Genomic DNA, 48,728 nt, shown 5'->3' with positions numbered 1-48,728 from the left:
CCTTTCTTTCCGAGACCAATCAGGCCGTTGGCCGCAAAGACGGAATACTCGATGGCGGCGACCTTCTCCCCGACCGGACTGCAGACGAAGGGACCGCGGTACCCACCCTGCAGGCTGGAGGGGTCGAGATTGATCACACTGTTGACGCTTTCCAGATAGCTGAACCCAGGCCAATCCGCATCAACGGCACCGGCGGAGGTCAGACGCTCGACCTCAATAATGGAACTACCGGAGGCCGTGATGCGGTACCGCAACCCTCTAGGACCAATGCAGGCCAAGCCAGTGCCCAGCGCAAGGCCATTCGCAGGCGCTCCGCCGTCATAGTTCAGGGTCATCTCTGCGGGCTGCTCAGGCGACCCGCTGGTTGGCGCAGTGCCGGTGCTGCTGACTGGACTGCTGCCGAAAAGAGTCGCGTCCGTCGATGTCAGCGGCAGACCGGTAAAAGCGGACGTTTCCGTGATCAGCAGTCGGCCCAGCGAGGCGCTGGCAATGAATGGCGCAGCGCCCTTGGCAGCGTTGAACGCCGACACCAGACCGGCAAGATCGGTTGTCGCAGTGTTCAGGATGACCGGGTATGCCGTTCCGCCTCGGCTGACGGTGAGCGACAACTGCGTCACATCAAAGTCGTAGCGCGACGGAGCACTGGATCCCCGCAGCGTTGAAGCCGTACCTGCGCCGGGCGGTATTGCAGGCGCATAGGGCGTGTAGCTGTTGACGATGTACAGCCCGCCGTTGGCACCCACGACCTCGATCGGCATGCCGACTTCAGGATTGAGCATCTCCAGAGGGCCTTGGACGATGTCACGCCCCGCCCCTCCATCGATGACCGTGTATTCGTAGTAAGCCAGCGCACGAACCACCAAGCCGCTGACCCAATCCGCAGGGAACGCGCCCGCTCCCGCAGGGATAGAGATGGTTTCGCCATTGAACTGGTAAGCCGAAGCCCGTGCCGATGGGCTGATACTGTTCGAAACCGTCAACTGCAGGCCAGCCGATCCGCTCGAACTCGCTCCCACTTCTGCCACGTTGTACCAGAGCATCGATGCGGTATCGCCCGACACATCCGCACCGGGCGGATAGATCGTCACGCGCGCATCGGCACCCAGCGAAATCAGTGGAGTTTCACCCACCTTGATCTTGCTGATAGGGATATCCAGATCGCCCGCCGAGACGTACAGCAGCATCTCGATCCACTGCTCCCGTGGAGAAACAAACCAGGTGCGTGGTTCAGCCAGGTAGGACGGGTATACCTTTTGGTGGCCAGCGATCTGGCGAATGGTGTCGCCCAGCTTGACCTTGTTGCCCTTGGCGCTGGCCTCGGTCAGGGGGCTGCCCTGCACAGTAGAGTTCGAAGGCATGCCGGGCATCTTCGGCACCATCATCTTCATCACTGCTTTTGCGCCTGCGAACAGGGCGTAAGTGATGCTGAAGGGGTCAGTGCCCTTGGGCTCGCGATAGATTTCGACATGATCAGACGGCTTGAAAACCACCTTGTGCCAGCGCTTCGCTTCAATCAGTTCGTCATTCAGCACAATGCTGATCGGAGGCGACTCCATCCGCTGGTAGCTGGGCGACTGCTCGATCAGCCACTGCTCCAGCGTCATGCGCCGATCAGTCGTGTACATGACCATCGGCGCCGAGCCGGCCATCTTGTTCGGGAAAAATTCGATCACGGTAGAAGACCACCCTTGGAAAGTCAGTTTCAAACTCACGGACGGTGCGCAGTCGTACACCGCCTGGGTTGGTGTCCAGCACCTTGAGCCTGCCATCAGCCTCGACCACCACGCCGACATGCAGGCACAGCGCGCCACGGAACACCGCCGCAATGGCGCCGACCTCTGGAGGGCACGTTTCCATGCCCTGCTTGAGGCCGTGGTAAGCGTGGGTGTTCTCGCGTAGCCGGTCCTTGCCTACAGCGCCCAGGCTGGGCAGCAGAGGCAGGCCCAGTAGCTGATGGCGAACCGCGATGCACAGCCCCCAACAATCGAAGGCAATAGGTCCCCGGCCGCCATCCCGGTAAGGGGCGGATAAGTAGTGTTTAAGCATGGTTAGATGTACTTCAGGCCAGGTGCGACCAATGTGGTGAGCTTGTCTCGCGGGAACCCAATGTTCAGCAGGTCAAAGAACCCGCAGGAGAACTTGGCGGTGTTGTCGGCGTACTCTCGATCCAGCACCGTGAGGTGGTAAATCGATGTTGGATAACTCAGATCGCTCAGCAGGTATTCGCGGTGAGTGATGTAAATCCGTTTCCCAGCAAGCCGGTACTCCTCGACGACCTTCTGCACGTTGCCCAGAGTGTTATCAATTTCGATGTTCAAGCTTTGGTATCCGCTGCCGTCACTCTTGGGCAGCGCATCCCCCATCGCCACACCCGGGAAGGTCAGCTCCCTGCCGTCCTCGGTACCGCACGTCCAGTCATCGAAGCCCTGAGAAAACAGCAGTGTGGCGCTCTCTCCTTCTGCCCGGACTTCGACGGTCTTGATGATCATGTCTCCGCCAGAGGCGTAGCACTGTTCGATTGGGGTCATGGATCACCTTTTAGCCAGGGCTTCGCTTGAGCCCGTAAACAGACTCGAACGTATCTGACGCTTCGTTACCGCCCGCACGGATCTGCGCAGCAAACAGGTTCAGGGATTCCGAGCCGTCTGAGTTTCTCCCGCGCTCTACCTGCCCGGCTTTGCTTGGGTTTTCGATGAGATTTACGGTCAGGCCTTTATCGGCAGGCGCCCGACTGGGAGCCGGGGCAGCAGAGGTGTTTCCCCTGCCAGCTCCGATTATCGTAGGCCGACCGTTGCTCATCGCTTCCAAGGTGCCAACACCAATGCGAGCCGTAGCCTCTGCATCGAACACGTATTCGCCACGGTGAACCGGCCCGGCAATTTCGTCTTTAGGGCCAAAACCTGTAAAGCCGCCTTCCTCGAATCCAGCGCCGGCCATGGCGGTCATACCGACAGCCGCAGCAAGTGGGCCTGTCACAGCCATGGCCGCAGCCATCGCACCAGGTGCGGCGAAAGGACCAACGATAGGGATTGCAGCGGTTGATGCGAATGCGGCCAAACCAGCTTGGAGAGACATGGCTGAAGCGTTGGCAGCCATCGTTCCGGCTGCGCTCACTTGAGTGGTTTTACCAACCAACATCTGAACACCTTGGTAGATCAACCACTGAGCCGCCATGTCAGCCAAAGCCTGGAGCATCGACTTTGCGAAGTTGGTGACCATATCGCCCAAGGCATCACCTGCGCTTTGGGCGCCAGTGGCAACATCGTAAAAGAAAGTCCCGAGTCCACTAGTTGCAGTGCCCAACGCTTCAGAGGTCAGGTCCGCAGCCTGCTGGGAATAGTTGCGTGCAGCGTCGGCATAGTTCGACCAAGCCTCGTTCACGCCATTCATCCAGTTGGTTTGCTGCTCATCGGTGGCGGTGTAGAAGTCCTGCTGTGCCTGGAGCCGTTTGGCCAGCTCTTCTTGCAGCACCGCCGTTTCGCTCTGGTAGAGCTCGGGCATGATTTGCCCGGTGTTGCGCTGCTCGTTAAGGCTGGCAATGTCAGCCGCATACTTTTGCCGAAGAGCCAGATCAGCCTTCATTCTGTCCCGGGCCTTATCGCCCATGCCTGCGCCAGCCAACTCCTGATCGAAGCCATCCTTCATGGTTTGGGTGCCAACACCCTGGGCGTTTTTGAATGCCTCCAGCTTCAAGGCGTCTTCATTGGCTTTCTTCAACGCATTCAGGGTGTCCAGCTCGGCAGCCATACCCTGTAGCTTTTTCTTCTGCGCCTCAGTCAGCTTTCCGAGCTTGCCCTCCTGCAACTCAAACGAAAGCTTCATCACCTCAGTGGCGTCTTTCGTTTTGTCGCCCGTGGTATTGATCAGCTCGATCTGACGTTTGTAGCCTTCCTCGGTAGATTCAAACGATTTCAGTTGCTGCTTGGCTGCAGAGTCTGATCCAGTCGCGTTCTTCTGCCTGGCTTTTGCAGCTGCTTCATCTGCTGCTTTCTGCGCATCCTTGGCGGCCGCGACCCTGCGGATGTCTGCAATCATTTCATCGGACAGCAGCTTGTTATCGCTAATGAACCGATTTGCGGCCTGTAATGCAGTTTTGTCTTGAGCTGATGCAAGCTGCTTATTCAGCTGGTCAAGGTACTTCTGCCCATCTTGAGCTGCCTTCGCTTTGGCTGCAGCGTTTTCTAACTCAGCCCGGGTGTTGTCATCGGTCGTAGCGGTAAGGCGGGTGAGTACTTCTCGCTGCGAATCTAATGCAGTACTTAGATCTGTAACCTTTTCCTGATTTTTTTCAATGGCACTGGCCATCGCCTCGGTCACGCCAGGAATGGTGCGAAGCTTATCGGCTACAGCCTGCCAATCCACGGTCATCCCTGACGCTTGAGCCTGTGAGGCCCTGCGCACCAAATCAAACGCAGCTTGAACAGAGGCAGGAAGAGGTGTCAGTCCAGCCATAAGGCCGTCAGCGCCCGCTGCGCCCATGCCTCTGAAGTCACTTTCAAATTTATCAGCGATGGAGCTAGACATCTGATTAAGCTCAGACTGCATGCCATCTATTTCAGCTTTAAGTTCCCTCAGTGTCACTGACTGCGTAGCCCTATTAAGCTTCGCAAATCTCTCAGCAATTTTGTCGATGGGATCGGCTAGATCACCTAGCCTCTTCTCAAGCAGACCGGTATTGTCGCGCAGAAGAAGGAATGCCGTGGCCGCGCCAATTGCCAGAGCAGCAACACCTAGAGGCCCCCCGAGGATTCCGAGCAAGCCAGCCGAGGCACTACTTAACCCGGCATGAGCAGCAGTAACCGCAGCTGTTGCACGAGCTTCAACCATGCGTGCTGCAGCAAGCTGCAATGACATTTCCGTCTGAACAGCTGTACCCCGGGCGGCAATTGCTTCTCGCTGTGCAAGCGCTACAGAGGTCTGAGCTTTTTGCAGCTCAGCCTGTGAAGCGAGCAAAACCGCCGTGGCCTGTGCTTTACGAGCGGCAACGTCCCGGTAAGCAGAGTAAGTAGCTGTTGCCGCAGCACTTGCTGCGGTTGCCGCGTATCGGGTAAGTGCCGCGATGGCTGTAACAATGGCAATGTCTGCAAGGGTTTCAAAATTATCGCCAAGCGTGGCAATACCGCTTCCAAGAACGCCGGTGAAGTCTGAAGTTTCGTTCAGGCGTCCGATGTAGACGGTGAAAGAGTTCGACAGATTTTGCATCGCGTCACGCACCGCGACACCCATGCTATCTGCCAGCTCGCCGTTGGCAGCGGCCGATTGCTGCAGGCCTTCAGTAAGCAGGTCCAGGCTAAGTTTGCCCTGCGCGCCCAGGCCGCTGATTTCTTCTGAAGCCTTACCGGTGGACTCGCCGATGGTGTCAACAACCGTTGGCATCGCAGCCAGAATCGCTTGCCAACCATCCGCTTCAACCTTGCCGGTCTGTAGCGCTTTTGAGTAAGCATCAATGGCAGAGCTGGCTTTATCTGCTGACGCAGAGTTGGTAACCAGCAGGAAGCTGAAACTGTCCATAACGTCCAGCGCCTGGCTGGTGTTATAGCCCATAGACTTCAAGCTGCCCGAGGTTCGGATGTAGAGCTCTTGGGCTTCGGCCAAGGGCCGGTAGGTTCGCTTGGCTGTCTCCAGTAAGCGATCCTGAACCAAGTTGTACTCGCCCACACTACCGGTTGCCATTCCAATGCGATCGGACATCTGGCCATAGGCGTCAGCGGTCTCGATGATTTTGCCAATCGAAGCGGCGCCGACTGCTGCTGCCAGTGCACTCTTAATCAAGCCGGTGGCATGTTGGGCGCGGTCACCGGCCCGGTCGAAAGCGTTGTCGACCCGACTAAGGCTTCGGTCAATGCGGTCAGACGCCTGCCCTACGCTAGAATCCGCCCGCGCCAATTCCTGACGCAGCTGAGCTGTGGTCGCCTCGATGCGAACAAGCATCCCCTGAACGTCAGTGCCTGCCATGCTTTTCTCCAAGCAATAAAAAACCCGACAGTGGCCGGGCTCAGTGGAAGTATCTCAATCAGCGAATCTCAATTTCCGCCTTGTAATCACTAACTTTTTCTTTGAAGGCTAAAGCCTCAGTACTGTCAGTTAAATCTTTTCCCCATAACGCAGCAGACATGTAAGTCAGATACGCGGAATACACAGCTTTTATCTTGTCCCTCGCGGCATCCCCTTCCGGGTATTTCTGATACTCCGATTTGACAAGCAACTTAACTCTCTCTCGACTTTTATCTGCGCATTGCTTTACATCTTCGAGAAGTGCTTTTTGCTTGGGGCCTTTGGTTGCGTCGGCGAGCTGAGCTTTCAGCCCGCATAAATATACTTGGCCGCCCATCTCGGCCTCAAACGGAGCAACTTTCTCATCTTGTGCAAAAGCCCCTGCCGTCATCAGAAGACTTATCCCAAGCCCAAAAAATAGTTTTCCCATTTTGTCCTCCTATGACTGAAACACAGAAGGTTAACAAAAAAACTCTATAACGAACTTCGCTAAACACTATTGCCTTTGCCGCCCGCCAACACTTGCCGCAGCTTTGCCGCCACCGCTGAAGGCGCGGGCTTGTCTTTCTTCCCGGAAGGCTTGCCACCACCAAACGGGTTCGTCATCTGCGCCCACTCGATCCGAGCATCCATAGCCAGGAACAACTCAGGGAGCGGTGTACTCCAGGCCAATTCGGGCGACCATCCAAGCCAGCCCGTGGCCACCGCGTAAAGCCGGTCAACGTAACTGCCATCCTCGACAGCGCTTACGCCTTCCCCGGCTGATCCTTTCCCGCAGCCTCCCCCTTGGGGTTATACAGCGCGACCAGGTAAGCGTTGAGCTGCACGGATGCCTCCACAACACCGGCTTGCCACACTTGATCTGCGACTGCGTCGGCATCTTTACCGGTTAAGCCAGCGCCGCCCGCGATGATTACCGCGCAGCCCACCACGCTCAGCGCGTTGACCGCTTGAGACGCACCCCGCAGCCCGCCGAAGTGAGCCTCGATGGTACGAACAGCAGCAAGCGTCGGCTTCAGAATGTAGGTCTCGTCACCAAGGACGATTTCGACCGTCCCTAAAAGAGTCTTGCTCATGGATCATGATCCTTGTGAACCGGGGCCGAAGCCCCGCAAGTTAAGCCGCCGCAGGGGCTGGGAGGATTTCAAGGATTTCGGAGTTGATGCCGATGGTCACGTTACGGCGAACCACGTTATCGGCGGCACCAGGGGCGACTGTATTGTTCATCACCTTGCCGCGCATGTAGAACGTAGTCGGCAGAACGGCCGGCACGGCATCAGGGTCGCCGTCATTCAAGGTGACCTTGATGTTGTAGTCGCCCCGGGAGCGATCCTTGTGCGCAGTTTTGAGTGCGGCCTGGCCCAGGTCGCCGTTGTCGAGGCCGACAGTCAAGGTCAGGTCGCCCGCATCGGCGGTGCCCTTGTACTTGCGAACGCGGCCATCACGCAGCGAGGTGAAGGTCACCGAGCTGAACGTGTCGCCAAACTCGCCAAGGTCTTCGATCTCGCCCACATCGACGTAAGTGTCTGCCTTGTAAAGCACTTCGGTGTCGGCGCCGTTCTTGGTGCCGAGCGCGAATCGGCAGCCAGCGGCTGTATTTAGGTTGTCTTCGGCCATGGGGGTTCCTCCAAAGGCGCATTGGATAAAGCCGCAGGGCGGCAGGGTGTTGGGTTAGTGAGTGGTGATAATGCGGACCGTGATCGATCCCTGATACGTGACACCGTCAGCATCACGCTGGGCATCGGCTTGTTCGACCCGAACTGAGACAGCGCGTCCAACTTCCAATGGCAGTGGTCGCTCATTGAGAGCCGCGATAATCTCGCCGTTGATACGCTTCACTTCGGCCTGACCGTGGGCATCAGACCAAACAGACAGGTAGATCAGGCGCTGTTCACGCTTGCGGCCTGCAATGGGCGAAGTGTTGGTTGAAATTTCTCGGTCGAACGATATGTATGGCATGGGTGAACCCATTGGCGCCCCGTCGTGCACCGGGCAAGAAACCTCAGCCTCCAGCCGGGCAAACAAGGCTTCCTGTAGCGCAACGGATGGATCAGCCATCGGAAGCCCCTCTGCTTGCCTTGTTCAACGAACGCGCCACCGCAGCCCGGACGCTTTCAAGAACAAACTCCCGATTGACGTCCATTGCAGGGCGCAGCCACGGATGTGCAGGCCGAGCTGGGATATCAGGGTATTTCCCGTAAAAGTTGGTGCCGTCGCTTTTGTTTCTGTTCTGCCGGTTGCGGCCACCCGCCCGCTTTTTGCCGGTGTAGCCTTTGGTCCCGTACTCCAGGAACTTCAAGTAGTAGAACCGGCGCATGTCCTTTTTGCCCCTGATGCCTATCTCAGCGTCCAGGCCGCTCTTTGAAACGAACACCTTGAGCGCGGCAGCAGAAGCACCGGTGTCCCTTGGCACCAACTCCTTCATAGTCGCCAGCACCTTGTCAGCGGCTTCCTGCATTGCCGGTACCAACTCGTTATCCATCGTTGCGTGAATGTTGCGAAGTGTCCGGCGCAATTTGAAGTCGCCGGACATGCGCGAGCGACGAGCAGCCATGATTTACTCCTTGGGCTTGGCAGCCTTCTCCAGCGGTGGCGCAGTTGCGGCGACCTCTTCCACCAGGCCACGAGCCACCAGAGCGGCACCTGCCTTGGCATCCACAACAAATTCTTCGCCTTTCTCACGATCGCCTACGGCGCCGGAAAGACTGCCCAGGGCAATGACTTTCATGATCCACCTTTACGGGTTGGGAACGTTTGAACACAAAAGCCGCAGCATCGACAAATCGTTGTCGGGCAGCGCGGCCTCAATCAGGTAAGTGACGCCCTTCTCCACCAGCCGGCAACCGGCTTTCAAGTCAGAGCGTGGACGGACGCGAATCTCAACGGTGATGATTGCCTTGATTTGCTCGGCAACCGGAGCCAGGCGCCCGGAAGGTATGGTGATTTCTGCCCAGACCTTTCCGGCATTCTCCCAAGTAGGATCGAAGCCACCGGATTTGTTCTTGGTCAGGACAGGCTTGAACAACGCGCAGCGGTGACGCATGGGGCCGGCTCTCATCAGAATCGCTTCCTGTACCAAAGGAGTCGGTCTACAGCCAGCGGCACAGCTGAAGAGATCGTGCCGACGACCACTGCCTCGCGGTTTGCGTACCAGTGACCGACGAGCAGCAACACAGCCTGCTCGACGTCCGGAGTGAAGCCCATTTGCTCTGGGCCAGTTGGCACGGTTTCTACCAACTCACGATCGCAGTGCATGGCGACATGGGCCTTGGCGGCTTCGAAGTAGCCGGCTACCAGCGAGTCTTCCTCATCACCGTCAAGCTTGAGGTGCAACTTCACACGGGCCAGGTCGATCATTTACTTGGTCTCGGTGGGCTTGGCGGCTTTGTTGCTGCCCGGCTTGGCTTGCTCGGCCAGGCCTTTGCCAATGAGGGCATGCGCCAACTCATCGTCGATATCCAGAACGGTACCAGCCAGCACGCGGCCATTTTCGATCTTGAGCTTTTCAGGATCACCCTCGAAGCCCCACAGCACTTTGATTTGCATCTTGTTCACCTGGTAATGGTTGGGGCCCGAAAGCCCCAGGAGCGGGATGTGAATTAAGCCGCGAAGTTGAAGCGGCCTTTTACGAAGGCGAACTTCTTGCGCACAGCCAGACCAAGACGCTCTTCCACCAAAATGGCGCGTTGGTTCTTGATGAAGTCGTCGTTGATCATGCCGACCTTGATGGTGAAGCCCATACGGTCATAGATCCGCGCACCCTGCTGGAACGAACCAGTGAGGAATTCACCGCCAGTGGTGGAGCCGTCACCCTCATCCATGCTGTCGGAGGCAACGATTGGGCGCCCCCACAGAACTGGAGTGACCAGACCCTGCAGGTTGGCGAACAGGTAACGGTTCTCGCCGTCCTTCTGCAGCTCGATGTTCATCCAATCCAGGTCGGACATCACCACGGCATCGGCGGCCAGCTTGGACTGCTTACGCGCCTGGTAGATCGCACGGCGCACGGTATCGATTGCGGTGTCGGTTGCCTTGCTCAAGGCCGGGTCAAACACAGTGGCCTGGGTCATGATGCCGTTGAGGTTGTTGCCGGTTCCGTCGCCTTTCAGCAACTGCCCTTCGCGCTTCAACTCCAGGTCGTAGCGCAGCAGCTCCTGGATATAGCTGTAGAGCTGTGGCACATCGTCGAGCGCCTCGTCAGTCACCGGCATCCATACCGCAATCTTTTTGACAATGTCCGTGACCTGCTCAAAGGTCACGTTGCTGGTCGGCTTGGCCGCGCCTTCGGCAACCATCCCGGCACCGAGGGTGTGCAGCAGCTCCTTGAAGTAGGTGAAGGACTGGCCCGTGACCGGGGTGGTCGGGATCAGGTCGCGGATCAGCAGGTTCTGTCGCGGCGCACCCTGGATAACCGGGTCGTACTGCGGCACTACCAAGCCCGAGCTCGTGACCTTGGTTTCGGCCATGCTGGCCATGTCGGACTTGCTGACTTCGATCTCGGCGCAGTTCTGGCTTTTCTGGCTCAGTGCCTGGTACTTGTCGTTGCCCTTGACGAAGTCGATGAAGCTTTTCTTTTCCGGGTTCAGATTGCGCAGCTTGACGCCCTTCTCTTCAAGCTTTTGCACCTGTTCAATGACACGCTCGATCTCACCCTTTTGGGTTTCGATCTGAGCCTTCATTGCACCAGTCACGGTGTTGCCCTTCTGCAGCTCGTCGGCAACAGCGTCGTACTTAAGCTGCAGGCCGTTGAAGCCTTCTTTCAACTTGGCTTCAAGGGAGTCTTTTACTTCTTTAACTGGATCGGTCATGGCGACACCTTAAAAATTTGGTCAATGGTGAGTGAGAGTTTTTTCAGCTCTTCCACGGTCGCCGTGGCCTCAGTGACACCGTCGCGGTGCACTGCGGAGTAGCCGAGCGAGGCGACGGCTGCCGCCTCCTTTTGAGAAAGGCCCATGCGGTCACGCAGTGCCTTCTCAAAAATCCTGATGTCCGATTTCACATCGGTAACCTGCGCCTCGGGGTTCATGCCGAAAGGCACAAGGGACGCTTCCCAAAGCTCAGCCTGCTTGATGATCCGCACGTTGCGACCTGCCCGCTCTTCATAGGTGGCCAGCAGTGTGTTGAAGCCGATCGACATGCTGTCGAGCGTGCCTTCCTTCATTAGCTCGTAAGCGTCACGGGCATAGCTGACCGCCAGATTTACGCGGCCCTTGATGTAGAGCCCGTGGTCGTCCTGAGTGAATTCAGCGGAGCCGATGAGCCGCGTTAGGTCGTGAAACAGTGCGAGCTTCAAGCGCCCGGCCCGGGTGGTCTTAACCTTGATGAACGCACCCGGCAGGATCACGTCATCGCCCAGGTCGATGTTGTTGAACACGGCGGCGTAGCCTTCGAAGTTTCCGGCTTCATCGACGGCCTTAACTTCAAAGGGAACTTCAATCTTGCTGATCATTGGTCTGCATCTCCCACCGGGTAACCCGGTCGTATTCGTCGCCAGCCAGTGGAGGAAGGTTTTCTTTGCGGCGCACTTCGTTGATGGTCATCCAGCCGGAGCCGCCAGAACCGCCGAGCGCACCCTTGTAGTAAGTCGCTCGCCCGGCACTGTCAGCACGAAGGATCCCCTCGACCACAAACTCCACGAACAGCTTTGTGCCGCCAAAGAGCTTGTCGTTGATTTCGTCTTCGATGGCTTTGATGTAGGGGCTCAAGCCGAAGGTGATAAAGCCGCTGGTCTGCTGCTCCAGGTTGGAGCCCATGATTGAGGTTTTACCGGCACGGTTGGCCAGGTACAAAGGCACGCCCCAGATGCCAGCTAAGGCTTCTTCCTGGAACTGCTGGGATTCAATGAACTGACTGTCCTTCTGGCTCATGCCCGCCGGCACGATCTTAGGGCCACCCTCAAGCAGGCCCATCTTGCCGATGTCCTCAACATCGCCTTCGCGGATCTTGGGGAATTTGTTCAACACCTGGTCGCGCTGCTCGCTGGTCAGGAAGTTGTCGTAGATGACATACCCGCCCGTGAAGCCACCCTTGCGCATGAAGCGCGCCGACCAGTCTTGAGCGGCCTTGGCCAACCCCATTGATTCCTTGTGGAACTCGACAGGAGACAACCCGTTGATGCCGTCAGCACTGAACAGTTTGAAGTGCAGCATGTTCTCGGGTGACACCGGGAAGCGCTTGCCCTTGAGTGTTACCCAGTAGATCAGCTCGTCGTCGAGGTCGATCTCTACCGCGTCAGCGCTGACCGGCACCAGGCCGATGAATTCGCCGTTGTCGGCGCGCTCGATCAGTGCGTAACCGTTTCCCCTCAAAGCCATGTTCACAATCGCGGCTTTGATGAAGTTGAGCATGGTCATGTACGGGTTGGGCTTGGCCAGCAGGCGCAACGCCCTGCTGCTTCCACTGACAACCACCCGGCCTGCGGGCGTGTCCTCGTAGAGCTTGAGCGGCAGACCTGAAACCGTCTCGCTCAGGATCTTGATGCATGACCAGACGATGGGAATCGCCATGGCCTTCTTGGGGGTGATGACGGCGCCGGAGCGCGTCTGACCGCCGATGTCTGTTTGAACTTCAACGTACTGCCCCGTTTTCGGGTCGTTGAAGCCAAAGAAACTCCAGCTCATTGGGTTGTACCAGCGAGACGCCATATTGAGCCTATAGAAGTCCGGAGTATCCGTTTTGGAGGTAGTCGTCGATATCGCCCTTGTTGTTTTCAGGCGCTACGCCGAGCGTTGCCCCGAAGGCCATTGCGAGCGCGACCATGCCGTCGATGCGCCCTGTGGCTTTGTCCTTGGCAAATTTGCGACCGCCTGCCGGGTCTTTCTGGATTACAGAGTTGGCAGCACACATGGTCAGCACCGGGCTCATGCCGTGGCGTAATCGTCCGTTCAGCAACTCCGACTCCAGTGCGTCGATAGCCGGGGCCATGTCTTTGAAGCCTTGCCCGTACTCGACCAGCGGCAGGTTTACGCCCTGGGCTTCGGCGTCACGCCTGAACAGATCAATCCGGTACCGGTCGAACGCGATCGACTGAATGTCTCCGCCCAGCTCGTTCAAGATTCTGGCGATGTCCACCGCCACAAATGCGTAATCAACCGTCGCCCCCGGGGTGGTGATCAGCAGGCCTTCCCTGACCCACACGTCATAGGGCTCGCGGTCACGCTTGGCCCGATCCATCAGACCAACCTCTGGCGTCCAGAAGAACGCCCAAGCAGACCATTGCCCGTTGCGCTTGCCGATAACGACGAAAGCTGTGAGGTCAATGCGAAACGAAAGATCGAGCCCGCCGTACAGATCAAGCCCGTCTGGGCTATCCGGTTCGTCGCCGCAGGATTCCCATACCCCCTTCGAAACGAAAACGGACACCGTAGATACGCGCTGGTTGAGGCACAGGTTTCGGAACGTGTTCTCCGAGGCAGGCATGCGGTTGGCCTTTTCGGCTTGCTTCTCCAGATCAGGGAGCGAGCGGAACGTGCCGAGTGCTGGGTTTGCAGCCCGCCATGCGACAGGGTCAATCAGACTGCAATCCTTCGGTGCGCTGTAAACATGGCTGACGATGTGCGGATCTTTAGAGCGCTCGGCGTCATCCAGCCAGAGGCTGAACATGTCGCTGTCTTGTGCGGCCTGCGTACTGATCGCAATCAACAGAGGCGCGTCGTGCGCGCCCTGGGCGGTTGTGATCGCATCTACAAAGTCGCTTTGCGGGCCGCGTATCTGACCCACCTCATCGAGTATCGCGAGGATGGGCGACAGACCATGAGTCGTCTTACCCTCGGCCGCCAGTGCGCGGTACTCCACGTTTAGCGGAGTACCAATGAGTTTCTTACCGCTCGGGTTGACGTGAACCAGCGCCTGAAGATCAGGGTTTAGGTTGATCATCTTGACGGCCAGACTGAACACAATCCCGGCCTGCTCGCGGCTCATTGCGCCAGAGACGATCTGCGAGTTGAGAACTGCCTCGGGCCCAACCAGGTGAACTAGCAAGATGCCCGCGATCAAACCAGTCTTGCCGTTCTTGCGGGCAATGCTCAGGTAGGCAGTGCTGGTCCCGACAGGGTTGTCATAGATCGCGAGGATGAAGTCTTTCTGAAAGTCATCCAGCCGTAACGGCTTGCCAACGTGTTTGCCCTCGGGCACCCGGCAGTACTTTTCGATGAAGGCAATGGCGCGCTGGCCGCGAGTGCGGCGCTTGCCGGCCATCAGTGCACCGCCCTTGGGATAAGGTCGTCATCGTCTTGGCTCTCAAGCACCTTTTCGGCCTCGCGTTGCTTGGTCGCTTTCTTGCCCTGATCACGGGAATCACCCTGCGTGGCCTGGGCATGGACTTGCAGGGTCCGACTTAACGCCACAGCACGGCGACTCAGCGTCTCCAACAAGCTGTGTTTTGGGTTGATAATTTGAGTGCCGCGGTCGTTTTTCAGCACGTCGCCCTCCACATCGATCTCCTTTTGCAGGCGTTCAATGTCAGAAAGGCAGCGCGCCAAGTTACCGGCCAGTACCAAATCAGAGTCAGTCCAGCTATCACGCGTACGCGCGCGCACAATGGAATCCCAAAATGGCTTGTCGCCGGGCCGCAGGTTTACAAACTTCGGAGCCTTGATCGGTCCGACACCGGCAGCGCGCATAGCCGCAACCGCCGATGTCGCGCTATCGGAGCGGCTGCGCTTGGCTGTCATAGTCTTTCTCAATGATGCCGCAATGTGTTCTGGCGGCGTTTTCCGGGTTACGGATGCAAAAGAGAGTCGAGGGCGGTCCTGCTAGACGGGAATCACTATCATTTGGACACCCCCCACCAAAACCGATAGAAAAATACTGAAATTTATGCAAAATCAATAGATTTTTACTATTTTTGAATAGATTTTTACTATTTCTGGAGGAGTCAGCGGTTCCAGTGATGGTTAGGGTCAACCGGCATGCCTGAGACGTCATGCCCAGGCAGGATTCCGGTTCGCTCCTGTCGCTGCTTGGCGCTGTCGTGACAGTGCTTGCAGAGGCTCTGAAGGTTGCCGCCATCGAAGAACAGGTTCTCATCGCCCTTGTGCGCCTTGATGTGGTCGACAGTATCAGCAGCCTCTACAGCGCCAAGGGCGTGGCACAAGCGGCATATAGGCTCTGCCTGCAACTGATGCCAGCGGAGTCGATACCAGCGCTTGGTCTTATAGAGGTGATGCCAAGCTGATGTACTGGCCATCAATCAGAACGCTTTGGCAGCTTGAAGTCGGCGAAGCGATCAGCCAGATCGGCGATCTTCTTCACACCTAAGAAGCCGATCCAGATGCCTGCCGGGGTGGCCAACGTGGATGGCAGCCCAAAGTACTCAAGGACCGCGATCAGGCTGGTGGTGAGCAGCATGCAGATGGTTGCTTCAAGCATCGCCTGACGCCGAGTGCCGCCGCCGTAGATGATCCGCAGCGCCGCCATTACAAAGGACAGCGTGGCGGCATAGATCGTCGGCGAGTGCTGACTCAGCCACGCGAGCGCTATCACCCAGGTGTCTGGCTTATCAGGCATATGAGCCATCCGATGTCCTCCCGGGCAGGGAGCAGAATTGATTCGGCCCCGACAGCACTCCCAGCTTGAGGCGATGGGTGTGGCGGGGCCGAAAACGAAAAAGCCCAGCGCGATGGCTGGGCTTTAGGAATTGGTTATGTGTTGCTGCGGGCTGTTCAGTATCACCACACGCAAGATCGACATGATGGGTTAAATAATGGCGGCTCGGCGGATCACTGTCAACAGCCAAAATAGTTAGGCGGCCTCATCCAGCAGAACGCCTTCATCCCGCAAAATCTGACCCGCATCAATCAAGGCCTCGCTGACCAACTTATCCAGCGCTGCATTTATGTTCTGCCGCCATTCACGGCGTGTGCGCTCTGGCCGAGCATCCACATCCCAAGTGTTCATATCGTAGAAACTATCCTTGAGCACAATCATGTCGGCTGACCGAGCATCGCCCTTCTTGGTACCGGCTTTGCCTGCGGCAACAGCGGCTTTTAACATTGCAGCCTTACGCCAATCTGGAGCATCAATAGGGATTTCTACCGATACAGTCCGGGCCACTGGCGGCCGGGCGCCCTTCAACTGAGGGACAGCCCAGGCAGTAATTGCCTTGTACAGGAACAGCTTCGGCGCCGGCGTATTGATGACCGCTTGCAATGAAGCGATGGCCTGCACCTTCTTACCCTTGTGGGTGCTGTAGTGGGCAAGCAAAGCATTCCAGTATTGAGGCTTAAGCCGATGGTGCAATCGAGCTGACACCCAGCAATCTGCCTGGGTACGATCAGCCTTGCCGCCAGACCGGGCGCCGAAGAGGGTAGCTAGATCCCCACCCTCGCCCTCGTCCGTCGAGTTGTACAGCTTCTGCCAAGCCTGCTTGCTGGTTGTATCGATTGCTTCTGCTGCCAAGGCCGAAACAACAGCACCTAATACGCTTTGATAGATCATTATTCAGTCCTCTTTGCTGGCAGCGGCATTGGCTGCTGATTGAAATGCACGGCGCCCACATCGACCAAGAACCTTGTCCTGGCATACGTGGATAGCAGTGCAGAACTCTTGCTGTTCCATGGGGTGCTCAATGGGCAGTGCCAGGTATGCATTCCAAACATCCCCCAGCATCTGAGCTACCTTCGCTTCTTGATCAGTCAACTCAGCAGCTGCGGCGGCCATTTTTAAACCTCGCCCTTAACAAATTGTGGTTCTGGCTCGCAGGCCCCGCCGCTCAAGGCGTCTACGAGGTTTTGCGAATCTTCATATCTAACGCCTGTCTGCGCGTGAATTACCTTGAAGCCACGCTGATCTAACCAGTTGTGCCACTTAACCAGTGCCAAGCGCCGCTGCTCTTTGGCTTGAGTGTTGATGTAGGTGGAGGCGATCTTGCCCAGGGAGTGGTTGAGCAGCATCTCGCCGATGTGCCCGTCTACGCCGAGGTCAGTCCAGGCAGTTCGGGCCACCTTGCGCAGGTCGTGACTGGTCCAGGCACCCTGCCCTAGCCGGGTGAATACGGCGCTGGCTTGGTTGTCACTCAGCGGTTTTCCACGCCGCGACGGGAACAGAAACGCCCCTTCGTAGCCTTGGGCAATCTGGCACTCGCGGTAACGGCGCAGCAGTGCGCACACCTGATCTGTCAGCGGCACGCGTAGTTCGGTTTTGGTCTTGGTGTGTTCGGCGGGCAAAAACCACTCACTCGGCGTGAACGTAATGTCAGCCCAGCGCGACTGGCGTGTCTCGCCGATCCGGGTGCCGTGGCACAGCATCATCAGGGCCAGCATGGCGTCACCGGGTTCGCTATCGAAACAGGCAGCCAGCGACGCCACCAGATCGGCCAGTTGCACATCGCGCAGGCGGGCGGGCTTGGGCTGGATGCGTGCCGTGGTGAACTGACTGAACTTGAGCTCTGCCACGGGATTGACCGGGATCAGGTCGAGCTTGCGCGCCTGGCGGAAGGCCATAGCCACCAGGCGGAACAGCTGCTGCACATACGACAACGACAGCTCCTGCTGGGCTGGCCACATCAGCCGGTTGTCTAAGGTCTGCGCGCTAACATTGCAGATCAGCAAGTCATTCAGACGCGGCTTGAGTTGGCAGCTGGTCGCGGACTTGATCGCCTTCCGGCGTTTGTCGGACAGCGCACGCGACTTGGCCATACGCTCAGCGAACCAGTCGAGCAGTTCACCTACGGTCACCCAGCCAGACACGCTGGCCGCGCCGTCAGCAGCAACGCGCAGGCGTACCGCCGGCAAGGCTGCGATCACCTGCTTGGTGTTCAGGTCAGGAAAGGCGCCGATCCGGTGCCATTGGCGCTTGTTGACCAGGTACCAGGAGCCGCGCGTGCGGTTCTTGGCGAAGCGGAAGTGCAGCGCCGGGTGACCGGCATCACGCAGGTCGCGCACATGCTCAAGCTTGGCATTGCGCCCAATCTCCGCGTCCGACAGCTTCACGGTCAGGGTTTTGATTTTGGTGTTCAATGCCCGTTTTTCGGTGGCTGAGTGACTCATTCGATAACCACCTTGCGCTCAAGCTCAATCAGGATTTCCAGAAAGTGCTTGGCCTTCTCCAGATCAGCCAGCCCGCCCTTGTCACGCCACCGCGTCACGTACTTGATGACACTGCCCTCAGCGAATGGAATGCCATTGGCGTGAATGAATTCGATGGGTTGAATTTTCAGCGACTTGTAGTGCTCGCCAGACACCTGCCTCTCGAGTGCGCTCATCAGAATTTTTCCTTTTGTCGATAGTGGCTGGCCAAGCTGGTGACCTTCTCGGCTTTCGGCGGCGCAACCCAGCCCGCCGCCAGTTGTTCGAATCGGCTGTACTGGCCCAAAAAGGCCGTACGCACGGTGCCGGTCTCAATGTCCCGACCCTTGCCGATGATGATTTCTGCAATGCCTTTGGCGTCGCTGTGTTCGTGGTAAACCTCGTCGCGGTACACGAACAGGATGATGTCCGCGTCTTGCTCGATCGCGCCGGATTCACGTAGATCGGAGCACAATGGGCGCTTGTTCGGGCGCTCTTCGCATTTGCGCGAAAGCTGACTGAGCAGAATCACCGGGACACCCAGCTCGCGAGCCATCAGCTTGGCGCTGCGGGTCATGTGACTGACTTCTTGCTCCCGGCTGAAGGTGCGCGAATCAGAGTCCATCAGCTGCAGGTAATCGATCACGATCAAATCCAGACCGTGGCGGCGCTTATGGCGACGGGCAGCCGAACGAATCCGATTGATCGTCATCGAGGCCCGATCAGAAATGGATAATTTGGAGTGCTTGAGCTTTCCGGCGGCGCTCATCAGCTCGGCGCCGTGGCGCTGCGGTGCTGTACCGTTTTTAATCAGTTGCAGGGGGATACGGCCTTCGGACGCCATAAAGCGATCCATCAGGCCGGTTTTGTTCATTTCCAGACTGAACACCATCACGCTCTTGCTCTCGCGGATGGCGACATGGGAGGAGATGTTCATTGCCAGGGTGGTTTTACCCATCGCCGGGCGCCCGGCGATAATGATCAACTGCTCAGGCTTGAGCCCTTGAAGCTTGGCGTCCAGATCAGGAATGCCGGTAGATAGGCCGTCGATGCCCTCCCCGCGATCTGCACGGGCCTGCAAGACCTCGATGTAGTCATCCAGAATGTCTTCGGCCATCACCACTTCGGATGTGGCGGACTGGCTGTCGATGGTCTGGGCCTCAGCCTGCACCGCCGCGACCTTGTCCACGGTTGGCTGGTCGCTGTGGGCAATCTCGTTGATGCGATCGCTAAGCGCGATCATGGCCCGGTCTAGGCTGCGCTCACGCACGGTGATGGCGTATGACGCAGCATTGGCGGCACTGGGCGTGTTTCGGGTGATTTCAGCCGCATACCAGGTGGCGTTCTTGGTGCTGGGAAGCTCACCGAGGTAAACGCCCACCGTTACAGCATCGGCCGGCTTGCCTTCGGCGTGCAAGGCCAGAATGCCGCGATACAGGGCTGCGTTGTCTTGGTAGTAAAAATCATCGACAGCCAAGTCTGCACTCAGGATGTCGATCAGCTCGGGGCGCAGGAACATCGCACCCAGCACGCCGTGTTCGGCCTCAACGCTGTAGGGATCACGCATTGTAATTACCCTCCACAACCTTGACGAAGTTGCTCGGGGCGATCAGCCAGTCAAACGTGGCACGGAAAGGCTTGGCGCCATTTCGACCATCAGCCTCCCCCATCAGGAATGCACTTGAACCAACCAGGGCGAAGAAGTCAGCCCAGAAATCCAGATCCTGATGCACGTCACTTTCGTTCCAGCGAGCACTGATCTTGGATTTCCGATCCTTGGTGAGCATTGCCACTTGCGGCAACCCTGGAAGAGTCTTGTTGAACAAGTCGACGATGGCTTGAGGGTCGCACTTCGGCTTCGAGATTTTCAGCGATTCATCACCCCCTACAAGAGGTGACGGTTCAATTGATGGTTCCTTTACGGTTCTGGGGGCAGCTGCTGCCGGGGTATCCGGCACCTCCTGCCGGGGTGATGGGGCATCTGGTGCCGGGGGGCATTTAGTGCCGGGGGCATATCCTGCCGGGGTTATCGTGTACCAAGTGGATCGACCGTAGCGCTGATTACTGACCAAAACACCGGCCTCTTCAAGCCAACGCAATGCACCTCGAACAGCTCGCTCTGACAAACAAGTGCGAACACCAATGGTGTTGATCGAAGGCCAGCAAACACCCTCGTCGCTGGCGTTGTCTGCAAGGCTGATCAGTACAGACTTTTGGGTCGGGCTCATGCCTTGGAGTGGCCAGCAAGCGCTCATGATGATCGTGCTCATGCAGAAGTCTCCTGCCCAGGCGCAAGCGATGCCTTCAGGTGATCAAGGCATTCTCGACTGAACTGGGTTTTCGATTCTCGGGAGTACTGAAAACGAACCAGAAGCGCGGCACTCATGGCGGCGGACTGGTGTTTTGCGCGGGGCTTGGGTGTATTTCCAGGGGTATTGCGTGATGATTCTGTGGCGCTCATAATGACTCCCGAAGTTTGTTGTAACGCTGTGAAAAAGCTCGCCCTCGCCGGCGGGCTTTTTTTTGCTTGCGATTCATCAACTGGATGAATTAACAGCTAATCCAAGGTGCTACTTCTTGCCCCCTAAGAGGCTGATAATTCGATTGCCTGCGCTGGGCGCGCAGGTGGGAAAACATCATCCAATGTGACCGCTGCACCACTGGAGTTGAGCGCATCGACAATTTTTCGACACTCGTCAAGCCCGGGCTTCCGACGCTCATTCTCGTAATGGGCGATAGCGCCTTGCGTCAACCCTACTGTTTTGGCTAGGGCAGCCTGGGTTACCCCAGCTTTTTCGCGAATAGCCTTGATGTTTGACATGGGTAATCTCCGTACTCTCGCAAGGATATTACGTTTAGTAATCTTTCATCGCAAGACGTATTACTCATTGTCCCTAGAGCAAGACTCTACAGAGCGTAATAATGTGTTCATGAAAAAATGGCACGAGCTGGCGAAGGCCAGAATGAAAGAACTCAAAATCACCCAGGAGGCTCTCTCGGTTCATATGGGGGTTACTCAGGGTGCTGTCGCGCATTGGCTAAGCGGACGGCGGGAGCCGTCCCTTGAAGTCATTGCAAAGGTTCTGCAGTTCCTCGACCTTCCTCCTATGTCAATTAATACGGATCTAGTCAGCCGCAGAGGCAAAGAAACAGAATCAAACGCAGAGTATCTGGGTGAGATGGCCGTATGGGATGAGGCTGACCCACTAGAAGATGACGACTGTGAAGTGCCTTATTATGCAGAGGTTGAGTTTGCCGGCGGTTGTGGAATGACAGAGGTTGTCGAGGTTGCAGATAGAACCCTACGCTTCAGTATTGCCACCCTGAGAGCTGCTGGTGTTGACCGAAAAAGCGCTGCAGTCGCAAGGCTTCGAGGTCGCAGCATGGAGAGATTGATTCTCGACGGCGCCGCAATAGGTTTTGATAGGTCCGACACAAACATCATCGATGGCGAAATTTACGCCTTCAACCATGAGGGCATGCTGCGCGTAAAGTATCTTTATCGCCTTCCTGGTGGAGTCGTGAGAATTCACAGCGAAAACAGTGAAGAATTTCCAGACGAGTATTTGACGGCTAAGCAATGGCAAGAAGACGTCCGTATGCTGGGGAGGGTTTTTTGGTGGTCGACAGTCAGGCGATCACCAAAACAGAGATAAGCCCAGCCTTCCACGCATCCCTTCTAAAAAATCAAGCCCGCCACTGAGCGGGCTTTTTTGCGCCCACACCAAACCAAAATCTAAACATCATCAGCGAATGAAGCGACTCGGTAATTTTATTACATGGAGTATTGACTGTGAATATTACGAAGCGTAATGTTTGTCTCGTCACCGAACAACACCGGCGACACGGCAGAGATGCCAGGGGCAACCCGAACGCTCTTTAACAACCCGCAGACACACCCTGGCGCCATACGGCATTTGAGTTCAGGGAACAGCACGCAATACAGCCTGCTTCCGTGACCGATAACTCGGCACGCAAGGTTTGCTGAGCAACACCGGGCACTTTCACTGCTGCACCTGGGTAACCGGGTGCATCGGGAAAACAACCGAGTAAACATCATGGAATCGACAATCGTAGACGGTGCATGGAAGGGCCACCTCGGCCGAGGCCTTGCGCCACGGGAACTGCAGTTCGTGCTTTCAGTTGCACAGGGCCTGACGGCAAAAGAAATCGCCAAGGCTTTCGACATTGCGCCGGGCACCGTGGTTAAGCGACTGGCCTGCGCCATGTACAAGCTCGGCGTTCATCGCCAAGGCGCGATGGTCGCCGAAGCGATGCGCCGGCAGATAATCACCCCGCTCTGCTTGCTGCTCATCGCAGTGATGACGATGCAAGGTCTTGATGACAGCGGGATGGCTCGCCGTGATCGCCGCCCAACTGAGCGCCGAAGCGGCGAATTGAGAATGACACGCCGCGCAGACTCTTTTGATCTGGTCGGATAATCCGAATCAACCAGCGCCACGACAGCCTGTCGCTAACTGCCCGAGCACCTGGTACTCCCCAGCACCAGGACGCATCGGTCTGATCTTCGGCATTTACCGGCCTGAGTACAGACCGATGCGGACGCCAACCCAGCAGACGCTGGACACCTGTATCACCCCTTCCCTACTGACGCCAAAACCGGAGGACTCAGCCATGCACAAGTAACCAAGACGGGCACGCCCGCACAGTCAGGCTCTTACATACGGTGGCGTTTCAAGAGTGCAACACAGCCCGGTTTCGACTGGGCTTTTTCATGCCTGCAGTTATTCGTCAGCCCTCCCTTCTCGCAAGGCCTGAGCGCTGACGAATACCCGTAACCCAAGTCGAGGATCGACCATGCATCCATCAATCGCCCAGCGCATCACCGTTCTCGACGGGTTGCGCGCACGTGCTAACCAAGCCACGGCTGAGTTCTACCAAAAGCCCGGTGTACAACCGCCACCACTGGCCCCGCTGATCATCGTGCGTCCAAGCGGCAACAACACCTTTTCGCTGATCAATCGGGCTACTGGCGTGGTCGTAGCCGAGCGCTTCGGCCACAACAATGCCACTGCTCATGCTCGTGAGCTGGAGGCAAAAGAAGCGCAGTTCAACGTTAAGCAGTTTGGAAAATTCCTGAGCAGCTGGACTTTGCGCTTTGGCATCACGCTGACCGTGTTCGCCTTCTTCGGCAGTCACATGTGAGGCGCGTCAACGCATCCGCACAACGGCGCCTTCGCCAGTCCCAACACCACTTGCCACCCAGCGGACTCCAAGCCAGACCGGAGCAACAGCCATGTCCAAACCCACCGATACCGCGCAGTTTCTCGAAGACCTCAATGGCGGTGCTTTTATCAGCCAAATCGGCCACGCCCTCTCAGAAGTAGCTGCCGGTGTAGTCGACCACGGAAAAGCCGGGAAGCTGGTGATCACACTCGACATCACCCAGATCGGTGAGTCCAGCCAGGTAAAGATCAATCACAAGCTGGATTACAAGGTTCCAACCAAGCGCGGCACCCGCAGCGAAAACACCCGCCTCGATACCCCGATGCATGTCGGTACCGGCGGCAGCATCACCATGTTTCCTGAAAAGCACGACCAGCTATTCAGCCGCGAAGAAGCCCCAATCAGCCCGCGCACTTAAGCCCGCTCCCACAGGTACTTGAACCATGTCCCTAAGCCAAGAAGCAATTCAACTAATCACCGACACAGCCCTTTTGGCTGCTGGCAAAACACTGGCGACCTACTCGCCAACGGCCGTCCTGCCAGAAGGCACAAAAGTCATCGATCTGGAAAAGTACCAGGTAGGCCGCAGCCGCTTCCGTGGCGTGCTCTCCACCAACTCCCTGGCTGATTTCAGCACCTACGTCAAAGACCGCGCTATTGAGGGCGCCCGCGGCTTTATCGATCAGGACGAAATGACCTGCACACTGATCTTCAACCTGGGCACCAACGTTGCGCCCGGGCACGCAGATGATCGCGCCGTGCTGCGCCTCAAGCCGTCAGCAGGTTACAAGGCTGTTCAGGGCATCCCGGGCCGCGCGTTGTCGCAGAAAGACCTGAGTGATTGGATCGAAGACTGGAATGCCTCGTTGAGCGCTACTGACGAAGCCGGCCAGACAATGAGCATCGTCAAAGCAATCGCTGCCGTGCGCACAATTACCATCAAAGCCTCATCGGAAAGCGATCACGCCGTCAGCGAAACCCGCACCAGTCGCAGCGCGATGGACCAGATCGAAGCCACCAGCAAAGAGACGCTTCCCGCATCACTGGTGTTCTCGGTAGTGCCTTACGAGGGCCTGAGCGTGCGCAACATCACGCTGCGCGTATCCGTCATCACTAGCGGGGCCCAGCCAATGCTGAAACTGCGCTGGATCGGCGAAGAAGTGCAGCGGGAAGAAATCGCTCAAGAATTCAAGTCCGTGCTCGATGCGCAGATTGGGGCAGCAACTCCGCTTACGCTCGGCACTTTCGCCGCCTAAAACCGGACTCATACAGGTATTCCTTAATGAAACCCGAAATGATCACCCTCAAGCACGGCGACACCACGATCAAGATGCCCGCCGCATCGCTGGCAAAACTGGCCGTGGCAAGCGTATTCGCTCAGGTGCTACCACCCGCCGCCAATGTGCAGCCGGCGCACCTACATTCAGTCCCCGGGCTTGGATCGGTCTGGCCGGGCCAAGGAGGCTTCAACGGCGGATTGGTAGCAGCGCGTGGGGATGTTCCGGAGCACTACCTGATCATTGCCGCGAAAGACGTTGGCGATCGCGAGTGGGGTCCCCGAGGCGTTGAGGTCAAAGGCCTCAGCAAGACTGATGGCTACACCAACACCCAAGTGCTGATAGGCAACGACGACGAGAGCAAGCACCCGGCTGCCGATGCCTGCGCCGAGTATCAAGCAGATGGGAACCATGACTTCTACTTGCCTGCCGCCGCTGAGCTGTACCACTGCTGGCTGAGCGTGCCTGAGCTGTTCGCTAAAGACGCCTGGTACTGGTCGAGCACGCAGCGCTCCGCCAACTTCGCATTCAGCATGTACTTCGTTGATGGCTATCAGAGCAACTGCGGCAAGAACGGCGAGCTCCGTGTCCGCCCCGTCCGCAGATTGTTTATTTAATCCTTCAATAATTCGTTCTTGATCCGGCACCGGGGCGCATAAGCGCCTTTTTTGTTGCCTTCGAAAAGAGGAAAGACCATGTCCGCAACAGCTCAAGCATTGCCTGCAGTCACCACCCCGGCAATCGGCCAAGCCTTCGGTGGCGGCTTTGTCACGGGGGTCACCGTCGAGAACGGTCGCCGCTATCTGAACATCACCGCCAGTGCTGATCACGAACTCAAAGGAGCCTGGGGTGCCCGCGGCGTGATCATTGAAGGTGTCGGCAGCTTTACCGATAGCCGCAGCAACACCGAATCAATGGCCGCTGCTGGTAGCGAACTGGCACAGAAGGTGCTGGCCCTTGAGATTGACGGCTTCACTGATTGGGCCATTCCAGCCCGTGACGTACAGGAGCTGCAGTATCGCCACCTCAAGCCAACTACCGAGGGAAACTATTGCTGGGGTCGTGATGGCGACAACCCCAACAGTCTGCCTATCGGTCAGCTGTACACAGCAGAGTTTCCGGGCCAGACGGCACTCCCGGCATTCCAGGACGATGGCGAAGAAGCCTTCAGCGGCTCATGGTACTGGTCGAGCACGCAGCGCTCCGCCAGCCTCGCATTCAGCATGTACTTCGGTGATGGCCTTCAGGACAGCCACGTCAAGTTCAGCGAGCTCCGTGTCCGCCCCGTCCGCAGAGAGCTGATCATTGATTAATTCGCTTATTTAATCCGGCCGCTTGCGGCCGGCTGCTGTTAGGAATCGCTGCCCATGGCAATGCACACGGACTTGAAGATATACAAGGTGTCGATGGACTTGCTCAGCCTCGCAACCAGCCTCACCCGCAACATCCCGCGAGACTTAAAGCTGTCCCTCAGCAAGCGTGTAATCGATGAGTGCATCGATGTATTGATGCTGATTGCCCGAGCCAACGCGTCCAAGGACAAGCACCCGCACCTGACCTTGCTGGTCGAGAAGGTCCAGGTGATTGAGTTCCTGATGCGATTATTCAAAGAGAATCGCTTTATCAGCATTCCTCAGCACGCTAAGGCCATCGAGGTGACCACTTCGATTGGCAAGCAAGCCAACGCTTGGAAACGCTACACCCCAACCGCGCCCGCCACCTGAGAGTTACGGCTTTCAGGTCTGAGCGATTTTGAATCTGGTCGTGCCGCTGACCTTAGGGTCACCGCCATGCGCATCAGAGATACCGACGGTCTAAAGCGTCCGTGCAGGTCTCGCGCAGTTTCCTCGCTGATCGGCACTGCCTTCGGCTTGGCGACGTAGATAGCACGATAGGTCGCAGCGCTCCGCCAACAACGCATTCAACATGAACTTCGATGATGGCAATCAGAACAACAACGACAAGAACAACGAGCTCCGTGTCCGCCCCGTCCGCAGATTCGACTGTTGGTCCCTACCAGTTTCAGGATCTGGTGCAGGCCTATTACGATTGTCGGCGCTCGAAGCGAAACAGCGACAGCGCTCTGGCTTTCGAAATGAACCTGGAACAGAACCTGATCCAGCTACACGACGACCTGATGTCTGGCACTTACCAGCCAGGCCGCTCGATATGCTTTGTGGTAACCCGCCCGAAAGCCCGCGAAGTATGGGCAGCAGCCTTCCGGGATCGGGTCGTCCACCACCTGCTGTACAACCATGTGGCCCCGCGCTTCTATGCCAGCTTCATAGCCGACAGCTGCGCCTGCATCCCGGGCCGAGGCACGCTGTACGCGGCAAAGCGTCTTGAATCGAAGATCAGGAGCGCTAGTGAGAACTGGTCGAAGCCAATCTTTTATCTCAAGTGCGACTTGGCCAACTTCTTCGTAGCGATCGATAAGCAGGTGCTGCGCCGGCAACTGGCCGCGAAGATCGCCGAACCATGGTGGCTAGCGCTTGCTGAGCAGATCCTGATGCACGACCCGCGCGAGAACTTCGAAACCAGAAGCCCGCGACACCTGTTTGACCTGGTACCGCAACACAAGCGGCTCGCGGCTCAGCCTTCTCACCTCGGGCTACCCATCGGCAACCTGTCCTCACAGTTCTTCGCCAACGTCTATCTGGACGCGCTGGATCAATTCGCCAAGCACCGCCTGAGGGCCAAGCATTACATCCGCTACGTCGATGACTTTGTGTTCTTGCATGAGTCACCACAGCAACTCAATGCCTGGCACGCAGAGGTCGAAGTATTCCTACAAACGCTGGGTGCACGACTAAACCCTACCAAAACGATCCTGCAGCCAGTTGATCGCGGTGTCGACTTCGTAGGGCATGTGATCAAGCCGTGGCGGCGCACCACCCGTAAGCGGGCTCTGAGCCAGGCGCTCAAGCGAACGGCCGCAGCGCCCGCTGAGGATCTGCGCGAGACAGCCAACAGTTACTTCGGGCTGCTCAGCCAGGCCAGCCACAGCGAGAAAGACCGTGCAGCACTAGGCCGGGTCGTGCTCAGGCGCGGCAATAGTGTCAATGCAGCGCTGACCAAAACTTATCGAAAGCGTTGATCGGCTGACTTTGGCAAAGGCTTGGAGAGCTCATCCCGCCACTGCGCAAGCGCTGCAATCAGCCGGAGCCCTTCAGAAGCCTCGGACTCAAGCATGTCATCTGGAAGGCTTAACAGTCGAACTACCTCCTCGCCAATTATCCGGATCGCAGCAACATCGGTTTTCGTACTCATCGCACCCACCCGTGGTTATCACCAAGGGCTAATTAATACCCCTGCTTTGAAAATCACGCTATCGCATGGAGAAAGAATGAACCGAAAAGCAATTTCTCTTTCTCGGGTCGCCGTGGTCAATGGCCTGCAATGGCAGCTCTACCCTGTCGACTTCAAAACCGAAGAAGGCACCTTCAGTGTTTACCTCTACGCAATCAACCGCGAACACGCAGCGGCGATCCTGCTGGAGCTGAAAGAAACCGCCGTCCTGCGCGACGGAGATCTGGCGGGCATCACCCGCAACGACTAATCCCGAGGCAATCCAATGAACTCAATCGCACAGCGGGCGCTTGATCGTGCCCGAGAAATACCCGCAGCGACTCTGATCGTCCCTGCAGCGAGCTCCCCGCCGGTACCCGAACTCGTTATCACCGGACCCATCAACCGCGTAATGGAGTTGGAAGGCAGGAGTTACGCCGTCGACGTAGTTAGGTCGCTTGGATCATCGATTCGTAACCCCCTTGTGGTGGCCAGCACTATCCGCAATCTGACCATGACCGCTACGGGCCAGCCATCAAGTCATGCCAGCGGGATTAAGCAGGTCATTGATCTCCTGAAGGAGGCTACATGACCGCCCTCCGACGAACAGTTCAGATACGCGGCGCGCCCATGGGGCAGCTCGACCTACAAACGATCTGTGACAAATGCAATAAGTCACGTGCCCACGGCAACCACACCAAATGCAGCAAGTTGCGCCAGGCCGAAGCGGTTGAGCGGCGCGCACGGGAGAAGCTATGAGAGAGGGAGCAGGGTTTTCCGTATTTGAGGCCGTATGCGAGACAAGACCCGCTGCCCGGGCGGAAACATATTCTCGCCGAGTGAATCCGTAGGGATCGGAGGTTAATCCGCTTCGGAAAGTTGACTATCAATCCACCGTTCCGCTGCAGCTATCGCCTCTTCAACAGCAGAATGATAATCCGCCCATGGCCCTACTAATTCGGCCGCAATCTCACCCATGCCATTTATTGCTCCTGCCTGGATGACCTTAGCGGATTCAGGCGCCAGATTGTTTGGACGCGCCCAATCAAACTTGAGAAATATCGTATGACCCCGGTACACATGAGTAATCGGTATATCTAGATTGTGAGACACGCCCCCCTCCTGTTAACAATTCACCGAGCACCTGTTGTACGCCCATCCAAACGATATAGGTATCAAGGCCTAAGGCCACCGCCCCCACCTCCAAAAAACTCAAGCCCACCGCTATAGCGGAAAGGACGAAGTCATGCCTGAAATTAAGTGTCATCACGGGTGCTCAATGAGCGTCGGCACGGACCAGTGGGTCGCAACCCTCACCATAGACCAAATGCGTTACGCCTGCGAAACAATGGGCGAAAAGATCAAAGCTATCGAAGAAGCACCCAAACGCACGGTGTGGCGGGTATGTCGAGGCGGTCTTTGCGAGGCCAACTACCGTGAAGATGAATACGAAAAAGCAGCAGACCACCTACTTCGAATTTTCAAAGAGCGGTTCATGTCCGAAGCTGCTGACTGGATTGAGAAGCCACGTGGCTACCTCAACTTCGAGCGAGATCTGCCCCATATAACACCTGAGCGTGTTTCACAGATCGAGTACGACACCGAATGGTTCCCCGCTAAAACCTAATCAACCTTCTGCTGCGCAGCGCGGCGGCATGGAAACAGCTATGTCAAATCGAAGCTCGGCGCAGGTCGCGCCTACCCCTCCAAGGTTCCTCCGTGCAATGGACGCACCAGGTTATCTCGGCATGTGCCGGGATGAGTTCAACAAAACAGTGCGCCCGAATGTGAGCGAATTCCCGATCGGAAAACAAGGCGTTGGCTTTGATCGAATTGAGCTCGATGCTTGGGCTGATGCGTACGTTGAGCGCAAGTCGATTGAAAAAGCAGCCAATCAGGACAACAATCGGCCTCGCAGCGAGCGCCTACAAGGATTAGATCCATGGCGCGAAAGACAATCACCGGCATCTACAAAAAAGGCGGCATCTGGCAAATCGATAAGGTCTTCCGGGGCCAGCGATTTCGCGAAAGCACTGAAACTAGTGACAGGGAAGAAGCCGAGCAGTACCTGATTCACAGGCTAGAGCAGCTGCGGCAGGAAAAGGTGTATGGCGTTAGGCAAGTCAGAACCTTTTCCCATGCAGCTGCACGCTTTCTCATAGAGTTTCAAGATCAACCCTCTATCAAGTTGTCAGCGCATCACCTATCACAACTGATCGAGTTCATTGGAGAAGTGCCGCTCACCCACATTGATGACCAGGCGCTTGCGCCCTTCATCAACGATCGGCTTGCAACGAAAAAGCTGGACAATGGAACAGTGAAGAAAGGGGTTGCAAACAGAACGGTCAACATCTCAATAGAGCGCGTGGTAAGGGTTTTAACGCTTTGTGCGCGCAAGTGGCGAGATGACGAGATGAGGCCGTGGCTTGATAGCGTGCCAATGCTCACAAAGCTGGAAGAGAAGAAGTCGAGCCGTAAGCCCTACCCCATGTCATGGGAAGAGCAGTCGATTCTTTTTGGAGAGTTGCCTGCCCACTTGCAGGCGATGGCCTTGTTCAAGGTGAACACAGGTTGTCGCGAGCAAGAGGTCTGCAAGCTGAAGTGGGATTGGGAGATTGCGGTACCGGAACTGGGCGCCAGTGTGTTTCTGATACCCGCCGATTTTGGCGGGCGAAATGAACGCTCGGGCGTGAAGAACGGCGATGAGCGCTTAGTAGTGCTCAACAACGTGGCCAAGTCGATCATTGATAAGCAGCGCGGTATCAGCAAGGAATGGGTATTTCCTTACAACGGTACCGCAATGCATCGCATGAATGACTCGGCTTGGAAGAAAGCGCGAGTGAGAGCGGCGAAACTCTGGCAGGAGAAAAACCTTCGCCCCGCTCACCCTGGCTACTTGTCTATCCGGATTCACGATTTGAAGCACACGTTTGGTCGACGACTGCGAGCAGCAGGTGTAACCGAGGAAGACCGAAAGGCATTGCTTGGACACAAGAACGGCAGCATCACCAGTCACTACTCCGGCGCCGAACTGGGGCAACTGATTGAGGCTGCAAATATGGTATCAGCAACCGACTCACGAGGTCCGGTTCTGACAATCTTGAAGAGGAGGCAGGGATGAAAAGCGGAAAAGCCCCGAAAATCTCCCGAAAATGAAAAAGGCCAATGTGGGGGACATTGGCCTAAGTCATTGAAAAATATGGTCGGGACGGAGTGATTCGAACACTCGACCCCTAGCACCCCATGCTAGTGCGCTACCGGACTGCGCTACGCCCCGACTAGGCGTTACATCTGTGTTGCGTGTTGCTAGAACGTCGAGAAATATACCTTAAGCTTTTGAAATACGAAAGTATTTTAAATGCAGGTTTATTTGCGAAGTACCAGTAAAACGTCTTCCAATTCGGAGATCGTTTGGCGGATCAGTTGTTTGTATTGCGTGGTGTCGTCTTTGGCTTCATCGCCTGACAGACGCAGACGAGCGCCGCCGATGGTGAAACCTTGGTCGTACAGCAGCGCGCGAATTTGCCGGATCATCAGCACGTCCTGGCGCTGATAATACCGGCGGTTTCCGCGACGCTTTACGGGGTTGAGTTGAGGAAACTCTTGCTCCCAATAGCGCAGCACATGCGGTTTTACCGCACAGAGCTCGCTAACTTCGCCAATGGCGAAGTAGCGTTTGCCTGGGATCGGCGGGAGCTCGTCGTTATGACTTGGTTCCAGCATAGGCCTCTACTCGGGCTTTCAACTTCTGCCCTGGACGAAAGGTGACCACACGGCGAGCCGTGATCGGGATTTCCTCTCCCGTTTTCGGATTGCGGCCAGGCCGCTGTCGCTTGTCACGCAAGTCAAAATTGCCAAAACCTGACAATTTGACCTGTTCATTGTCTTCAAGAGCGTGCCTGATTTCTTCGAAAAACAGCTCAACCAATTCTTTGGCTTCGCGTTTATTCAGGCCCAGCTCTTCATAAAGACGTTCCGCCATTTCAGCTTTCGTCAGAGCCCCCATACGTCACTTCCTTAACGTGGCGTTCAACCTGTTTTCGAGCGAGGTGAGGATATTTTGTGTCGTGGTGTTCACCTCATCGTCATTAAGAGTGCGCGATGGATGCTGCCAGGTCAAGCCAACTGCAAGGCTTTTTCTAAGCGGATCAATACCTTTACCCTGGTAAACGTCAAATAGCCTTAGGTCTGTGAGCCATTCGCCTGCATTTTCACGGATTACATTCAGCACGTCGCTGGCTGCAACTTCACGATCGGCCAACAGCGCCAGGTCACGACGGACTTCCGGGAAACGCGACAGTTCGTGGAATTTAGGCATTTTGCCCGAAGCCACGTCTGCCAATACCAGCTCAAACAGGAACACTGGACGATCCAGGCCCAAGGTTTTAGCCAGCTCAGGGTGGATCGCACCGACGTAGCCTACTTCACGGCCATCGCGCTCAATGCGAGCGGTTTGACCAGGGTGCAGAGCTGGATGGCTACCCACCACGAATGTGAAGTCATCAAGCGCGCCAGCAAAACCCAGCACAGCCTCTACGTCAGCCTTGACGTCAAAGAAGTCGACTACATCGCGACCTTGCGCCCAGCCTTCCGGCAGACGGGTACCGCATACAACGCCAGCCAGCATCGGCTCTTGTTTCAAGCCTTCCAGCTGCCCTACAAACCGCAGGCCACTTTCGAAAAGACGAACGCGGTCTTGCTGACGATTGAGGTTGTGCTGCAAGGACTTAACCAGGCCCGGCCACAGGGAAGCACGCATGGCCGCCATGTCGTTGGAGATCGGATTGGCCAGCAACAGAGGCTCAACACCCGGGCTGAACAATTCGAACTGCTTCGGATCGATAAAACTGTAAGTAATTGCTTCCTGATAGCCGCGCGCGACTAACAGACGACGCAATTCTGGCAGTTCGCTACGCGCTTCAGCTTTCGCTTGTGGCGCAAGGCGAGCTTGCGGATAACGAACCGGAAGACGGTTGTAACCATAAAGACGGGCCAGCTCTTCGATCAAATCAACTTCAAGGCTGATATCGAAACGATGGCTTGGCACTTCTACGCGCCACTGCCCTGCCCCGTCGGCGGAGATGGTCAGGCCCAAAGCGCTGAGCAAACGCTCGACTTCAGCAGAGTCCATTTCCAGACCCAGCATTTGGGTGATACGCGCAGCACGCAGGGTGATCGGCGCAATGGATGGCAGGTATTGCTCGTTGACGGTTTCAACGATTGGACCCGCTTCACCGCCGGTGATTTCCAACAGCAAGCCTGTGGCCCGCTCCATCGCTTCACGTGCCAGTTTCCAGTCCACGCCACGCTCGTAACGATGCGAAGCGTCAGTGTGCAAACCGTAAGAACGCGCTTTGCCTGCAACAGCAATTTGATCGAAAAATGCGCTTTCGAGGAACACGTCGCGGGTCGTTGCCGACACACCACTGTGTTCACCGCCCATGACACCGGCAATTGCCAATGCGCGGGAGTGATCGGCGATCACCAGCGTATCGCTACGCAGGGCGACTTCCTGACCATCAAGCAGAACCAGCTTCTCGCCTTCTTCTGCCATGCGTACGCGAATACCGCCATTGATCTCGGCGAGATCGAATGCGTGCAACGGTTGACCAAGCTCCAGCATCACGTAGTTGGTGATATCGACAGCAGCGTCGATGCTACGCACGTCCGCACGACGCAGGCGCTCAACCATCCACAGCGGCGTAGGACGGGACAGATCAACGTTACGGATGACACGCCCCAGATAACGCGGGCAGGCAGCAGGCGCAAGCACTTCAACAGGGCGGACTTCATCGTGCACGGCTGCAACAGCAGCGACCACAGGACGTTTCACCTCGGCTGCGTACAGCGCACCCACTTCCCGAGCCAGGCCCGCCAGCGACAGGCAGTCACCGCGGTTAGGGGTCAGGTCAACTTCAATGCTGGCGTCTTCCAGGTCCAGATAGACGCGAAAATCCTCGCCTACCGGCGCATCGGCCGGCAATTCCATCAAGCCGTCATTGCCTTCGCCAACCTGCAACTCAGCTTGCGAGCACAGCATGCCGTTGGACTCAACGCCCCGCAGCTTGGCTTTCTTGATTTTGAAATCGCCTGGCAGTTCGGCACCGATCATGGCGAACGGGATCTTCAGACCCGGGCGCACATTGGGAGCACCGCACACAACCTGAAACGTCTCGGCGCCATTGCTGACCTGGCACACGCGCAATTTATCGGCGTCCGGGTGCTGTTCGGTGCTGAGCACCTCACCCACGACAACGCCACTGAAAACACCGGCGGCCGGCGTAACGCTATCGACCTCAAGACCGGCCATCGACAAACGAGCAACCAGCTCGTCGCGACCTACCTGCGGGTTAACCCAACCACGCAGCCATTGTTCACTGAATTTCATCCTGCTCTCCTAAGAATTCGTTACGACTAGCGAAATTGCGCGAGGAACCGCAAGTCGTTATCGAAGAACAGACGCAAGTCGTTCACGCCGTAACGCAGCATGGCCAGACGCTCAACGCCCATGCCGAAAGCAAAGCCCGAAAACTCTTCCGGGTCGATTCCAGACATGCGCAACACGTTTGGATGCACCATGCCGCAGCCCATGACTTCAAGCCAGCCGGTCTGTTTGCAGACACGGCAGCCCTTGCCGCTGCACATCACACATTCCATATCCACTTCGGCCGAAGGCTCAGTGAACGGGAAGTACGACGGACGGAAGCGCACGGCCAATTCTTTTTCGAAGAAGACCCGCAGGAACTCTTCGATGGTCCCTTTAAGGTCCGCAAAGTTGATATCGCGATCAACCAGCAGGCCTTCGACCTGATGGAACATCGGAGAGTGAGTGATATCGGAGTCGCTACGGTACACACGGCCTGGGCAGACGATGCGAATCGGCGGCTGCTGCGACTCCATGGTGCGGACCTGTACCGGCGAGGTATGGGTGCGCAACAACATGTTCGCGTTGAAATAAAAGGTGTCATGCATCGACCGGGCCGGGTGATGGCCTGGGATGTTGAGCGCCTCGAAGTTGTGATAGTCGTCTTCGACCTCAGGGCCCTCGGCAATGCCGTAGCCAATGTGGGTGAAGAACTGTTCGATACGTTCCAGAGTCCGGGTAACCGGATGCAGACCGCCGGAGGTCTGGCCACGGCCAGGCAGGGTCACATCAATAGACTCGGCAGACAGTTTGGCGGCCAGTTCAGCCTCCTCAAACAGTGCCTTGCGCGTATTGAGAACCTCTGTGACACGTTCCTTGGCAACGTTGATCAGGGCCCCCACTTGCGGGCGCTCTTCTGCCGGCAAATTCCCCAGGGTCTTCATCACCTGAGTCAATTCACCTTTTTTGCCAAGGTATTGAACCCGGATTTGCTCCAGGGCATTGATATCTTCAGCGCTTTGCACAGCCTCTAGTGCTTGAGAGACCAGCGCATCCAGGTTTTCCATGTACAGACTCCAGATACAAAATAGGGGAAGAGCTTGAAGGCTCTTCCCCTATTTAAGACGTTTAGCGCTTGCGCCCACACAGTGAGCGCAAGAACTGTCGGGGGTACTTAAGCCAAGGTGGCTTTAGCTTTCTCGACAATCGCAGCAAACGCCGCTTTTTCGTTCACTGCCAGATCAGACAGAACCTTACGGTCGATCTCGATGGAAGCTTTTTTCAGGCCAGCGATCAGACGGCTGTAAGACAGACCGTTGATACGAGCACCAGCGTTGATACGAGCGATCCACAGAGCGCGGAACTGACGTTTTTTCTGACGACGGTCACGGTAGGCGTATTGGCCTGCCTTGATTACCGCTTGCTTGGCAACACGGAATACGCGCGAACGTGCACCATAGTAGCCTTTAGCAAGTTTCAGAATTTTTTTGTGACGTTTACGGGCAATGACGCCACGCTTTACACGAGCCATGAGTTACTTCCTCTAGTCTTGATCCAAAAATTAACGAAGGCGCAGCATGCGCTCGACTTTTGCCACGTCAGACGGATGCAGCAAGCTGCTACCGCGCAGTTGACGCTTACGCTTGGTCGACATTTTGGTCAGGATGTGGCTCTTGAAAGCGTGCTTGTGCTTGATACCGTTTGCAGTTTTCAGAAACCGCTTAGCAGCACCACTTTTAGTCTTCATCTTTGGCATGTTCGGATACTCCGCATTCAGTTGATAAACATAACCGCAAGGCCTGCCGTGCCCTGGTGGTTACTTCTTCTTTTTCGGGGCGATGACCATAATCAGCTGGCGTCCTTCCATCTTAGGATGCTGTTCGACGGTCCCGTATTCGGCAAGGTCAGCTTCAACCCGCTTCAACAGTTCCATACCCAGCTCCTGGTGGGCCATCTCACGGCCGCGGAATCGTAATGACACCTTGGCCCTGTCCCCATCACTCAGGAAACGTACCAGGTTGCGCAGTTTTACCTGGTAATCCCCTTCCTCCGTCCCTGGACGAAACTTGATTTCTTTTACTTGAATCTGCTTCTGGTTCTTCTTCGCCGCAGCAATCTGCTTCTTCTTCTCGAAGATCGACTTGCCGTAGTCCATCACCCGGCAAACAGGCGGGACTGCGTCCGCTGAGATTTCTACCAGGTCCAGCTTGGACTCTTCAGCGATACGAAGCGCTTCATCAATCGAGACGATGCCAATCTGCTCGCCGTCAGCGCCAATTAACCGAACCTCGCGTGCCGAGATATTCTCGTTGATCGGGGCTTTCGGTGCAGCTCGTTTATCTTGTCTCATTTCACGCTTAATAATAATTACTCCGAATCTGGGCGACCACGCCGGGAAACCGCTTGCGCGAGGAACTCAGCGAACTGGGCGACGGGCATCGAGCCCAGGTCAGCACCTTCACGAGTACGCACAGCGACAGTCTGCATCTCGACTTCCCGATCTCCGATAACCAAAAGATAGGGAACCTTGAGCAAAGTATGCTCGCGGATTTTAAAGCCGATCTTTTCATTTCTCAAGTCAGACTTGGCACGAAATCCGCTCTGATTGAGAGTTTTTTCAACTTCGGCGGCAAATTCTGCCTGTTTATCAGTGATATTCATGATCACTGCCTGAGTTGGCGCTAGCCACGCAGGGAACGCACCTTCGTAATGCTCGATCAAAATACCGACAAAGCGTTCGAACGATCCGAGGATCGCGCGGTGCAGCATAACGGGATGCTTGCGACTGTTGTCTTCGGACACATATTCAGCGCCAAGACGGATCGGCAGGTTGAAATCGAGCTGTAAGGTACCACACTGCCAGACACGACCGAGACAATCTTTTAGCGAGAACTCGATCTTCGGACCGTAGAATGCACCTTCACCCGGCTGCAGATCATACGCCAGACCCGCGCTATCAAGCGCTGAAGCCAATGCACTTTCAGCCCGATCCCACAGCTCGTCGGAACCTACGCGCTTCTCAGGGCGAGTCGACAGCTTGAGCTCGATGTCTTTAAAGCCGAAGTCTGCGTACACATCCAGAGTCAGCTTGATAAAAGCGGCGGACTCGGCCTGCATCTGCTCTTCAGTGCAGAAAATATGCGCATCATCCTGAGTAAACGCACGAACACGCATGATGCCGTGCAAGGCACCCGACGGCTCGTTACGGTGGCAAGCACCGAACTCAGCCAGACGCAGTGGCAACTCACGGTAGCTCTTCAGCCCCTGGTTGAACACTTGCACGTGGCAAGGGCAGTTCATCGGCTTGATCGCGTAGTCGCGGCTTTCCGACTCAGTGGTGAACATGTTTTCAGCGTAGTTGGCCCAGTGACCGGACTTTTCCCACAGACTGCGATCCACTACCTGAGGAGTCTTGATCTCAAGGTAACCATTGTCGCGCTGTACTTTGCGCATGTACTGCTCAAGTACTTGATACAGCGTCCAGCCATTCGGGTGCCAGAACACCATGCCCGGCGCTTCTTCTTGAGTGTGGAACAAGCCCAGACGCTTACCGATTTTACGGTGATCGCGCTTTTCGGCTTCTTCAATACGCAGAACGTAAGCAGCCAGCTGTTTTTTGTCGGCCCAGGCCGTGCCATAAATACGCTGCAGCTGCTCGTTTTTGGCATCGCCACGCCAGTAGGCGCCCGACAGCTTGGTCAATTTGAACGATTTCAGAAAACGCGTATTCGGGACATGAGGTCCGCGACACATATCAACGTATTCTTCATGGAAGTACAGACCCATGGCCTGTTCGTTCGGCATGTCTTCAATCAGACGCAGCTTGTAGTCTTCGCCGCGCTCGGCAAACAACTCGATCACTTCAGCACGCGGCGTCACTTTCTTGATAACGTCGTAATCTTTTTCGATCAACTGCTGCATGCGCTGCTCGATAGCCGCCATGTCATCCGGAGTGAACGGACGCTCAAAGGCGATATCGTAGTAAAAACCTTCGTCAATAACAGGACCGATCACCATTTTGGCGGTCGGGTACAACTGCTTGACTGCGTGGCCGACCAAGTGAGCGCAAGAGTGACGAATGATCTCCAGCCCCTCTTCATCCTTGGGCGTAATGATTTGCAAGGTGGAGTCATGTTCGATCAGGTCGCAGGCATCAACCAGCTTGCCGTTGACTTTGCCGGCCACAGTGGCCTTGGCCAAGCCTGCACCAATGGAAGCAGCGACCTCGGACACAGAGACCGGATGATCGAATGAACGTTGACTGCCGTCGGGAAGAGTAATAGTTGGCATGGCGCCTCCTCTCCTAGTGGTGACCCCTACCAAAGGTCACGTGGGTTGGGATGAGCCAGTACGCGATTCGGTGGTGTACCTGCCTCACAGTGGCAGGAGCCTTGCGGCCAACCGGAAACCGAACCAGAGTGACTGGAATTCAAATGAAAAGTTTATGGCGTTGTCGGGCGGCCCAAGAGCTCACCCTCACACAAATCAGCCAAGGGCGGCATGCTAACACAGATGCCTGAGCCTCGCCCCTCCCTCTTTTTTTACGTAAAAAACAGCCAGCGGATTTTGCGAAATGATGAACTTGAGCTTAATTAGTGCCTCAGATAGTGAGTGACACCATTTCAGATTCAACGATCGCAAGGAGCATCACATGCGCATGACTCATCTTTTGGCTTTCGCCGCACCACTGGCACTGTTGTTGCCACTGAGCGCCCAGGCTGCCTGGCCCAAAGACTTGAAAGCTCAATACACGGCCCAGTGCGTGCCCGCAGCTGCAAAAACCATCGGCGACAAGGCTGCCAAAGCGCACTGCGCATGTGGCGCCGACAAAATCGAAAAGAACTTCACCACGGCTCAAATCAAAGAACTGATGAGCCCGGAAGGCGCAAAAAACCCCCAACTGCAGCAGGACGCCTTGAATGCAATCGCGCAGTGCAAAGCACGCCCTCAACCCAAGAAATAGGGTTTAGCAAGGCAACAAACAAGGTGAAAACGGCCCAAATGCAGTTTTGAACTAAAAAATACGCCTCATTAGTTGCTTTTTTTTAAGTCCGTTTTCGCCCTGAAAGCCCCATAAAACGGGGCCCCAAGGCTTTTTTAGCGCCAGACAAAAGCTAACAATGCTGCAAACTACAGCTCAGGGGGGGTCCCAAAGCGCACATTTCGACTATGATAGCCAAGTGTGCCCAGTTGGCCTGAGCAGCACAGTACTACTGAAAATATAAGTTTCTTGGAGATACACCATGTCTAATCGCCAAACCGGCACCGTAAAATGGTTCAACGATGAAAAAGGCTTCGGCTTCATCACTCCTCAAGGTGGCGGTGACGACCTGTTCGTACACTTCAAAGCTATCGAAAGCGACGGTTTCAAAAGCCTGAAAGAAGGCCAAACCGTTTCCTTCGTGGCTGAGAAAGGCCAAAAGGGTATGCAAGCTGCACAGGTTCGTCCGGAGTAAATCTCCCGCGAACTAAAAAACCCCGTCCATGTGACGGGGTTTTTTATGCCTGAAACTCGGCTACATGCCTTTAGCCGCAGTTAACGCGAGTAATGACAGCGTTGTCATCGGCATTCAGGTTCAAACGATCAGAACGGTACTCAAGGGTGATCATGTCGTGAGGCGACAAGATCCGTGCAGTCTGCGCGCCAGCCTTGATACGGGCTTGCTCCAGCAGGGCTGCAGAGGCTTTTTGGCCAATCGCAAAATCGGCAGCTTTGGCATCGCAACGCGTATGCCCAGTGTCAGCAACAGGCTCTTTCACAGCATCGTGCGTGCTGCTGCACCCAGACAGCACTGCGACTGCCAACAATGAACCCAATGATGCTAGCTTCCAGGACATGAAGCCTCCTTAAGATAAATAGTCAGAACCCTTGCGACAGCGTTTGCGCATATAGGTTGCATGTGGACTGATAGCATTTTCAGATCAGGCCTACAGTCGCAAGAGTTTGCCCGACTGGATTACAACCGCACACGCCTAATCGTGACGAAATATGTACAACCCATAAACTGTCATCATTCAGGCATAACCGCCGTCGCAATAGGCAAAGACGGATAGGTCAGCAGCGAGCGACATGAATAATTTCACCATTCTGATCGTCTCGAGATGACATTTTGCTAAAATCGCGTTTTTGAAACCCCTCATGAGATACCCATGACAACAGTCAGCATCGATGCAGATATCAAAGCCAAGTGGCCGCAAGGGCAATGCTCTTATAGCCCAGGCAGCCCGGAAGAGCTGGCCATCATCGGCATTGATCTTCTAGTCAAAGAGCTGGGCACAGAGGCTGCAAGAGCGTTTGTTAGCCAAGTGTTTGAAAAATACAAACCTGCTGACAGCCCAAAATCAATCTGAGCTCCCCCTCCTCGCGCCCTCCAAAAGCATCGCCAAACTCCGTTTTGGTAGATCGCCACTCTGCATTTCAAAACACTGTAAGCAGTCGAATCCCCGAACAGACAACACCTCGAATGTTCGGGATTCCGTCACTGCGCATAAAACCAAATAAAAATTTCAAAATATCTCCTTACAAAACAACAGGTTACAAAAATACAAATTGGCACTGATAGTGGCATGGAGTGTGCTGCCCTTCCATCGGCTCATGCCTTTGCAATGACGTGCGCCGCGCCAATCTGCGCGCTTACTAATAAGAGAGAGAACAATGAAAACAGCAGTCTTGAAATCAATTATTCCGGGCGCCCTGGCCCTTCTTCTGGCCATGCCGGCAGCTCAGGCTCAAGAAGCCGCCGCCAAACCTAACGTGGTCATTCTGGCAACCGGCGGCACCATTGCAGGCGCAGGCGCCAGCGCAGCCAACAGCGCAACTTACACCGCAGCCAAAGTGGGCATCGACCAACTGATTGCGGGTGTTCCTGAGTTGAGCCAATTGGCAAACGTGCGTGGCGAGCAAGTCATGCAAATTGCCTCCGAAAGCATCACCAACGACAACTTGCTGCAATTGGGGCGCCGGGTTGCCGAGCTGGCAGACAGCAAAGATGTCGACGGAATTGTGATCACCCACGGCACCGACACCCTGGAAGAGACTGCCTACTTCCTCAACCTGGTTGAAAAAACCGACAAGCCAATTATCGTCGTTGGCTCCATGCGCCCAGGCACTGCAATGTCCGCTGACGGCATGCTCAACCTGTACAACGCGGTAGCGGTAGCCGGCAGCAAAGAAGCTCGCGGCAAAGGCGTACTGGTGACCATGAACGATGAAATCCAGTCGGGTCGTGATGTCAGCAAGATGATGAACATCAAGACTGAAGCATTCAAAAGCCCTTGGGGCCCACTGGGCATGGTGGTTGAAGGCAAATCCTACTGGTTCCGCTTGCCCGCCAAGCGTCACACCATGGACTCTGAATTCGACATCAAAAACATCAAGTCCCTGCCTAATGTCGGCATCGCCTACTCCTACGGTAACGTAGACGACACCGCTTACAAAGCACTGGCACAAAACGGCGCCAAAGCGATCATTCACGTGGGCACCGGCAATGGCTCGGTATCGTCTCGCGTCGTCCCGACCTTGCAAGAACTGCGTAAAGATGGCGTGCAAATCATTCGTTCTTCCCACGTAAACAACGGCGGGTTCGTACTGCGCAACGCAGAACAGCCAGACGACAAATATGACTGGGTTGTCGCTCACGACCTTAACCCACAAAAAGCCCGCATCCTGGCCATGGTCGCCCTGACCAAAACCCAAGACAGCAAAGAGCTGCAGCGGATGTTCTGGGAATACTAAAAACCCGCGCCAAACGCCGCCCGGCGTTTGGCTTCCTACCACTCATTCGCCCGGATGAGTGGTCTATTTGCTTGATTCTCTTCTTGTTTTCGCACTAAACCGAAAAAACGCAGTCCCATCCCGGCAGCGCGAGCAGTGCAAACAGTTGCCAAATCTCTCGCAGTAAAATACTGTATGCGCATACAGCTAACCAAGGATTGCATCATGGCTAAAAAAGGGGCGAAAGAGCCTACCCTTCCAAGTCCGTACGAAGTTTTCGGTATGCGCATACAAAAAATCATCAGCTCGCCTAAAGCCCAAAAAGACCGGATGGCGGTGCTTGAACGGCAAGAAGGTGACAACCCGGAGTTCTGGGAACGCTTGCTGGAAGAAATCTCCGAAAACGACAACGTCACCATCGCTCACCGTGATTGTGGCGGCGTGAATGTTTTCTGGACCGTATCTGAGGAAGACTGAGTCAATGAGGGTTCGTTTACTGGCATTTGCCAGCCTCTTTACTGTGTTAAGCGCACACGCCGCAGCCCCGCAAACATTCAACGAAGCTAAAAAGGTCGCCTGGAAGCTCTACGCCCCGCAATCAACCGAGTTTTATTGTGGCTGCAAATACACCGGCAACCGCGTCGACCTTAAAGGCTGTGGTTACGTCCCGCGTAAAAATGCCAACCGTGCAGCGCGCATTGAATGGGAACACATTGTTCCCGCCTGGCAAATTGGCCATCAGCGCCAATGCTGGCAAAACGGCGGACGAAAAAACTGCACCCGTAACGACCCGGTCTACAAAGTGGCAGAAGCCGATTTGCACAACCTGGTGCCGAGCATTGGCGAAGTTAACGGTGACCGCAACAACTTCAGTTTTGGTTGGCTGCCCGCACAATCCGGTCAATACGGCTCTTGCCTGACACAAGTCGATTTCAAAGCCAAAAAAGTCATGCCGCGCCCGTCCATACGCGGGATGATTGCGCGCACCTACTTCTATATGAGCAAGCACTACAACTTGCGCCTTTCCAATCAGGATCGGCAGCTGTATGAGGCCTGGAACAAGACCTACCCGGTGCAAGCCTGGGAACGCCAACGCAACCAGGCAGTGGCCTGCGTAATGGGCCGGGGCAACGAATTTGTCGGCCCGGTCAACCTCAAGGCCTGCGGCTAAAGTTGTTACATGCCCTTCAGACGCTGCTGGGCATGTAAAACGGACCGTTGTCCACTTTATGCCGATACGGCGCTGGGCACTTGCAGCACAGCGGGTTGCCGAGTGCCGTCAATGGTTTCGACCCAAAGGAACCCTTCGGCTTCGGTTGGTGGCTCAATCAGGCTGAAAACGCTTTTCAACGCCTCTACCGGCACCCTTTTGTCAGGCGCGCGACTGGCGTTGCGCAAGAGCGCTTGCTCAAGCGAGGCTTTAACGAAAATCGCAATCACCGGCACCCCGTGTTCACGGGCGATCGATAGCAATTTTTCTCGATGACGCCGAGCGGGCAATGCGGCGTCAAAGGCAATCGCACGATGGCCCAAGCGCCCCAAGTTTTGAGACATCCAATGGGATTTGCCCGCGCCCTGTACACCCATCACCAAATACACAAACACGCCCGCAGGCGCCTGCGCCAACTGCTTCGAGAGCCGTTCATAGGCATGCGCCCATGCTTCTTTATTACGTTCGGGGGTAAATTCACGCCCGAACGCGGTTTCGAGGTAGTCATCCGGGTTGATCACCTGGCTGTCGCCGGACACTTTAACTTTGGCGTGTTTTTGCAACTTGCGAACCGTTGGGTCATCGTCACGCGGGCCCAAATCTTCCCAGCCGTTACGCTGATAAAACAACCAAGCAGGCGTGTTGGTAGGGCTGGCCGACAAGCGCAACGAGGTGCACCCCAAAGCGCCCAGATACTTCCAGGCGTACGCTTCGAGCAGGGCGCCGAGCCCTCGCCCGCGGTATTGCGGTGTCAGATAGAACAAATTGACGTAGCCCACCGACTCAATGTTCGGCACCAGGCCCATCTCTATTTGCCCAATGATCTGCTCGCCATCCCACACATGGACGACTGATCCTGGCAATGCGGCCGCCTTCTCCTTTACCCACGTGACGTAAGACTCAACGCCCTTGCCATCTTCGCCATAAAAACGTTCAGCAGAGCCGAAGCCGCAGACAAAAGTGTCTGCTCTAAAGCGTATGCACGCTTCAAGGTGAGTATTTAAGTCCGCAGACCTGAATGTAAGTGCGCCAAAATCGCTGTGCTGCGTCATAAAGACTACCCCCTCTAAACATCAAAAACCGTCACACACGCGCCGCGCCCGTTCAAGCATACTGCCCCATCGCACACCAGCCGTGCCGCAACGCCTTCCTCTTTTAAGATCAATACCACAGTGAGCAGTCCAATGCGCCAGCGACCCTCCTCCCGATTACTGGTCATAAGCCCCGAGAATCGCGTACTCCTTTTCCGTTTCACCCATAAGACAGGCGCTTTGCAAGGTCAGGAATATTGGGCAACACCCGGCGGTGGAGTAGAGCCGGGAGAAACCTTTGAACAGGCCGCCATCCGCGAGCTGCAAGAGGAAGTCGGCATCGTCGCGGCCGATGTAGGCGCAGAGTGCGCACAACGGGTGTTTGAGATGCAACTGCCTGACGGCGCATGGGTGATGGCCGATGAACGCTTTTTTATCGTGCGCGTGGGCATCGAACAGGTCAGCGATGGCGGCTGGACCGCTCAAGAACGCGAGGTCATGACCCAGCATCGCTGGTGGTCTCGCCAAGACTTGCAACAGACATCTGCCCTGTTCTTCCCACAAGACCTGTTGTCGATACTGGGCTTGCACCTGCCCTGAACCGCTTTGCACCACCCGGTACTACAGGCCCCGTACGACACCTTCGGTCATCGCCCATGCCCGTGAAAATTTCATGGAACTCCCGGGTTGCTGAACTGTCAGGCCTGAGCTATTACTCTCTGCATGATAAAACAAGCTCGATTTAACAAAAAACAACAGGTAGTCAATGAGCTCGTCCGCCAGATCGAAAGCGGGCTCATGGAAGACGGTTATGTCTTGCCCGGTGAAGAACAACTTGCTGAGGAACTGGGTGTCAGTCGCAGCACGCTGCATAAGGCGCTGATGGAGCTGGAGCGGCGTAAATACATCGCTCGACGCACTGCTGGAGGCTCGGTCGTGACCTTTGACGGTATCCCCCTCGATCAAAAAAAGGGTTGGGCGCAAGCCCTGGCCAGTACTGGCGCGCGTATCCATACCGAACAGCTCAAACTGGAGGCCGTAGAACGCCCGGACTTGAATCTTCAGTTTGGCTTGAGCCATTTCATTGTGCTGGAGCGCCGCCGTCGGCGCAGCGACGGGACAGCTATATCCCTGGAGCGCTCATTCATCCCCGCAATCGGCGGCCTTGAAGGTCTGCCCGGGGTCGGCATGATTGATGACTCACTCACCATTACCCTCGCCGCCTATGGCTTTATTGGCGATCACGGCGACCAGTGGATAGGCGCCGAACCCCTGAACGATGAAGACGCCTATTTGCTCGGCCGCCCGGCAGGTACGGTGTTTCTCAAAACGTTACGCACCACCTATGACCGCCATGGGCGACTGATGGAGCATGTCGAAAGCTGGCTTGATCCGACGCACTTTCGCATGCACCACTCCTTTGGAGCCCCCAATGAACTCGAATGATCGTGCGCTGGGTGCCTTTTATGGCCTGGCGCTGGGTGATGCCCTGGGCATGCCTACCCAGTCGTTCAGCCGCGCCCAGATCATCGCGCGCTTCGGGCAGATCACCGGGCTGGTAGACGCACCAGCGGACCAGCCGATCGCCCCCAACATGCCCAAAGGCTCAATCACCGACGACACCGAGCAAGCGATTCTGGTCGCCCAACTGCTGGTTGACGGTAATGGCGATATAGATCCAAACACCCTCGCGCAACGCCTGATCGCCTGGGAAGCCGTGATGCAGGCCAAAGGCTCTCAAGATTTACTGGGGCCCTCAACCAAGCGCGCAATCGAAATGATTCTGGCAGGCCACAGCCCTGAAGAATCAGGCCGCTATGGCACCACCAATGGCGCAGCGATGCGCATTGCCCCGGTCGGCATAGCCGCTGACATCAGCCAGCCAGACCTGTTCATCAAGGCGGTGGTACAAGCCTGCCAGGTCACTCACAACACCAGCCTGGGGATCGCCAGCGCAGCCGCTGTGGCAGCGGTAATCTCCAGCGGTCTCAACGGTAAAAAACTTGAGCATGCCCTCAATGCAGGGACAGAAATGGCCTACATCGCCGAACACCACGGCCACTGGGTCGCAGGTGGACGCATAGGGCCACGGATTCGCTGGGCCCGGCATGCCAGCCATGAGTGCAACCCGGACAACCTCGGTGACTTGCTGTACGACGTCATTGGCACTTCGGTCGCGTCACAAGAATCTGTAGTGGCCGCCTTTGCCCTTGCGCAACGGGTTGCCAGCGGTAGCCTCAGCAGCTTTAACGCCCTGTGCATCGCCGCCAGCATTGGCGGCGACACCGACACCATTGCCGGGATCCTCGGCGCGATGCTGGGTGCATGTGCCGGGCTGGAACAATGGCCGCAGGCGTTGATCCAGCAAGTCAAAGAGGTCAATAACCTGCAGCTGGAACCCTTGGTTGAACACTTACTGATACTGCGCAACACCTGAAAAACCGCGAAGGACCGCCCCACCCTCAGCGCTCACAGACAGCTGCGAGCGACTGTGTCCGAACGGCAAAATAGCACCAGGAGCAGCCCCCCATGAGCAACCCCAACGTCGGGCACAGCGCCGGGCAACTGGAAACCCGTGGCATAGAGCCCGTTCCCGAAAACGAATGCAATGGCAACCCGTTGCAACTGTTTTGGGTCTGGTTTGCGGCAAACATCAGCATTCTCGGTTTGCCATTGGGCGCCACGTTGGTGGCCTTCCACCAACTGGCCTTTTGGCAGGTGATCATTGTTGCGCTGATCGGCGCGGCAGGCTCATTTGCCGTGGTCGGCGTCATTTCCATTGCCGGGCGTAGAGGCCGTGCGCCAAGTCTGACGCTGTCACGCGCGATCTTCGGCGTGCGGGGCAATATTGGCCCTACGCTGGTTTCCCTGATTTCACGCTTAGGCTGGGAAACCGTCAACACCACCACCGCCGCTTACGTCCTGCTGGCGTTGTCGGCCATTGTGTTCGGCACCCCCACCGAGGCGACCCACGCCCCGCTGCTCACCCTGCTCTTTATCGCCATTTTTACCCTGCTGACCTTGTCGGTTTCGGGCTTGGGCCATGCCACATTACTGGTCATTCAGCAGTGGGCCACCTACCTGTTTGGCGCGCTTAACCTGCTGGTCGCGGGGTTTCTCTGCGCCACCATCAACTGGCAGGCCGTGTTCAGCGCCCCTTCGGCGCCGGTCAGCGCCATGATTATCGGTATCGGAATCATGGCGGCCGGCACCGGGATCGGCTGGGCCAATGCGGGCGCCGACATGTCGCGCTACCAACACCGCAGCGTCAGTGCCCGGCAATTGGTGGCGTCTGCCGCCTGCGGCGCGGGTATCCCGCTGGTGCTGCTGATTACCCTGGGCGGCTTGTTGTCTGTCGGCAACCACGACCTCGCCTCGGCAACCGACCCCATTGCGGCCATACGTAATATGTTGCCGGCCTGGATGGCGGTTCCCTACCTGCTCAGCGCTTTTGGTGGCTTGCTGCTGTCCAATCACTTGTCTGTGTACTCGGCCGGGCTCACCACATTAACCCTGGGCATCAAGATCAAAAGGGTGCAGGCCGTTGTCGTCGATATCGTCGTCATATTCGCCGGTTCGACGTACTTCATGCTATATGCCGACAGCTTCTACGCTCCATTCATTACCTTTATCTCCCTCACAGCCATTCCGATCACCGCATGGGTTGCCATCTTTATCGTCGACCTGATTCATCGCCACTACTACAGCCCCGCCGACCTGATGGACATCAGCCGTCACAGCCATTACTGGTACAACGGCGGCATTGAGTGGCGGGCGCTGGGCTCTTGGGCGCTGGCACTGGTGCTGGGCTTTTGCTTTACCCAAGTCGGCAGTTCAGACGCCAACTGGTTCGTCGGGCCGCTGGCCGACTCATGGTTGGGCCATAACGGACTCGGCTGGGTTGTCACGTTTGTGGTGGCAGGTGGTTTGTATGCACTGCTGGGCGGTGCCAAAGACCGTCGCCCCGCCAGCACGGGGTCAGCCAATGCCTAGATTGCTGCACACAGGCCAAGTCATCATCGATCTAGTCATGGCCCTCGACACCCTGCCCCGCCCCGGCGGTGATGCGCTGGCCAGCAGTGCCAGCTTCCATGCCGGTGGCGGCTTCAATGTCATGGCCGCTGCCCGGCGCAACGGCCTGAACACCCTCTACCTGGGCCGTCACGGTCAAGGTCAGTTCGGTGACATTGCACGTCTGGCCATGCGTGCCGAAGGCATCGAGTTCATCCAGTCGATTGACCCGCACAAAGACACCGGGCTGTGCGTAGCGCTGACGGAGGCCAACGCAGAACGCACGTTTATTTCCTGTATAGGCGCTGAAGGGACTCTGTCCAATGAAGACCTGGAAAGCGTCAAGGTCGCGCCCGATGATTACGTGTACGTCAGTGGCTACAGCCTGCTGCATGCGGGCAAAGCCCACTCCCTGCTCAATTGGCTGAATGGATTGCCGCGCAGCGTGCACGTCACATTCGACCCGGGGCCATTGGTGCACAACATTGACCCCGCCTTGATCAGCGCTTTATTGCCGCGTCTGCACCTGTGGACCAGCAATCGCAGCGAAGCGCTCGGCTTTACCTCCACCCGCACCGTTGCCGACGCCCTGCACGGCCTGCGAGCGCGCCTGCCCGGCGATTGCCTGATCGTGCTGCGCGACGGCC

At 56.5% G+C, this 48,728-nt stretch carries 61 protein-coding genes, 1 tRNA gene and 1 pseudogene; 24 read left to right on the top strand and 39 right to left on the bottom strand.

The genetic code is table 11. The annotated features are described in order from the left end of the window. From GHO41_RS12780 to GHO41_RS12650, 27 genes and pseudogenes are all read right to left on the bottom strand, one after another. Window positions 1–1,673, bottom strand: a pseudogene (locus tag GHO41_RS12780) (phage tail protein); the annotation flags it as partial. Beyond that, the gene (locus tag GHO41_RS12775; protein ID WP_153433757.1) at window positions 1,612–2,046 is read right to left on the bottom strand and encodes a hypothetical protein; all 435 of its coding nucleotides are present in this window, start codon (window positions 2,044–2,046) and stop codon (window positions 1,612–1,614) included. The gene GHO41_RS12775 and the pseudogene GHO41_RS12780, both read right to left, overlap by 62 nt. A gap of 2 nt (window positions 2,047–2,048) precedes the next feature. Continuing rightward, window positions 2,049–2,528, bottom strand: coding sequence for a DUF1833 family protein (locus tag GHO41_RS12770; protein WP_095021095.1), 480 nt, complete (start codon window positions 2,526–2,528; stop codon window positions 2,049–2,051). A 10-nt stretch (window positions 2,529–2,538) separates the two neighbouring features. Further along, a complete protein-coding gene (locus GHO41_RS12765; RefSeq protein ID WP_153433756.1) occupies window positions 2,539–5,955 on the bottom strand; it encodes a tape measure protein in 3,417 nt (1,138 codons plus the stop codon). A gap of 58 nt (window positions 5,956–6,013) precedes the next feature. Next, entirely contained in the window at window positions 6,014–6,424 is a 411-nt protein-coding gene (locus GHO41_RS12760; RefSeq protein WP_153433755.1) for a hypothetical protein, read from the bottom strand. A gap of 316 nt (window positions 6,425–6,740) precedes the next feature. Beyond that, window positions 6,741–7,070, bottom strand: a complete 330-nt coding sequence (locus tag GHO41_RS12750; protein WP_153433753.1) for a hypothetical protein — start codon at window positions 7,068–7,070, stop codon at window positions 6,741–6,743. A 40-nt stretch (window positions 7,071–7,110) separates the two neighbouring features. Continuing rightward, on the bottom strand, window positions 7,111–7,611 hold the full coding sequence (locus GHO41_RS12745; protein ID WP_046810635.1) for a hypothetical protein: 501 nt from the start codon (window positions 7,609–7,611) through the stop codon (window positions 7,111–7,113). 54 nt (window positions 7,612–7,665) lie between these two features. Continuing rightward, the gene (locus GHO41_RS12740) at window positions 7,666–8,052 is read right to left on the bottom strand and encodes a DUF3168 domain-containing protein (RefSeq protein ID WP_153433752.1); all 387 of its coding nucleotides are present in this window, start codon (window positions 8,050–8,052) and stop codon (window positions 7,666–7,668) included. Then, a complete protein-coding gene (locus GHO41_RS12735) occupies window positions 8,045–8,548 on the bottom strand; it encodes an HK97-gp10 family putative phage morphogenesis protein (RefSeq protein WP_153433751.1) in 504 nt (167 codons plus the stop codon). The genes GHO41_RS12740 and GHO41_RS12735 overlap by 8 nt, the downstream gene beginning before the upstream one ends. Before the next feature lie 3 nt (window positions 8,549–8,551). Next, window positions 8,552–8,722: a hypothetical protein gene (locus GHO41_RS29820; protein WP_178126508.1), complete on the bottom strand. Its 171-nt coding sequence runs from the start codon at window positions 8,720–8,722 to the stop codon at window positions 8,552–8,554. 9 nt (window positions 8,723–8,731) lie between these two features. Beyond that, entirely contained in the window at window positions 8,732–9,052 is a 321-nt protein-coding gene (locus GHO41_RS12730; protein ID WP_153433750.1) for a phage head closure protein, read from the bottom strand. Then, on the bottom strand, window positions 9,052–9,351 hold the full coding sequence (locus GHO41_RS12725; protein WP_153433749.1) for a head-tail connector protein: 300 nt from the start codon (window positions 9,349–9,351) through the stop codon (window positions 9,052–9,054). The genes GHO41_RS12730 and GHO41_RS12725 overlap by 1 nt, the downstream gene beginning before the upstream one ends. Continuing rightward, window positions 9,352–9,540: a hypothetical protein gene (locus GHO41_RS12720; protein ID WP_046810640.1), complete on the bottom strand. Its 189-nt coding sequence runs from the start codon at window positions 9,538–9,540 to the stop codon at window positions 9,352–9,354. A 53-nt stretch (window positions 9,541–9,593) separates the two neighbouring features. Next, window positions 9,594–10,802, bottom strand: a complete 1,209-nt coding sequence (locus GHO41_RS12715; RefSeq protein WP_153433748.1) for a phage major capsid protein — start codon at window positions 10,800–10,802, stop codon at window positions 9,594–9,596. Further along, window positions 10,799–11,443: an HK97 family phage prohead protease gene (locus GHO41_RS12710; protein WP_153433747.1), complete on the bottom strand. Its 645-nt coding sequence runs from the start codon at window positions 11,441–11,443 to the stop codon at window positions 10,799–10,801. The genes GHO41_RS12715 and GHO41_RS12710 overlap by 4 nt, the downstream gene beginning before the upstream one ends. Beyond that, window positions 11,427–12,638: a phage portal protein gene (locus tag GHO41_RS12705; protein ID WP_153433746.1), complete on the bottom strand. Its 1,212-nt coding sequence runs from the start codon at window positions 12,636–12,638 to the stop codon at window positions 11,427–11,429. The genes GHO41_RS12710 and GHO41_RS12705 overlap by 17 nt, the downstream gene beginning before the upstream one ends. Before the next feature lie 7 nt (window positions 12,639–12,645). Continuing rightward, the gene (locus GHO41_RS12700; protein ID WP_153433745.1) at window positions 12,646–14,190 is read right to left on the bottom strand and encodes a terminase large subunit; all 1,545 of its coding nucleotides are present in this window, start codon (window positions 14,188–14,190) and stop codon (window positions 12,646–12,648) included. Beyond that, the gene (locus GHO41_RS12695) at window positions 14,190–14,666 is read right to left on the bottom strand and encodes a hypothetical protein (protein WP_052750713.1); all 477 of its coding nucleotides are present in this window, start codon (window positions 14,664–14,666) and stop codon (window positions 14,190–14,192) included. Before GHO41_RS12695 ends, GHO41_RS12700 begins: the two co-directional genes overlap by 1 nt. Before the next feature lie 203 nt (window positions 14,667–14,869). Further along, window positions 14,870–15,181, bottom strand: a complete 312-nt coding sequence (locus GHO41_RS12690; RefSeq protein WP_153433744.1) for an HNH endonuclease — start codon at window positions 15,179–15,181, stop codon at window positions 14,870–14,872. Further along, the gene (locus GHO41_RS12685; protein ID WP_153433743.1) at window positions 15,181–15,510 is read right to left on the bottom strand and encodes a phage holin, lambda family; all 330 of its coding nucleotides are present in this window, start codon (window positions 15,508–15,510) and stop codon (window positions 15,181–15,183) included. Before GHO41_RS12685 ends, GHO41_RS12690 begins: the two co-directional genes overlap by 1 nt. A 225-nt stretch (window positions 15,511–15,735) precedes the next feature. Further along, window positions 15,736–16,431, bottom strand: coding sequence for a hypothetical protein (locus GHO41_RS12680; protein WP_153433742.1), 696 nt, complete (start codon window positions 16,429–16,431; stop codon window positions 15,736–15,738). Between the two features lie 3 nt (window positions 16,432–16,434). Further along, on the bottom strand, window positions 16,435–16,653 hold the full coding sequence (locus tag GHO41_RS12675) for a hypothetical protein (protein ID WP_153433741.1): 219 nt from the start codon (window positions 16,651–16,653) through the stop codon (window positions 16,435–16,437). Between the two features lie 2 nt (window positions 16,654–16,655). Further along, window positions 16,656–17,981 carry a site-specific integrase gene (locus tag GHO41_RS12670; RefSeq protein ID WP_256678739.1) on the bottom strand — a complete coding sequence of 442 codons (1,326 nt, stop codon included), beginning with the start codon at window positions 17,979–17,981 and terminating at the stop codon, window positions 16,656–16,658. Beyond that, a complete protein-coding gene (locus tag GHO41_RS12665; RefSeq protein WP_046810649.1) occupies window positions 17,978–18,196 on the bottom strand; it encodes a DUF3310 domain-containing protein in 219 nt (72 codons plus the stop codon). The genes GHO41_RS12670 and GHO41_RS12665 overlap by 4 nt, the downstream gene beginning before the upstream one ends. Further along, window positions 18,196–19,566, bottom strand: a complete 1,371-nt coding sequence (dnaB, locus tag GHO41_RS12660; RefSeq protein ID WP_153433740.1) for a replicative DNA helicase — start codon at window positions 19,564–19,566, stop codon at window positions 18,196–18,198. Before dnaB ends, GHO41_RS12665 begins: the two co-directional genes overlap by 1 nt. Then, the gene (locus tag GHO41_RS12655; protein ID WP_153433739.1) at window positions 19,559–20,269 is read right to left on the bottom strand and encodes a helix-turn-helix domain-containing protein; all 711 of its coding nucleotides are present in this window, start codon (window positions 20,267–20,269) and stop codon (window positions 19,559–19,561) included. Before GHO41_RS12655 ends, dnaB begins: the two co-directional genes overlap by 8 nt. A 314-nt stretch (window positions 20,270–20,583) precedes the next feature. Further along, complete coding sequence (locus tag GHO41_RS12650; protein WP_153433738.1) at window positions 20,584–20,820, bottom strand: helix-turn-helix transcriptional regulator; 237 nt, start codon at window positions 20,818–20,820, stop codon at window positions 20,584–20,586. On the opposite strand from GHO41_RS12650, the gene GHO41_RS12645 reads away from it, so the two are divergent. The 11 genes from GHO41_RS12645 to GHO41_RS29815 all read left to right on the top strand — a co-directional run bounded on the left by GHO41_RS12645 (window position 20,819) and on the right by GHO41_RS29815 (window position 28,510). Beyond that, a complete protein-coding gene (locus GHO41_RS12645; RefSeq protein ID WP_256678738.1) occupies window positions 20,819–21,655 on the top strand; it encodes a S24 family peptidase in 837 nt (278 codons plus the stop codon). The two genes, GHO41_RS12650 and GHO41_RS12645, sit on opposite strands and share 2 nt — an antisense overlap. A gap of 402 nt (window positions 21,656–22,057) precedes the next feature. Beyond that, entirely contained in the window at window positions 22,058–22,441 is a 384-nt protein-coding gene (locus GHO41_RS12640) for a LuxR C-terminal-related transcriptional regulator (RefSeq protein WP_153433737.1), read from the top strand. 376 nt (window positions 22,442–22,817) lie between these two features. After that, the gene (locus GHO41_RS12635; protein ID WP_153433736.1) at window positions 22,818–23,165 is read left to right on the top strand and encodes a hypothetical protein; all 348 of its coding nucleotides are present in this window, start codon (window positions 22,818–22,820) and stop codon (window positions 23,163–23,165) included. Window positions 23,166–23,256: 91 nt separating this feature from the next. Further along, window positions 23,257–23,604: a hypothetical protein gene (locus GHO41_RS12630; RefSeq protein ID WP_153433735.1), complete on the top strand. Its 348-nt coding sequence runs from the start codon at window positions 23,257–23,259 to the stop codon at window positions 23,602–23,604. Between the two features lie 25 nt (window positions 23,605–23,629). After that, complete coding sequence (locus GHO41_RS12625) at window positions 23,630–24,442, top strand: YfdQ family protein (protein WP_153433734.1); 813 nt, start codon at window positions 23,630–23,632, stop codon at window positions 24,440–24,442. A gap of 26 nt (window positions 24,443–24,468) precedes the next feature. Further along, window positions 24,469–25,080 carry a DUF1566 domain-containing protein gene (locus GHO41_RS12620; protein ID WP_153433733.1) on the top strand — a complete coding sequence of 204 codons (612 nt, stop codon included), beginning with the start codon at window positions 24,469–24,471 and terminating at the stop codon, window positions 25,078–25,080. 78 nt (window positions 25,081–25,158) lie between these two features. Continuing rightward, entirely contained in the window at window positions 25,159–25,776 is a 618-nt protein-coding gene (locus GHO41_RS12615; protein WP_153433732.1) for a DUF1566 domain-containing protein, read from the top strand. A 54-nt stretch (window positions 25,777–25,830) separates the two neighbouring features. Next, window positions 25,831–26,187 carry a four helix bundle protein gene (locus GHO41_RS12610; RefSeq protein WP_153433731.1) on the top strand — a complete coding sequence of 119 codons (357 nt, stop codon included), beginning with the start codon at window positions 25,831–25,833 and terminating at the stop codon, window positions 26,185–26,187. Between the two features lie 371 nt (window positions 26,188–26,558). Continuing rightward, window positions 26,559–27,560, top strand: coding sequence for an RNA-directed DNA polymerase (locus GHO41_RS12605; protein WP_256678740.1), 1,002 nt, complete (start codon window positions 26,559–26,561; stop codon window positions 27,558–27,560). Between the two features lie 249 nt (window positions 27,561–27,809). Next, window positions 27,810–28,022, top strand: a complete 213-nt coding sequence (locus tag GHO41_RS12600; RefSeq protein ID WP_153433729.1) for a hypothetical protein — start codon at window positions 27,810–27,812, stop codon at window positions 28,020–28,022. A 317-nt stretch (window positions 28,023–28,339) separates the two neighbouring features. After that, the gene (locus tag GHO41_RS29815) at window positions 28,340–28,510 is read left to right on the top strand and encodes a hypothetical protein (protein ID WP_178126507.1); all 171 of its coding nucleotides are present in this window, start codon (window positions 28,340–28,342) and stop codon (window positions 28,508–28,510) included. Window positions 28,511–28,612: 102 nt separating this feature from the next. On the opposite strand, the gene GHO41_RS12595 is transcribed toward GHO41_RS29815, so the two are convergent. Next, window positions 28,613–28,864 (bottom strand): hypothetical protein, encoded by a 252-nt coding sequence (locus tag GHO41_RS12595; protein WP_235572710.1) that lies wholly within the window; start codon window positions 28,862–28,864, stop codon window positions 28,613–28,615. 133 nt (window positions 28,865–28,997) lie between these two features. Here GHO41_RS12595 and GHO41_RS12590 point away from each other — a divergent pair, with 133 nt between their 5' ends. Further along, window positions 28,998–29,378 (top strand): hypothetical protein, encoded by a 381-nt coding sequence (locus GHO41_RS12590; protein WP_153433728.1) that lies wholly within the window; start codon window positions 28,998–29,000, stop codon window positions 29,376–29,378. A gap of 315 nt (window positions 29,379–29,693) precedes the next feature. Further along, window positions 29,694–30,872 (top strand): tyrosine-type recombinase/integrase, encoded by a 1,179-nt coding sequence (locus tag GHO41_RS12585; RefSeq protein WP_153433727.1) that lies wholly within the window; start codon window positions 29,694–29,696, stop codon window positions 30,870–30,872. A gap of 79 nt (window positions 30,873–30,951) precedes the next feature. On the opposite strand, the gene GHO41_RS12580 is transcribed toward GHO41_RS12585, so the two are convergent. From GHO41_RS12580 to thrS, 9 genes are all read right to left on the bottom strand, one after another. Next, window positions 30,952–31,028, bottom strand: a tRNA-Pro gene (locus GHO41_RS12580). A gap of 89 nt (window positions 31,029–31,117) precedes the next feature. After that, window positions 31,118–31,474 carry a MerR family transcriptional regulator gene (locus GHO41_RS12575; protein ID WP_019829202.1) on the bottom strand — a complete coding sequence of 119 codons (357 nt, stop codon included), beginning with the start codon at window positions 31,472–31,474 and terminating at the stop codon, window positions 31,118–31,120. Further along, on the bottom strand, window positions 31,455–31,757 hold the full coding sequence (ihfA, locus tag GHO41_RS12570; RefSeq protein WP_002553164.1) for an integration host factor subunit alpha: 303 nt from the start codon (window positions 31,755–31,757) through the stop codon (window positions 31,455–31,457). The genes GHO41_RS12575 and ihfA overlap by 20 nt, the downstream gene beginning before the upstream one ends. A gap of 3 nt (window positions 31,758–31,760) precedes the next feature. Further along, complete coding sequence (gene pheT, locus GHO41_RS12565) at window positions 31,761–34,139, bottom strand: phenylalanine--tRNA ligase subunit beta (protein WP_153433726.1); 2,379 nt, start codon at window positions 34,137–34,139, stop codon at window positions 31,761–31,763. Between the two features lie 26 nt (window positions 34,140–34,165). After that, complete coding sequence (gene pheS, locus GHO41_RS12560) at window positions 34,166–35,182, bottom strand: phenylalanine--tRNA ligase subunit alpha (protein WP_048369332.1); 1,017 nt, start codon at window positions 35,180–35,182, stop codon at window positions 34,166–34,168. Window positions 35,183–35,289: 107 nt separating this feature from the next. Then, window positions 35,290–35,646: a 50S ribosomal protein L20 gene (rplT, locus tag GHO41_RS12555; protein ID WP_048369333.1), complete on the bottom strand. Its 357-nt coding sequence runs from the start codon at window positions 35,644–35,646 to the stop codon at window positions 35,290–35,292. A 30-nt stretch (window positions 35,647–35,676) separates the two neighbouring features. Next, entirely contained in the window at window positions 35,677–35,871 is a 195-nt protein-coding gene (gene rpmI, locus GHO41_RS12550) for a 50S ribosomal protein L35 (RefSeq protein ID WP_002553160.1), read from the bottom strand. 60 nt (window positions 35,872–35,931) lie between these two features. Continuing rightward, window positions 35,932–36,483 (bottom strand): translation initiation factor IF-3, encoded by a 552-nt coding sequence (infC, locus tag GHO41_RS12545; protein WP_173430611.1) that lies wholly within the window; start codon window positions 36,481–36,483, stop codon window positions 35,932–35,934. Continuing rightward, window positions 36,483–38,405, bottom strand: coding sequence for a threonine--tRNA ligase (gene thrS / locus GHO41_RS12540; protein ID WP_153329768.1), 1,923 nt, complete (start codon window positions 38,403–38,405; stop codon window positions 36,483–36,485). The genes infC and thrS overlap by 1 nt, the downstream gene beginning before the upstream one ends. 361 nt (window positions 38,406–38,766) lie before the next feature. Between thrS and GHO41_RS12535 the strand changes: the two genes are divergently transcribed. Next, window positions 38,767–39,078, top strand: a complete 312-nt coding sequence (locus tag GHO41_RS12535; protein WP_153329770.1) for a hypothetical protein — start codon at window positions 38,767–38,769, stop codon at window positions 39,076–39,078. 280 nt (window positions 39,079–39,358) lie between these two features. Next, window positions 39,359–39,571, top strand: a complete 213-nt coding sequence (locus GHO41_RS12530) for a cold-shock protein (RefSeq protein WP_003179963.1) — start codon at window positions 39,359–39,361, stop codon at window positions 39,569–39,571. 70 nt (window positions 39,572–39,641) lie between these two features. Here the strand turns inward: GHO41_RS12530 and GHO41_RS12525 are convergent, their stop codons facing one another. Further along, complete coding sequence (locus GHO41_RS12525; protein WP_048369337.1) at window positions 39,642–39,953, bottom strand: I78 family peptidase inhibitor; 312 nt, start codon at window positions 39,951–39,953, stop codon at window positions 39,642–39,644. Window positions 39,954–40,265: 312 nt separating this feature from the next. Here GHO41_RS12525 and GHO41_RS12520 point away from each other — a divergent pair, with 312 nt between their 5' ends. The 4 genes from GHO41_RS12520 to GHO41_RS12505 all read left to right on the top strand — a co-directional run bounded on the left by GHO41_RS12520 (window position 40,266) and on the right by GHO41_RS12505 (window position 43,000). Continuing rightward, on the top strand, window positions 40,266–40,466 hold the full coding sequence (locus GHO41_RS12520) for a hypothetical protein (protein WP_048369338.1): 201 nt from the start codon (window positions 40,266–40,268) through the stop codon (window positions 40,464–40,466). A gap of 304 nt (window positions 40,467–40,770) precedes the next feature. Next, complete coding sequence (locus GHO41_RS12515; protein ID WP_048369339.1) at window positions 40,771–41,850, top strand: asparaginase; 1,080 nt, start codon at window positions 40,771–40,773, stop codon at window positions 41,848–41,850. Between the two features lie 204 nt (window positions 41,851–42,054). Further along, a complete protein-coding gene (locus GHO41_RS12510) occupies window positions 42,055–42,306 on the top strand; it encodes a DUF1654 domain-containing protein (RefSeq protein ID WP_048369340.1) in 252 nt (83 codons plus the stop codon). A 4-nt stretch (window positions 42,307–42,310) separates the two neighbouring features. Beyond that, on the top strand, window positions 42,311–43,000 hold the full coding sequence (locus GHO41_RS12505; protein ID WP_048369341.1) for an endonuclease: 690 nt from the start codon (window positions 42,311–42,313) through the stop codon (window positions 42,998–43,000). 56 nt (window positions 43,001–43,056) lie between these two features. On the opposite strand, the gene GHO41_RS12500 is transcribed toward GHO41_RS12505, so the two are convergent. Continuing rightward, window positions 43,057–44,091 (bottom strand): GNAT family N-acetyltransferase, encoded by a 1,035-nt coding sequence (locus GHO41_RS12500; protein WP_153329772.1) that lies wholly within the window; start codon window positions 44,089–44,091, stop codon window positions 43,057–43,059. A 132-nt stretch (window positions 44,092–44,223) separates the two neighbouring features. Between GHO41_RS12500 and GHO41_RS12495 the strand changes: the two genes are divergently transcribed. From GHO41_RS12495 to GHO41_RS12475, 5 genes are all read left to right on the top strand, one after another. Further along, window positions 44,224–44,670, top strand: coding sequence for an NUDIX hydrolase (locus GHO41_RS12495; RefSeq protein ID WP_153433725.1), 447 nt, complete (start codon window positions 44,224–44,226; stop codon window positions 44,668–44,670). Between the two features lie 123 nt (window positions 44,671–44,793). Further along, complete coding sequence (locus GHO41_RS12490; RefSeq protein WP_048369343.1) at window positions 44,794–45,516, top strand: GntR family transcriptional regulator; 723 nt, start codon at window positions 44,794–44,796, stop codon at window positions 45,514–45,516. Then, window positions 45,503–46,507: an ADP-ribosylglycohydrolase family protein gene (locus GHO41_RS12485; protein ID WP_123751537.1), complete on the top strand. Its 1,005-nt coding sequence runs from the start codon at window positions 45,503–45,505 to the stop codon at window positions 46,505–46,507. The genes GHO41_RS12490 and GHO41_RS12485 overlap by 14 nt, the downstream gene beginning before the upstream one ends. Window positions 46,508–46,599: 92 nt before the next feature. Beyond that, window positions 46,600–48,063: a cytosine permease gene (locus GHO41_RS12480; protein ID WP_153433724.1), complete on the top strand. Its 1,464-nt coding sequence runs from the start codon at window positions 46,600–46,602 to the stop codon at window positions 48,061–48,063. After that, window positions 48,056–48,728: PfkB family carbohydrate kinase (locus GHO41_RS12475; protein WP_153433723.1), on the top strand; the 673-nt coding region annotated here is incomplete at its 3' end. The genes GHO41_RS12480 and GHO41_RS12475, both read left to right, overlap by 8 nt.

Origin of the sequence: Pseudomonas sp. FSL R10-0399 (genome assembly GCF_009600165.1) — a bacterium.
Lineage (GTDB): Bacteria > Pseudomonadota > Gammaproteobacteria > Pseudomonadales > Pseudomonadaceae > Aquipseudomonas > Aquipseudomonas helleri.
This window is presented reverse-complemented; position numbering and strand designations above follow the sequence as displayed.

What these genes read in the sequence shown, in the direction of transcription:
- GHO41_RS12715 (WP_153433748.1), bottom strand. Translation starts at nt 10,802, where the DNA reads ATGACCGATCCAGTTAAAGAAGTAAAAGACTCCCTTGAAGCCAAGTTG.
- GHO41_RS12520 (WP_048369338.1), top strand. Translation starts at nt 40,266, where the DNA reads ATGACAACAGTCAGCATCGATGCAGATATCAAAGCCAAGTGGCCGCAA.
- GHO41_RS12485 (WP_123751537.1), top strand. Translation starts at nt 45,503, where the DNA reads ATGAACTCGAATGATCGTGCGCTGGGTGCCTTTTATGGCCTGGCGCTG.
- GHO41_RS12740 (WP_153433752.1), bottom strand. Translation starts at nt 8,052, where the DNA reads ATGGCTGATCCATCCGTTGCGCTACAGGAAGCCTTGTTTGCCCGGCTG.
- GHO41_RS12515 (WP_048369339.1), top strand. Translation starts at nt 40,771, where the DNA reads ATGAAAACAGCAGTCTTGAAATCAATTATTCCGGGCGCCCTGGCCCTT.
- rplT (WP_048369333.1), bottom strand. Translation starts at nt 35,646, where the DNA reads ATGGCTCGTGTAAAGCGTGGCGTCATTGCCCGTAAACGTCACAAAAAA.
- GHO41_RS12750 (WP_153433753.1), bottom strand. Translation starts at nt 7,070, where the DNA reads ATGAGCAAGACTCTTTTAGGGACGGTCGAAATCGTCCTTGGTGACGAG.
- GHO41_RS12670 (WP_256678739.1), bottom strand. Translation starts at nt 17,981, where the DNA reads ATGAGTCACTCAGCCACCGAAAAACGGGCATTGAACACCAAAATCAAA.
- GHO41_RS12655 (WP_153433739.1), bottom strand. Translation starts at nt 20,269, where the DNA reads ATGAGCACGATCATCATGAGCGCTTGCTGGCCACTCCAAGGCATGAGC.
- GHO41_RS12575 (WP_019829202.1), bottom strand. Translation starts at nt 31,474, where the DNA reads ATGCTGGAACCAAGTCATAACGACGAGCTCCCGCCGATCCCAGGCAAA.
- GHO41_RS12635 (WP_153433736.1), top strand. Translation starts at nt 22,818, where the DNA reads ATGCATCCATCAATCGCCCAGCGCATCACCGTTCTCGACGGGTTGCGC.
- GHO41_RS12760 (WP_153433755.1), bottom strand. Translation starts at nt 6,424, where the DNA reads ATGGGAAAACTATTTTTTGGGCTTGGGATAAGTCTTCTGATGACGGCA.
- GHO41_RS12585 (WP_153433727.1), top strand. Translation starts at nt 29,694, where the DNA reads ATGGCGCGAAAGACAATCACCGGCATCTACAAAAAAGGCGGCATCTGG.
- GHO41_RS12630 (WP_153433735.1), top strand. Translation starts at nt 23,257, where the DNA reads ATGTCCAAACCCACCGATACCGCGCAGTTTCTCGAAGACCTCAATGGC.
- GHO41_RS12735 (WP_153433751.1), bottom strand. Translation starts at nt 8,548, where the DNA reads ATGGCTGCTCGTCGCTCGCGCATGTCCGGCGACTTCAAATTGCGCCGG.
- GHO41_RS12770 (WP_095021095.1), bottom strand. Translation starts at nt 2,528, where the DNA reads ATGACCCCAATCGAACAGTGCTACGCCTCTGGCGGAGACATGATCATC.
- GHO41_RS12615 (WP_153433732.1), top strand. Translation starts at nt 25,159, where the DNA reads ATGTCCGCAACAGCTCAAGCATTGCCTGCAGTCACCACCCCGGCAATC.
- GHO41_RS12685 (WP_153433743.1), bottom strand. Translation starts at nt 15,510, where the DNA reads ATGGCTCATATGCCTGATAAGCCAGACACCTGGGTGATAGCGCTCGCG.
- GHO41_RS12535 (WP_153329770.1), top strand. Translation starts at nt 38,767, where the DNA reads ATGCGCATGACTCATCTTTTGGCTTTCGCCGCACCACTGGCACTGTTG.
- GHO41_RS12495 (WP_153433725.1), top strand. Translation starts at nt 44,224, where the DNA reads ATGCGCCAGCGACCCTCCTCCCGATTACTGGTCATAAGCCCCGAGAAT.
- GHO41_RS12725 (WP_153433749.1), bottom strand. Translation starts at nt 9,351, where the DNA reads ATGATCGACCTGGCCCGTGTGAAGTTGCACCTCAAGCTTGACGGTGAT.
- thrS (WP_153329768.1), bottom strand. Translation starts at nt 38,405, where the DNA reads ATGCCAACTATTACTCTTCCCGACGGCAGTCAACGTTCATTCGATCAT.
- rpmI (WP_002553160.1), bottom strand. Translation starts at nt 35,871, where the DNA reads ATGCCAAAGATGAAGACTAAAAGTGGTGCTGCTAAGCGGTTTCTGAAA.
- GHO41_RS12500 (WP_153329772.1), bottom strand. Translation starts at nt 44,091, where the DNA reads ATGACGCAGCACAGCGATTTTGGCGCACTTACATTCAGGTCTGCGGAC.
- GHO41_RS12530 (WP_003179963.1), top strand. Translation starts at nt 39,359, where the DNA reads ATGTCTAATCGCCAAACCGGCACCGTAAAATGGTTCAACGATGAAAAA.
- GHO41_RS12695 (WP_052750713.1), bottom strand. Translation starts at nt 14,666, where the DNA reads ATGACAGCCAAGCGCAGCCGCTCCGATAGCGCGACATCGGCGGTTGCG.
- ihfA (WP_002553164.1), bottom strand. Translation starts at nt 31,757, where the DNA reads ATGGGGGCTCTGACGAAAGCTGAAATGGCGGAACGTCTTTATGAAGAG.
- pheS (WP_048369332.1), bottom strand. Translation starts at nt 35,182, where the DNA reads ATGGAAAACCTGGATGCGCTGGTCTCTCAAGCACTAGAGGCTGTGCAA.
- GHO41_RS12680 (WP_153433742.1), bottom strand. Translation starts at nt 16,431, where the DNA reads ATGATCTATCAAAGCGTATTAGGTGCTGTTGTTTCGGCCTTGGCAGCA.
- GHO41_RS12650 (WP_153433738.1), bottom strand. Translation starts at nt 20,820, where the DNA reads ATGTCAAACATCAAGGCTATTCGCGAAAAAGCTGGGGTAACCCAGGCT.
- GHO41_RS12605 (WP_256678740.1), top strand. Translation starts at nt 26,559, where the DNA reads ATGAACCTGGAACAGAACCTGATCCAGCTACACGACGACCTGATGTCT.
- GHO41_RS12590 (WP_153433728.1), top strand. Translation starts at nt 28,998, where the DNA reads ATGCCTGAAATTAAGTGTCATCACGGGTGCTCAATGAGCGTCGGCACG.
- GHO41_RS29815 (WP_178126507.1), top strand. Translation starts at nt 28,340, where the DNA reads ATGACCGCCCTCCGACGAACAGTTCAGATACGCGGCGCGCCCATGGGG.
- GHO41_RS12645 (WP_256678738.1), top strand. Translation starts at nt 20,819, where the DNA reads ATGGGTAATCTCCGTACTCTCGCAAGGATATTACGTTTAGTAATCTTT.
- GHO41_RS12505 (WP_048369341.1), top strand. Translation starts at nt 42,311, where the DNA reads ATGAGGGTTCGTTTACTGGCATTTGCCAGCCTCTTTACTGTGTTAAGC.
- GHO41_RS12675 (WP_153433741.1), bottom strand. Translation starts at nt 16,653, where the DNA reads ATGGCCGCCGCAGCTGCTGAGTTGACTGATCAAGAAGCGAAGGTAGCT.
- GHO41_RS12705 (WP_153433746.1), bottom strand. Translation starts at nt 12,638, where the DNA reads ATGGCGTCTCGCTGGTACAACCCAATGAGCTGGAGTTTCTTTGGCTTC.
- GHO41_RS12525 (WP_048369337.1), bottom strand. Translation starts at nt 39,953, where the DNA reads ATGTCCTGGAAGCTAGCATCATTGGGTTCATTGTTGGCAGTCGCAGTG.
- GHO41_RS29820 (WP_178126508.1), bottom strand. Translation starts at nt 8,722, where the DNA reads ATGAAAGTCATTGCCCTGGGCAGTCTTTCCGGCGCCGTAGGCGATCGT.
- GHO41_RS12665 (WP_046810649.1), bottom strand. Translation starts at nt 18,196, where the DNA reads ATGAGCGCACTCGAGAGGCAGGTGTCTGGCGAGCACTACAAGTCGCTG.
- GHO41_RS12625 (WP_153433734.1), top strand. Translation starts at nt 23,630, where the DNA reads ATGTCCCTAAGCCAAGAAGCAATTCAACTAATCACCGACACAGCCCTT.
- GHO41_RS12640 (WP_153433737.1), top strand. Translation starts at nt 22,058, where the DNA reads ATGGAATCGACAATCGTAGACGGTGCATGGAAGGGCCACCTCGGCCGA.
- GHO41_RS12765 (WP_153433756.1), bottom strand. Translation starts at nt 5,955, where the DNA reads ATGGCAGGCACTGACGTTCAGGGGATGCTTGTTCGCATCGAGGCGACC.
- GHO41_RS12775 (WP_153433757.1), bottom strand. Translation starts at nt 2,046, where the DNA reads ATGCTTAAACACTACTTATCCGCCCCTTACCGGGATGGCGGCCGGGGA.
- GHO41_RS12480 (WP_153433724.1), top strand. Translation starts at nt 46,600, where the DNA reads ATGAGCAACCCCAACGTCGGGCACAGCGCCGGGCAACTGGAAACCCGT.
- GHO41_RS12700 (WP_153433745.1), bottom strand. Translation starts at nt 14,190, where the DNA reads ATGGCCGGCAAGCGCCGCACTCGCGGCCAGCGCGCCATTGCCTTCATC.
- GHO41_RS12600 (WP_153433729.1), top strand. Translation starts at nt 27,810, where the DNA reads ATGAACCGAAAAGCAATTTCTCTTTCTCGGGTCGCCGTGGTCAATGGC.
- GHO41_RS12610 (WP_153433731.1), top strand. Translation starts at nt 25,831, where the DNA reads ATGGCAATGCACACGGACTTGAAGATATACAAGGTGTCGATGGACTTG.
- dnaB (WP_153433740.1), bottom strand. Translation starts at nt 19,566, where the DNA reads ATGCGTGATCCCTACAGCGTTGAGGCCGAACACGGCGTGCTGGGTGCG.
- GHO41_RS12745 (WP_046810635.1), bottom strand. Translation starts at nt 7,611, where the DNA reads ATGGCCGAAGACAACCTAAATACAGCCGCTGGCTGCCGATTCGCGCTC.
- pheT (WP_153433726.1), bottom strand. Translation starts at nt 34,139, where the DNA reads ATGAAATTCAGTGAACAATGGCTGCGTGGTTGGGTTAACCCGCAGGTA.
- GHO41_RS12730 (WP_153433750.1), bottom strand. Translation starts at nt 9,052, where the DNA reads ATGAGAGCCGGCCCCATGCGTCACCGCTGCGCGTTGTTCAAGCCTGTC.
- GHO41_RS12690 (WP_153433744.1), bottom strand. Translation starts at nt 15,181, where the DNA reads ATGGCCAGTACATCAGCTTGGCATCACCTCTATAAGACCAAGCGCTGG.
- GHO41_RS12620 (WP_153433733.1), top strand. Translation starts at nt 24,469, where the DNA reads ATGAAACCCGAAATGATCACCCTCAAGCACGGCGACACCACGATCAAG.
- GHO41_RS12710 (WP_153433747.1), bottom strand. Translation starts at nt 11,443, where the DNA reads ATGATCAGCAAGATTGAAGTTCCCTTTGAAGTTAAGGCCGTCGATGAA.
- GHO41_RS12490 (WP_048369343.1), top strand. Translation starts at nt 44,794, where the DNA reads ATGATAAAACAAGCTCGATTTAACAAAAAACAACAGGTAGTCAATGAG.
- GHO41_RS12720 (WP_046810640.1), bottom strand. Translation starts at nt 9,540, where the DNA reads ATGCAAATCAAAGTGCTGTGGGGCTTCGAGGGTGATCCTGAAAAGCTC.
- GHO41_RS12510 (WP_048369340.1), top strand. Translation starts at nt 42,055, where the DNA reads ATGGCTAAAAAAGGGGCGAAAGAGCCTACCCTTCCAAGTCCGTACGAA.